The sequence below is a fragment of the Delftia sp. RIT313 genome (assembly GCF_000632165.1).
In the GTDB taxonomy this organism is placed as follows: Bacteria; Pseudomonadota; Gammaproteobacteria; order Burkholderiales; family Burkholderiaceae_C; genus Comamonas; species Comamonas acidovorans.
The window spans coordinates 57,462-112,154 of sequence record NZ_JFYT01000030.1 but is presented as its reverse complement, the minus strand read 5'-3'; the positions used below and the strand labels follow the sequence as shown (position 1 = coordinate 112,154).

Below are 54,693 nucleotides of genomic sequence, written 5' to 3'. Positions count from 1 at the left end.
GCGTTTTGCCGCGCGCTTCGAATACGCGCGCACCGTGGAAGACGTGCTGGCGCGCCGCAGCCGCCTGCTGTTCCTTGATGCGCGCAAGGCCGCCGAGGTGGCCCCGCGCGTGGCAGCCATCCTTCAGGAGGAGCTGGGGCAGGACGCCGGCCTGGCGGACTTCATGCCGCTGGCGGCCCAGTACCTGCCGGCCTGATTGCGGCTGAAGTCCCTCTCAAGCAAAACGCCCTGCACTGCAGGGCGTTTTGCTTTTGGAGGCAGATGCAAGCCAAGGAAAGATTGTCAAAATTGATGGATATCTATCTTTGATTGTTTTTATGAATCAGAATGCTGCCCATAGCATCTCGTAGCGGTGCCAGCGAACAGCAGCCAGCACAAGGCTGACGAGGGAGGGGGAATGATGAAGAAAGCGCTTGAAAGTCCGTTTTCCGCAGGGCCAGGGCCGTGCCCGAGTCCAACGCGGTGGCCCCAAGCCGCTGCGATGTCTGCGCCGCCGTAGCACGCGCGGCCAGCCCGCAGCAGACGATTGCGTTGAGTCTGCCACCCTTTGCCGAGCCCGCCAGGCTCGGCTTTTTTATGGGCGCTTCCGATGGTGTGCGGCCATCGGCAGGCCCAGTTTGCTACTGGGTTGATAGCGCTCTTGTGGGGGTTGCGCAACGCTGCCGGCCAAGGGTGGAAAAGGCAGCTAAGGGTTTGACGCGCAAAGGAATTTCTGGGACAATCCCATGCTTCACGTGAAAATCGTGAAGTTATCTGCCCAGTGGAAGCGCCGAGAAATGGTTTTCGGCGTGGACGACGGGCCCAAGACTGACTGGCTGCTCGCGGCCCTTGAGAAGACTCTGGGGCTGTCGAGTGTTTGCTGGAGCAAGTTGGGAATATTGAAATGATCCAAACAGAATCTCGGTTAGAGGTTGCCGACAACACCGGCGCGAAGTCTGTTCAGTGCATCAAAGTGCTGGGCGGTTCTCATCGTCGCTATGCGAGTGTTGGTGACATCATCAAGGTGACCATCAAGGAAGCTGCACCGCGTGGACGCGTCAAAAAAGGCGAGGTCTACAGCGCGGTCGTGGTGCGTACGGCGAAGGGTATTCGCCGTGCTGATGGCTCGCTCGTCAAGTTCGACGGCAACGCCGCCGTTCTGCTGAACGCCAAGCTGGAGCCTATCGGCACCCGCATCTTTGGCCCCGTGACTCGTGAACTGCGCAACGAAAAGTTCATGAAGATCGTGTCCCTGGCACCTGAAGTTCTCTAAAGGAAGCACCATGAACAAGATTCGCAAGGGCGACCAAATCATCGTGCTGACCGGCCGTGACAAGGGCAAGCAAGGCGTGGTCTCGGCTCGCAAGGACGACTCCCACCTGTTGATCGATGGCATCAACATGGTGAAGAAGCACGTCAAGCCGAACCCCATGAAGGGCACCACCGGCGGTATCGTGGAAAAGGCCATGCCTATCCACCAATCCAACGTGGCCATCTTCAATGCAGCGACCGGCAAGGCTGATCGCGTGGGCATCAAGGTGCAGGCCGACGGCACACGCGTTCGCGTGTTCAAGTCCAGCGGCGCCGAAATCAAGGCGGCCTAAGGGGTAACACATGGCACGACTGCAAAAACTGTATCGCGAAAAGATCGCGGCTGAACTCAAGGAAAAGTTCGGCTACACCTCCTCCATGGAAGTGCCCCGTCTGACCAAGATCACCCTGAACATGGGTGTGAGCGAAGCCGTGGCCGACAAGAAGGTGATGGACAACGCCGTGGCTGACCTGACCAAGATTGCTGGTCAGAAGCCCGTGGTGACCAAGGCCAAGAAGGCTATCGCCGGCTTCAAGATCCGTGAAGGCCAGGCCATTGGCTGCATGGTGACCCTGCGTGGCGTTCAGATGTATGAATTCCTGGACCGTTTCGTCACCGTGGCTCTGCCCCGCGTGCGTGACTTCCGTGGTATCTCCGGCCGTTCTTTCGACGGTCGCGGCAACTACAACGTCGGCGTCAAGGAACAGATCATCTTCCCCGAAATCGAGTACGACAAGGTGGACGCTCTGCGTGGTCTGAACATCAGCATCACGACGACAGCTCGGACCGACGATGAGTGCAAGGCACTGCTCGCCGCTTTCCGTTTCCCCTTCAAGAACTGAGGTGGCGCATGGCTAAAGTTGCATTGATCCAGCGCGAACTCAAGCGCGAAAAGCTGGCAGCCAAGTACGCTGCCAAATACGCAGAACTGAAGGCAATCGCCGCTGACGCAAAGCGCAGCGACGAAGAGCGCGACGCCGCTCGCCTGGGCCTGCAGAAGCTGCCCCGTAACGCGAACCCCACTCGCCAGCGCAACCGCTGCGAGATCACGGGTCGTCCCCGTGGCACCTTCCGTCAATTCGGTCTGGGCCGCGCCAAGATCCGTGAACTGGCCTTCGCTGGCGACATCCCCGGTGTCACCAAGGCCAGCTGGTAAGCAAGCAGGAGAGATTAAACATGAGCATGAGTGATCCCATCGCTGACTTGCTGACCCGCATCCGCAATGCACAAATGGTCTCCAAGACCACCGTGACGGCTCCTTCCTCCAAGGTCAAGGTTGCAATCGCCCAGGTGCTGAAGGATGAAGGCTACATCGACGGCTTCCAAGTGAAGACCGACGCTGGCAAGTCCGAACTCGAAATTACCCTGAAGTACTACGCCGGCCGTCCGGTGATCGAGCGCATCGAGCGCGTGAGCCGTCCCGGCCTGCGCGTGTACAAGGGCCGTGACGCAATCCCCCAGGTCATGAACGGTATGGGCGTTGCCATCGTCACCACTCCCAAGGGCGTGATGACGGATCGCAAGGCACGCGCCACTGGCGTGGGCGGCGAAGTGCTGTGCTACGTGGCCTAACGGACATTAAGGAGAAATACTGAAATGTCTCGCGTAGCAAAGACTCCCGTGGCCATCCCCGCAGGCGTGGATGTGTCCATCAAAGACGACCAGATCAATGTGAAGGGCACCGGCGGCACGCTGTCGCAAGCCCAGAACGTTCTGGTGAAGATCTCCAACAACGAAGGCAAGCTGTCTTTCGAGCCCGTCAATGACTCGCGCGAAGCCAACGCCATGAGCGGCACCATGCGTCAGCTGGTGAACAACATGGTGGTGGGCGTGAGCAAGGGCTTCGAGAAGAAGCTGTCGCTGGTTGGCGTGGGTTTCAAGGCTTCGGCCTCGGGCTCCAAGCTGAACCTGGCGATCGGCTTTTCGCACCCGGTGAACTTCGAAATGCCGGCCGGCATCACTGTCACCACCCCCACACCGACCGAAATCTTGGTCAAGGGTGCTGACCGCCAGGCCGTTGGCCAAATGGCTGCTGAGATCCGTGCCGTTCGTCCTCCCGAGCCCTACAAGGGCAAGGGCATCCGTTACTCGGATGAGAAGGTCGTGATCAAAGAGACCAAGAAGAAGTAAGGAGCTGCATTATGTTGACCAAGAAAGAGCAGCGTCTCCGTCGTGCCCGCCAGACCCGCATCCGCATTGCACAGCAAGGCGTGGCACGTCTGAGCGTGAACCGTACGAACCTCCACATCTACGCAAGCGTGGTGTCGGAAGACGGCACCAAGGTGCTGGCTTCGGCCTCCACCGCCGAAGCCGAAGTGCGCACCCAACTGGGCGCCATCGGCAAGGGTGGCAACGTGGCTGCCGCTACGCTGATTGGCAAGCGCATTGCCGAGAAGGCGAAGGCTGCCGGCGTGGAGAAAGTGGCTTTCGATCGCGCTGGTTTCGCATACCACGGCCGCGTGAAGGCTTTGGCAGAAGCCGCTCGTGAAGCCGGCCTGCAGTTCTAAGCGGAGCGGATAGAAATGGCAAAGTTTTCTCCCAAGGTGCAAGACGAAGGTCGTGACGACGGTCTGCGCGAAAAAATGATCGCGGTGAACCGCGTCACCAAGGTTGTGAAGGGCGGTCGTATCCTCGGCTTCGCTGCACTGACCGTGGTTGGCGATGGTGATGGCCGCGTTGGCATGGGCAAGGGCAAGTCGAAGGAAGTGCCTGCAGCCGTGCAAAAGGCGATGGAAGAATCCCGTCGCAACATGATCAAGGTGTCTTTGAAGCACGGCACGATCCATCACACCGTGATGGGTCAGCATGGCGCAGCATCCGTGATGCTGAACCCCGCTCCCAAGGGTACCGGCATCATCGCCGGCGGCCCGATGCGCGCCGTTTTCGAAGTGCTGGGCATCACCGACATCGTGGCCAAGAGCCATGGTTCGTCGAATCCCTACAACATGGTCCGCGCGACTTTTGACGCTCTGAAGCACTCCACGACCCCTTCGGAAGTGGCAGCCAAGCGCGGCAAGTCGGTTGAAGACATCTTCACCGCCTGATCGGAGTCAATCACATGACAACGCAACAAACCGTGAAGGTGCAACTGGTGCGCAGCCCCATTGGCACCAAGGAATCGCACCGCGCCACCGTCCGTGGCCTGGGCCTGCGCAAGCTGAACAGCATCAGCGAACTGCAGGACACGCCTGCCGTGCGCGGCATGATCAACAAGATCAGCTACCTGGTCAAAGTTCTCTGAAAGGATTGATGATGGAACTCAATAGCATCAAGCCTGCAGAGGGCTCCAAGCACGCCAAGCGCCGTGTCGGTCGCGGCATCGGCTCCGGCCTGGGCAAGACTGCCGGCCGTGGTCACAAGGGTCAGAAGTCGCGTTCGGGTGGCTACCACAAGGTGGGCTTCGAAGGCGGTCAAATGCCTCTGCAGCGCCGTCTGCCCAAGCGTGGCTTCAAGTCGCATCTGCTGAAGTTCAATGCAGAAGTGACCCTGTCCGCTCTGGAACAGCTGGGCCTGGCCGAAGTCGATCTGGCAGCTCTGAAGCAAGCCGGTCTGGTTGGTGAAATCGCAAAGGTGGTCAAGATCATCAAGAGCGGTGAAATCAGCAAGGCTGTCAAGCTCAACGGCATCGGCGCTACCGCCGGCGCCAAGGCTGCCATCGAAGCTGCCGGTGGCAGCATCGCCTGATTAATGATCTGAAAGAAGACATCCGTGGCTACTAGCGCAGCTCAAATTGCAAAAACCGGAAAATTCGGCGATCTTCGCCGCCGTCTGGTTTTTCTGTTGCTCGCGCTGGTCGTTTACCGGATCGGGGCTCATATCCCCGTGCCGGGCATCGATCCAGCGCAGCTGCAGCAGCTGTTCAATGGCCAGCAGGGCGGCATTCTCAATCTGTTCAACATGTTCTCGGGTGGGGCGCTCTCGCGCTTCACGGTGTTCGCACTGGGGATCATGCCGTACATCTCGGCATCGATCATCATGCAGCTCATGACCTACGTGGTCCCTACATTCGAGCAGCTGAAAAAGGAAGGTGAATCGGGTCGTCGCAAGATCACCCAGTACACCCGCTACGGCACATTGGGCCTGGCGATTTTTCAGTCCCTGGGAATTGCCGTGGCTCTGGAAAGCTCCGCAGGTCTGGTTCTGAGCCCTGGCTTCGGCTTCCGCCTCACGGCGGTGGTCAGCCTGACGGCCGGCACCATGTTCCTGATGTGGCTCGGTGAACAGATCACGGAACGTGGTCTGGGCAACGGCATCTCGATCCTCATCTTTGGAGGTATCGCCGCAGGTCTGCCGAGCTCCATCGGTGGTCTGCTGGAGCTGGTGCGCACCGGTGCCATGAGCATCCTGGCCGCGATCTTCATCGTTCTCGTGGTGGCAGCCGTGACGTACTTCGTCGTGTTTGTCGAGCGGGGACAACGCAAGATCCTGGTGAACTATGCGCGTCGTCAGGTGGGTAACAAGGTGTATGGTGGCCAGTCTTCGCACTTGCCGCTGAAGCTGAACATGGCGGGGGTCATCCCTCCCATCTTCGCTTCCTCGATCATCTTGCTGCCGGCGACCGTTGTGAACTGGTTCAGTGCAGGGGAATCCATGCGCTGGCTGAAGGACATTGCTAGCACGCTGACCCCCGGTCAGCCGATCTATGTGATGCTCTACGCCACTGCCATCATCTTCTTCTGCTTCTTCTACACGGCCCTGGTGTTCAACAGCCGGGAAACCGCCGACAACCTGAAGAAGAGTGGTGCCTTCATCCCCGGGATCCGTCCCGGTGACCAGACGGCCCGCTACATTGACAAGATCCTGGTTCGCCTGACCCTGGCTGGCGCGGTGTACATCACATTCGTGTGCTTGTTGCCCGAGTTCCTGATCCTGAAGTACAACGTTCCGTTCTACTTCGGTGGCACATCACTGCTGATTATTGTGGTGGTGACCATGGACTTCATGGCCCAGGTGCAGAACTACATGATGTCGCAACAGTACGAATCGCTCCTCAAAAAGGCGAACTTCAAAGCGACACTTGGCAATTGAACTAAGTGATGGGCCTGGCCGGCGGTGCCGGCGGGTCCAGTAAGAGTTAGTAGACGCCCACTCGATCTATCCATCGCGGGCATGTTTCCCGGTCGATAGGCCGTAACGGATGTAGAGTTTTAGGAGAATGAAATGAGAGTTTCGGCTTCGGTCAAAAAAATCTGCCGTAACTGCAAGATCATCCGCCGCAAAGGTGTGGTGCGAGTGATCTGCACGGACCAGCGCCACAAGCAGCGCCAGGGTTGATAGGAAAGTTTGAGGACGAATAATGGCACGTATCGCTGGCATTAACATCCCGCCGCATCAGCACGCTGAAATCGGCCTGACCGCTATCTATGGGATCGGTCGCACCACTGCACGCAAGATCTGCGAAGCCGCTGGCATCGCATATTCCAAGAAAATCAAGGAACTGACTGACGGTGATCTGGAAAAGATCCGTGATCAGCTGACTTCCCTGACTCTGGAAGGTGATCTGCGTCGCGAAACAACGATGAACATCAAGCGTTTGATGGACATCGGTTGCTATCGCGGTTTCCGTCATCGTCGTGGCCTGCCCATGCGTGGTCAACGTACCCGCACGAATGCACGTACCCGCAAGGGTCCGCGCAAGGGTGCCGCGGCTTTGAAGAAATAAAGAGATTGAAAGATCACTATGGCTAAGTCTCCCGCAAACAACGCTGCACAGCGCGTTCGCAAGAAAGTCCGTAAGAACATTTCGGACGGCATTGCCCACGTGCACGCTTCGTTCAACAACACGATCATCACCATCACCGACCGCCAAGGCAACGCTCTGTCGTGGGCCTCGTCGGGTGGCCAGGGCTTCAAGGGTTCGCGCAAGTCGACTCCCTTCGCTGCCCAGGTGGCTTCGGAAGTGGCTGGTCGTGCTGCCATCGAACAGGGCATCAAGAACCTGGACGTCGAAATCAAGGGTCCCGGTCCTGGCCGTGAATCCTCGGTTCGCGCCCTGGGCGCCCTGGGCATCCGCATCACTTCCATCGCGGACGTGACGCCGGTTCCCCACAACGGCTGCCGCCCTCAAAAGCGCCGTCGTATCTAAGCTTTTTCACCAAGCCCACCGCCGCCCAGATGTGTAACATCGCGGGCGGCTCCCGTGCTTGTGCACGGCAGATGACACAAAGGAAATCAAGTGGCACGCTATATCGGCCCCAAGGCCAAACTCTCCCGCCGTGAAGGCACTGACCTGTTCCTGAAGAGCGCACGTCGCTCGATCGCCGACAAGTCCAAGTTCGACACCAAGCCCGGCCAGCACGGCCGCACTTCCGGTCAGCGTACTTCCGACTTCGGCCTGCAGCTGCGTGAAAAGCAGAAGGTCAAGCGCATGTACGGCGTGCTGGAAAAGCAATTCCGCCGCTACTTCGAAGCCGCCGACAAGAAGAAGGGCAACACCGGTGCCAATCTGCTGTCGCTGCTGGAGTCGCGTCTGGACAACGTGGTGTACCGCATGGGCTTCGGCTCGACCCGCTCGGAAGCGCGTCAGCTGGTGTCGCACAAGGCCATCACGGTCAACGGCCAATCCGTCAACATCCCTTCCTACATGGTGAAGGTGGGTGACGTGGTCGCCGTGCGTGAAAAGTCCAAGAAGCAGGCCCGCATCGTCGAAGCCCTGCAACTGGCTGGTCAAGTCGGTTTCCCCGCATGGGTGGAAGTGTCTGCCGACAAGGCTGAAGGCACGTTCAAGAAGTCGCCTGACCGCGACGAGTTCGGTGCAGACATCAACGAATCCCTGATCGTTGAGTTGTACTCGCGTTAATTCCGCGCAGCGACATTTCTGTAAAACCGTCCCCCAGCCGCGAGGCATCGCGCTGGGGTGCTTCACCAGCCTTACCGGTGTAACGAGCCGGGGGTATTGAGAGGAAGTCTGCATGCAAACCAATTTGCTGAAGCCCAAGACGATCAATGTCGAGCAGCTTGGCCACAATCGCGCCAAAGTTGTTCTGGAGCCGTTTGAGCGTGGCTACGGCCATACGCTGGGCAACGCCCTGCGCCGTGTCCTGCTCTCGTCCATGGTGGGTTACGCAGCGACGGAAGTGACGATTGCTGGTGTGTTGCACGAGTACTCGTCCATCGACGGTGTCCAGGAAGATGTGGTCAACATCCTGCTGAACCTCAAGGGTGTGGTGTTCAAGCTGCACAACCGCGATGAGGTCACGCTCTCGCTGCGCAAGGATGGCGAAGGCGTCGTGACGGCGCGCGACATCCAGACGCCCCACGACGTGGAAATCATCAACCCTGATCATGTCATCGCCAACCTGTCGCAAGGCGGCAAGCTGGACATGCAGATCAAGGTGGAGAAGGGCCGCGGCTATGTGCCCGGCAACGTGCGCCGCTATGGCGACGAGTCCACGAAGTCGATCGGCCGCATTGTGCTGGACGCTTCGTTCTCGCCCGTCAAGCGCGTGAGCTACGCCGTCGAATCGGCCCGCGTTGAACAACGCACCGACCTCGACAAGCTGGTGGTGGAGATCGAAACCAATGGTGCGATCACTGCCGAGGACGCCGTGCGCGCATCCGCCAAGATCCTGGTGGAACAGCTCGCCGTGTTCGCTCAGCTGGACGGCGGCGATATCGCCAGCGTCTTCGATGCTCCGGCCGGTGGCCGTGGTGCCGCAACCGCCTTTGATCCCATCTTGCTGCGTCCCGTGGACGAGCTGGAACTCACCGTGCGTTCGGCCAACTGCCTCAAGGCAGAGAACATCTACTACATCGGCGACCTGATCCAGCGTACCGAAAACGAGCTGCTCAAGACCCCCAACCTGGGTCGCAAGTCGCTCAACGAGATCAAGGAAGTCCTGGCTTCCCGCGGTCTGACGCTGGGCATGAAGCTCGAGAACTGGCCGCCTGCTGGCCTGGAAAAGCGCTAAGCACTATAATTGCAGGCTCTCCTTTTTGGAGAGCCTCAGTGCCTCGGGCAGTACCTGATACGGCTGCACGAATTAATCAACAACTTGCGCAAATTCGGTTGAGGCAAGCTGCAGATCCGGTAACGGGTCCAGGCTTGCATCCTTGTTTGCGCAAGCCCTAATTACATATTTTAGGAATAAAGCACCATGCGTCACGGTCACGGCCTCCGCAAACTCAATCGCACCTCTTCGCACCGCCTGGCGATGCTGAAGAACATGATGAATTCGCTCATCGAGCACGAAGCCATCAAGACCACCGTTCCCAAGGCCAAGGAACTGCGCCGCGTGATCGAGCCCATGATCACCCTGGCCAAGGTCGATACCGTTGCCAACCGCCGCCTGGCATTCGACCGCCTGCGCGACCGCGACAGCGTGACCAAGCTCTTCAACGAGCTGGGCCCCCGCTTCGCCAAGCGTCCTGGTGGCTACACCCGTATCCTGAAGATGGGCTTCCGCGTGGGCGACAACGCCCCCATGGCCTTCGTGGAACTGGTCGAGCGCGCTGAAGAAGGCGCCGCCGAAGCCAAGGCAGCTGAATAATCTGCTATAATTTTGGAATACCGCGCGATGGAGCAGTCTGGTAGCTCGTTGGGCTCATAACCCAAAGGTCGGAGGTTCAAATCCTTCTCGCGCAACCAAATTGAAAAGGGCTACGACACTGTCGTAGCCCTTTTTTCATGCCCTCGCGCCAGGGCAAAGGCCAGGCGGACAGCCCGGCATCAGCCGCCCAGCTGGTTGCCGATGCGCTGGCCCAGCCGCAGGCGCACGCGGTGGGCGATTTCCTGGGCGACCTCGGGGCTGAGCACTTCGCTGATGTGCAGCAGCTCGGTGTAGTGCATGTACAGAAGGCCGCGCAGGGTCTTGAATGCGGCCTCGTGCTCGGCGCCGCAGACGCTGGCGTCATTGGCCAGCACGCGCTCCACCACACCGGCCTGCAGCAGCGGGATCTTGCAGATGACGGCGTGGCGGGCGATCTCCAGGTCGATTTCCTGGAGCCGGCATTCCCATTCCTCGGGCAAGAATCGGTTGGCTGGCATGTCGGCTTTTCTCCTTTTTTCACTGCATGGGTACACCGGGGCGAAAGGCACCCGGTCTGGGGATGCTGTCATGTGAGCGGGGCTCGGTGGCCTGGGTCGCCAGGTTTACTGGCCCGGCCTTGATGCCTGTCAAACTTCGGTGGCGCAGGCGCCCGCTGGAAGCCGGGCTCATGCTGCACTGCATCATGATGTCAGTCATGCGGCGCGGCCGCCAGTGCCCGTGCAGGCTGGTGGGCTTTTGCTCCCGGCAGGCCATGCTCTCTCGGCGCCGCTCCGGCAACGCAAAGGATCCACATGCTCGAGAAGATCGCCTCGCTGTTCCGCTATTTCAAGGCGGCCGTGCCGTTCCGGCTGGTGCCGGCACTGATTGCCACCGCCGTGCTGTTCGGCCTGCTGCTGATGCCCGTGCCCGAGGGGCTGACGCCCAAGGGCTGGCAGCTGGTCGCCATTTTCCTGACCACCATCGTGGCCATCATCCTCAAGGTCATGCCCATTGGCGTGATGGCCTTGATGGCCATCGTCATCGTCTCGCTGTCCCAGGTCACCTCCGGCTCGTCCAAGGGTGCCATCACCGATGCGCTGAGCAGCTTTTCCAGCCCGCTGATCTGGCTGATCGTGGTAGCCATCCTGATCTCGCGCGGCCTCAAGAAGACGGGGCTGGGCAGCCGCATCGGCCTGATGTTCATCGCCCTGCTGGGCAAGCGCACCATCGGCATCGGCTACGGCCTGGCGATCTGCGAGCTGGTGCTGGCTCCGTTCACCCCCAGCAACACGGCGCGCGGCGGCGGCATCGTTCACCCGATCATGAAGTCCATCGCCAATGCCTTCGAGTCGGACCCGGCCAAGGGCACGCAAGGCAAGGTGGGCACCTACCTGGCCCTGGTCAACTACCACGCCAATCCCATCACCTCGGCCATGTTCCTGACCGCCACCGCGCCCAACCCGCTGGTGGTGGATTTCGTGGCCAAGGCCACGGGCCAGGCCCTGCACCTGAGCTGGACCACCTGGGCGCTGTACATGCTGCTGCCGGGCCTGCTGTGCCTGCTGCTGATGCCGCTGGTGATCTACCTGCTGTCGCCGCCCGAGCTCAAGGCCACGCCCAATGCCGTGGAGTACGCCCGCAGCGAGATGGCGCGCATGGGGCCGCTGTCGGGCAAGGAGCGCGTGATGCTGGGCACCTTCGGCCTGATGCTGCTGCTGTGGGCCAACGTACCGCAGATGCTGTTCGGCCCGGCCTTCGTGCTGGACCCCACGGTGGTCGCCTTCCTGGGCCTGTTCGTGCTGATCATCACGGGCACCATCGACTGGGATGACGTGCTGTCCGAGAAAAGCGCCTGGGATACCCTGGTATGGTTCGGCGCCCTGGTCATGCTGGCCGAGCAGCTCAACAAGCTCGGCGTGGTGTCCTGGTTTGCCGTGGGCATGAAGAACGCCATCGTCGCCAGCGGCCTGGACTGGCTGCCGGTGGCGGCCATCCTGGTGGGCGTGTTCGTGTTCTCGCACTACCTGTTCGCCAGCACCACGGCCCACATCAGCGCGATGATGCTGGCCTTCCTGACCGTGGGTGCGCAGCTGATTCCGGCCGACTATGTCGTGCCCTTCATGCTGATGATGACGGCCGGCTCGGCCATCATGATGACGCTGACCCACTACGCCACCGGCACTTCGCCCATCATCTTCGGCAGCGGCTATGTCACGCTGGGCAACTGGTGGCGCGTGGGGGCGGCCATGTGCGTGATCGAGCTGCTGATCTTTGCCGTGGTCGGCAGTGTCTGGTGGAAGCTGCTGGGGCTGTGGTGAGGGCGGGCGCCCTCAAGCCGTGGTCCGTGGCTCGCCCAGCGACAGCATGAGCCGGTTGGCCCAGTTGAAGAAGGCCGTGCCGTGCAGCACATCGGAGATGGCGGCATTGTCCAGGCCTGCGGTGCGCAGCGCATCGATGTGGGCGGGCTCCAGCGCAGGCGGCGTCTGGGTCAGCGCCACGGCCGCCGTGACGATGGCATTCCAGCGCGGCCCCAGGTCCGTGCCCGGGCCTTCGTCGAGCAGGCGCTGCACGTCGCCGCCCCGGCGCGAGAAGTGCGTGGCGAAGCGCGCATGGACCGAGGCGCAGTAGATGCAGCCATTGGCGCGCGAGGTGGCCGCAGCGGCCAGCTCGCGCTCGGCGCGCGGCAGGCCGGCGTCGGGGTTGTAGAAGATGTCCTTGTCGGTGCGCGTGCGTGCGCCCAGCGTGTCGGGGTCGCGCGCCAGCAGGCGGAAGTAGGGCGACTGCGCGCGTGAGGCATCGACCAGGCCTGCATGGTGGCGTTCGGTCAGCTCGCTTTCTTCCAGCGGCTCAATCCATGGCAGCCAGTCGAGTTGTTCCTGGGTGAAGACCTGGGGAGCGGCGGAGTTCGTTGAGGTCATGGCTGGGCTTGCAGGGTGGTGGGTTGATGGGCTGCCTGGGGCGCGGGGCGTGCAGCCAGCACGCGCAGCCCCGCCACCACGCGGATCTGGAAGGACAGGAAGGACGCCAGCTGGGACAGGATGACGATGTCCGTCTCGCTCCAGCCCGCCTGCTGCAGCGCCTGCAGTGCCCCGGCGCTGGCGTCGCGCGGGTGGTAGGCCAGGAGGTGGGCATGGGCCAGCGCCGCGGCCAGGCGCGGGCCCAGCAGTGCGGCGTGGGCCGGGTCCACGGCATAGGCGGGGCCGGGCTGGTCCTCGCGGCTCAGCGGGCCTGCCGGGTAGCTGCCGTAGGGGCCGTGCGGGCCGCCGCCGGCCTGCAGGCTCTGGGCGCGGCCACGCACCACTTCGGACGCCACCACGGCGGCCAGTTCCGCATCCTCGGCGGCCAGCGCGCGTGTATAGAAGACGGCGCTGCGCGGCTCGCCATGCAGCCCGGCCGTGAAGGCGGCCAGGGCCAGCCGCTCGCGCAGCGAGACCGTGCCGGGCACGGGCTCGGCGGGCGTGAACAGGGCGGCAAAGCTTTGCTGGGCCTGCGTGCGTGCCTCGGTGCGGTGGCGGCGCACGCGGTCCAGGGCGCTGCCGGGGGTGATGTCGGCGAGGTGGTCGATCACGTCGCCGGGAAAGCGGGGCGTTGCGGTGGTGTTCATGGTCATGCGGCTTGCAGCAGTCCGGCCCGGACTGCGGGGAGGGAAGAGGGCGCTGGGGTGGACGTGGATGTGGACTCATCGGCACGGCGCCAGCCCAGGGCCGGTGCCACATGGGCGGCCGTCAGTTCGATGGAGCGCAGGATGGCGTCGTGCGGCGGGTCGATGGAATGCACCTGGAAGACGATGTCGCTCACGCGCGCCAGCGCCGTGTCGGCGCGCAGCGAGGCGATGACCTCGTCGGGCGTGCCCACATGCACGTCGTAGGCGGCGATGAGATCGGCCAGCGGCGCCTGCGGATCGACGCGGGCCGCCCATTGCGAGGGCTGGGCGGCATGGCGCAGGGCCACGCGGCGCAGGCCGGCCTCGGCCCAGCGCAGCGCCTCGTCTCGGCGGTCGGCCACGAACAGCGTGCGCGAGCCCAGGATGCGCGGCGCCCGCCCTGCGGGCAGGCGGGCGAGGTAGGCGTCGATGATGGGGTTCTGGATCTCGGACAGCGTGGCCTGCGGCGCGCCTTCGGGCCGTGGCTGGGTGCGCGACAGCATCAGGCCGTCGCCATTGGCCCCGGCCCGCGCGCCGCCCTCGGCCGAGAACGTGGCCTGCCAGACGCGCTCCAGCAGCTGCGGCGCGGCCGGGTACAGGCGCACGCCACCGGCCAGCGCGCGCCCGGCCCAGGCGTCCTGCAGCACGCCGAAGTTGCGTGCGAAGACGGCGCCGCGCTCGGCGCCCTGCACGCCAAAGGCCTCGAAGGATTCGGCCGTGCCGCCCGTGCCCAGGCCCACCTCCAGGCGGCCGCCGGTCAGCAGGTCCAGCACGGCCGCGTCCTCGGCCACGCGCAGCGCGTTTTCCAGCGGCAGCGTGATCACGCCCGTGCCGATGCGGATGCGCCGCGTGCGCGCCGCCACATGGGCCAGAAAGACGAAGGGCGAGGGCAGGCCGCCCTCGCTTTCATGGAAATGGTGCTGGGCTACCCAGGCCGAGTCGAAGCCGTGGGCCTCGGCATGGGCGATCTGCTCGGCCACCAGGCGGTAGCGCTCGCCGGCCGGCGCATCGTCGAGCAGGCGGCTGAAGAAGCCCAGGCGCGGGCCGTTGCGGGAGCCGTGGCCACGGTTGGTATCAGGCGGGGTGAGGGACAAAATCAATGCTCCTTTTGCCGGGAATGGCGTCCATGAGTTCGCGCGTGTAGTCGCTGGTGGGGCGCTGGAACACTTCCTCCACGCTGCCCGCGTCCACCACCCGGCCCGCGCGCAGCACCGACACCGTGTCGGCGATCTGGCGCACCACGGCAAGGTCGTGCGAGATGAAGAGATAGGTCAGCCCCAGGTGCTGCTGCAGCTGGGCGAGCAGGGCGAGGATCTGCGCCTGCACCGTCACGTCCAGGGCCGATACGGCCTCGTCCAGCACCAGCACCTGCGGCTGCAGCACCAGGGCGCGCGCAATCGCCACGCGCTGGCGCTGGCCGCCCGACAGCGCATGCGGGCGCCGCTGCAGCACGGCGGCCGGCAGGCCCACGCGCTCCAGCATGTCGTGCACGCGCCGGCGGCGCTCATCGGCCGGCAGCGGGTCGAAGTTCAGCAGGGGCTCCTCGATGATGTCGAACACGCTCTGGCGCGGGTCCAGCGAGCTGAACGGGTTCTGGTAGACCAGCTGCACGCGGCGGCGCAGCTGGCGCAGGGCCTCGCCGCGCAGGCCCGTGACCTCGGTGCCTTCGATGCGGATGCGGCCCGCCGTGGGCCGGCCCAGGCCCACGATGGCGCGGATGGTGGTGGTCTTGCCCGAGCCCGACTCGCCCACGATGGCATGCGTGCTGCCCCGGCGCACGCGCAGCGACACGCCGTCCACGGCGCGGAAGATGCCGCGCCCGTGGGCCGAGGCATGGCCGGGCGCCGCGAACTCGTGCACCAGGTCCTCGACCTCGATGGCCCAGTCATCGGCCGTGGCGGGCCTGGGCGTGCGGCGCGGCGCGGGCGCCAGCGAAGGCGCATCGGCCAGCAGCCGCCGCGTATAGGCGCTTTGCGGATTGCGCAGCAGCTCCAGCGTGGGGCCCTGCTCCTGGATGCGGCCACCCTGCATGACGACCAGGCGGTGCGAGCGGTCGGCCGCCACGCCCAGGTCATGCGTGACCAGCAGCACGGCCGTGCCGGTCTCGCGGCGCAGCGCGTCGATCAGGTCCAGGATGCGCCGCTGCACGGTCACGTCCAGCGCGCTGGTGGGCTCGTCGGCAATGATGAGGGCGGGCCGCAGCGCGATGGCGATGGCGATCAGCACGCGCTGGCGCATGCCGCCCGACAGTTCGTGCGGATACTGGCGTGCGCGCAGCGCGGGCTGGGACAGGCCCACGCGCGCCAGCAGCTCCAGCACGCGCGCCTCCACGGCCGTGCGGTCGCGCAGGCCGTGGATGCGCAGGATCTCGCCCACCTGGTCGCCTACCGTGCGCACGGGGTTCAGCGACATGGTGGGGTCCTGCGGCACCAGGCTGACCACGCGGCCGCGGATGGCGTTCCAGCGTGCGGCGGGCCAGCCAGAGACCTCGGTGCCCTGCAGGCGGATGCTGCCGTGCTCGCGGTGGCCGTTGTCGGCCAAAAGGCCGATCACGGCCTGGGCCGTGGTGGTCTTGCCCGAACCCGATTCGCCGACCAGGGCCACCACCTCGCCCGGCGCCACGGAAAACGACACGCCGTGCACCACGCGCTGCGCCTGGCCTGCGGCATCGCGGTAGGCCACGGCCAGGTCCTGCACTTCGAGCACGGGGGCGGTCGTTGCCACCGCTGGTGCGGCGTGGATGCGTTCCTCGATGGCGGCGCTCATGCAGGCCTCCGTGCGAAGGCCGTGGCGATGCGGTTGGCCGCCAGCACCACGGCCACCACGATCAGGCCCGGCGCCGTGGTCAGCCACCAGGCGGTGGCGATGTAGTTGCGGCCCTCGGCGATCAGCAGCCCCCATTCGGGCGTGGGCGGCGGCGCGCCGTAGCCCAGAAAACCCAGGGTGGAAATCGCAAGGATCGCCGAGCCGAACTGCAGCGCCGCCATGGCGATGACCGAGGTCAGCGAATTGGGCAGCACATGGCGCCACAGCACGGCGGCAAAGCGCCCGCCGCTGCCAAAGGCGGCCTCCACATAGTCGGAGCGGCGCACGCGCACCACCTCCGAGCGAACCAGGCGCGCGAAGCTGGCCACCGAGACCACGCCCACGGCAATGGCCGCGTTGATGGTGCCAAAGCCCAGCACGATGATGATGGTCAGCGACAGCAGCAGCGAAGGCACGGCCAGCAGCACATCGACCAGGCGCATCAGCGCATCTTCCGTGCGCCCGCCCGTGGCCCCGGCCAGCAGGCCGATCAGCGTGCCCACGGCCAGGCCCACGCCCACGGCCACGAAGGCGCCCGACAGCGAATGCACGGCGCCATGCACCACGCGCGCCCACAGGTCGCGCCCCAGCGCGTCCGTGCCCAGCCAGTGCGCGGCGCTGGGCGCCAGCAACTGCTGGCCGGCCTGGCCCGCGATCGGGTTCTGGTGGGCGAACCAGCCGGGCGCCAGCGCCCACAGCGCGGCCACGGCAATCACCAGCCAGGCCAGGGCCAGCGTGGGCGGCAGGCGTTTCAGGGATTGCAGGCGGGCCGGCAAGGCGAAGCTGCGGCGCGGGGCGGCTGGCGCAGGGGCCAGGGACGACGCTGGCAGCGCCGTGGGAATGGCAGTCGGAGTGGCGGGCGCGGCCTGGGCATCCAGGGCCGGGGAAAGAGCGCTTGAGACGGCAGTGTTCATGGCCGGTTCTCCACGGAATGGCGCAGGCGCGGATCAAGCAGCGGGTACAGCAGATCCACGGCGAGGTTGATGAGTACGAAGGCGGCGGCCGAGACGACCACCACGGCCTGGAGCACGGCCGTGTCCTGGTTGCCCACGGCCTGCTGGGTCAGCGTGCCCAGGCCGTTGAGGCCGAACACGGCCTCCGTCACCACGGCGCCGGCCAGCAGCTCGCCGAACAGCACGCCGGCAATGGTCAGCGTGGGCAGCAGGGCATTGCGTGCCACATGGCGCAGCAGCACCCAGCGGCGCGAGGCGCCCTTGGCCCGCGCCACGGCCACGAAGGGCTGGGCCAGCACGGCGTCGATATTGCGCAGCAGCACCTGGGCCAGCGGCGCCGAGATCGGCACGGCCAGGGTCAGCGTGGGCAGCACCAGTCCTTCCCAGGGGCCGGGATTGATCACGGCGATCCAGCCCAGGCGGAACGACACCACCTGGATCAGCATGATCCCCAGCCAGAACACGGGCACCGAGACAAAGACCGAAGGCAGCGAATACAGCGCGTTGCGCAGCCAGGACAGGGGCGCCAGGCTGGCAGCCGCCGCCAGCGCCACGGCCAGCAGCGCGGCTGCGGCAAAGCCCAGGGCAGCGAGCTTGAGCGTGGGTGGCAGGCTGGTGGCCAGGCCCTGGCTCACCGGCACGCCGGCCTGCAGCGAATAGCCGAAGTGGCCCGTGAGGAACTGGCCCAGCGTGTGCAGGTACTGCTGCCACACGGGCTGGTCCGAGCCGTAGGCGGCGCGGATGTCGGCAATCTCCTGCGGGCCCAGGCCCAGCTCGGGGTTCAGGAACTTGATCAGCACGGCGTCGCCCGGCAGCAGCTGCAGCAGGATGAACGAGACCGTGAAGGCCGCCCACAGCACCAGGGCGGCCTGGGCGATGCGGCTGAGCAGATAGCGGCGCGGCATGGGAGTGGTTCCTCAGGGAGCGTTCCGGTCAGCGCCTGGCCAGCCAGGTGCTGTAGAAGCTGGGCCGGCCCACGGCCTCGAAGCCCACGTCACGCACCCAGCCTGCGCCCGCAAAGGCCTGGGGTTCCTCGAAGATGGGGATCACATAGGCCTGGTCGATCAGGTAGTTCTGCACCTCGCCGGCCAGCGCCAGGCGCCTGGCGGCATCGGTCTCGGCCGCGATGGCGTCGAACAGGCCGTTGAGCCTGGTGTCCTCGAAGGACTTGACCTTCTGGCTCACGCCGCCCTTTTGCAGCAACACGTTGCGGTTGGTCGGGTAGTAGTTGCTCTTGATCACGTCGGGATCGGCGCGGCCCACCATGCCGGGCAGCACGCCGGTCTTGTCGGGGTCCAGCGTGTCCACGGCGCGGCTGCCCGCGTCGCCCGACAGCACGTTGAGCTTGACGCCGATGCGCGCCCACTGCTGGGCCACGAGCTGCAGCGTCTCCTTGTTCTGCGGCTGGGGCAGGGACTCGTAGGTGGAGAGCACGAAATCGCGGCCGTCCTTCTGGCGCAGGCCGTTGGCGCCCAGCGTCCAGCCGGCCTCGTCCAGCAGCTGTTTCGCCTTGGCCTCGTCATAGGCCAGCTTGGCCGACAGGTCCACGAAGCCGGCCGCCGTGGAGGCAATCACCGAGCGCGCCTGCGGATAGCGCGGCGAGAACAGCGTCTCCACGATCTCCTTGGCATTGGTGCCATGCAGCAGCGCCTGGCGCACCTTGAGATCGGCCACCAGGGCGTTGTCCGGGCGGATGGCCACGCTGTTGTTCACGCCGCGCGTGGGCGGGGCGTAGATGCTGAACTTCTGGTCCTCGACGCGCTTTTCGTCATAGGCCTGGATCTGGCGGATCAGCCCGGCCTGCCCGGCCAGCAGCGCGCCGATGCGCACGCTGTCCTCGGGCGTGACGATGAACTTCACCTCGTCCAGCCGCGCGCGGCCCTGGTGGGCCAGCTTGGCGGGACCCCAGGCATAGTCCTTGCGCACCTTGAGCACCAGCTCCTTGCCCAGCGTCTCGCTGGCCACCACGAAGGGGCCGGAGCCGATGATGCGCGTGGCGTCGCCCAGCTCCTCGAAGGGGCGGTCCAGCGTGGCCGGCGAGACCAGGCCCGAGCCGATCACCGAAGTGCCCTGCAGAAAGCCCGGCGAAGGCTTTCTGAAGAAGAACTTCACCGTCAGCGGGTCGACCACCTCGCTGCGCTCGTAGTTGTTGATCACCTCGGACACGGGCTGCTTGAGCGCCTTGTTGCCCAGGCCATAGGTGTCGAAGTTGCGCGCCACGGCCGCCGCGTCCAGCGCCGTGCCGTCGGAGAAGGTGACGCCGGGGCGCAGCTTGAAGCGGTACTCGGTGGCATCGGCATTCACGGTCCAGGATTCGGCGATCCAGGGCTGGATCTCCAGCGTCTTCGGGTCCTGGTAGGTCAGCTTGTCGGTGATCTGGTTGAGCACGCCGCCGTTGGGATAGAAGCCCCCGGCCGGCGGATAGAGGTTGGTATGGGCCTGCTGCTCCAGGTAGACCAGGGTGCCGCCTTCCACGGGGCCGGCAGCCGCGCCCGCCTGGGCCGTATCGGCCTGCCTGGAGCACGCCGCCAGCAGCAGGCTGCTGCCCGCCAATACCGCTATCGCGGCCTTCCATGCCACCTGACCCGCCTTCGATTGGGAAAACACGTTCGTACCTCGCCGCCGCTGGGGCGCTGAAAAACAAGACTGCCGGCCACAGGACCGGCTCCATGTTTTTCATGCTATCGATGCCAAATATTTGCGCTCATATATCGAGTTGCATCGTTATTTGGAAAACGACTAAGGGATGGGGCCCCCGCATATCTGCCCAGTGCATAAGCGCAGACGGATTCGTTTGTTTGCCGCGCATGCGGCGGTCCCAACAATGGGCTGGTACTTCCTTCACCGAAAGCCCATCCATGAGCCATCTCAACGAATACCTCGCCGAAAAGCGCGCCGCCGTGCTCGCCCGCAGCGCCGCCGTCGCGGCCGGCACGGCCCAGCCCGCCCACCTCAAGGCCCATGTGCGCGCCGAGGGCCGCAGCGGCGTGCGCCGCCTGCGCATCCGCGAGCACCAGGTCATCAGCGACAGCCCGCCCGACTTCGCGGGCTACAACCTCGGCCCCAGCTCGCCCGAGCTGCAGCTGGGCGTGCTGGGCACCTGCGTGACCCACATCTTTCTGATCCAGGCGGCCGAGCGCCAGGTGCCCGTGGAGAGCCTGGAGGTCGAGGTCACGGGCATCATCGATCCGCGCGGCGGCAAGCCCGGCCACGAGGCCACGCCCATCTGGCCGCATGAGATCGGCTACACCGTGCACATCGACTCGCCCGCCAGCCGCGCCGAGATCGATGCGTTGTTCGAGGCCGTGGAGCGCACCTGCCCCATCCTCAACCTGCTGCGCAATCCGCAGAACATCCGCGCCGAAGTGCGCCACACCGACTCCAGCGCCGCCGCGCGCCTGGCAGCCTGAACACCGTGCGGAAAGCACCCCTGCCATGACCCTGCCACTCGACCACATCGTCATCGCGGTCCAGGACCTGGAACGCACCATTGCCGACTACACCGCGCTGGGCTTCAACGTGCTGCGCGGCGGCGAGCACCCGGGCCGCTCCACGCACAACGCCCTGGTGGTGTTTGCGGACGGAGCCTATTTCGAACTCATCGCCTGGCGCGCACCCGCGCCCGAGGAGCGCTGGTGGCAGCAGCTGCAGCGCCATGGCGAGGGCATTGTCGATTTCGCGCTGCTGCCCACCGAGACCGGCGCCGTGGTCGCCGCCGCCCAGGCGCGCGGCCTGGACTACGAGGCGCCCTACGAAGGCGGCCGCCTGCGCCCCGACGGCGCGCAGCTGCGCTGGCGCAATGCACGCGCCCGCAGCCAGGACCTGCCCTTTCTCTGCGGCGACCTCACGCCGCGCGCCCTGCGCGTGCCTGAGGGCGATGCACGCGTGCACCCCAACGGCGCCACCGGCGTGGCCCGGCTGTACGTGGCCGTGCATGACCTGCGCGCCAGCCTGGCGCGCTGGCGCGCGCTGCTGGGCGAGGGCGCCGACATTGGCGAGGCCCGGCTGTCGGACGACGGCAGCGCCTACCGCGCATCGCTGAGGCTGGGCGCCACTGCGCTGGGCGCCACCGCGCTGGTGCTGGCTGCGCCCGCCCAGGGCGTTGCCACGGGCGCCCTGGGCCACCGTCTGGCCACGCGCGGTGAAGGCCCTTATGCCATCGAGCTGCAGGTACGCCAGCCCGCGTCTGCGCTGGCGCTGGACGAGGCCGCCACGCATGGCGCGCGCATCGTGCTGGCCCAGGTTTCCCCGGCCAGGGAAACCGCCGCCGCCTAGGCGAAATGCGTGGGCGCTAGAATGGCGCCCCGCTGACACCCATGCCCACCCCGGTGGGCGTTTTCGTTGCAGCCGCGGCCTCCCTTGAGGGGCGCCGCGGCGCGGCGCTGCTTGCCATGACGACTGCTTCCACTCCTGCCACGCTGGGCATAGATTTCGGTACCTCCAACTCCGCCATGGCCTGGCGCGCCCCCGGCCAGACCGCACGCCTGCTGCCGCTGGAGGGCGATGCCTGCGGCATGCCCACGGCGCTGTTCTTCCATACGGACGAGCACAGCACCCATTTCGGGCGCGATGCCATGGCCCAGTACCTGGACGGCGAGCCGGGCCGGCTGATGCGCTCCCTCAAAAGCCTGCTGGGCAGTGCGCTGCTGCAGGAAAAGACAGCGGTGCACGACCAGTTCGTGAGCTACCAGGACATCATCGGCCTGTTCCTGCGCCGCGTGGCCGACCGGGCGCGTGCCTCGCTGGACGGCCGCCTGCCCGAGCGCGTGGTGCTGGGCCGGCCCGTGCATTTCGTGGACGACCATCCCGAGCGCGACCGCCAGGCCCAGCAGGCCCTGGCCGATGCCGCGCGCGCCGCAGGCCTGGGCGAAGTGGATTTCCAGATGGAGCCCATTGCCGCCGCGCTGGACTACGAGCAGCGCCTCACGCAGGAATCCGTGGTGCTGGTGGTGGACATCGGCGGCGGTACCTCCGACTTCACCGTCGTGCGCCTGGGCCCCGAGCAGGCTGGCCGCAGCGACCGCCGCGACGACATCCTGGCCACCAGCGGCGTGCACATCGGCGGCACGGACTTCGACCACCGGCTCAACCTGGCCCAGCTCATGCCGCTGCTGGGCTACCGGCACATCGGCCCCAGCGGCCGCGAAGTGCCCAGCCGCGTGTTCTTCGACCTCTCGACCTGGCACCTGATCCAGTGGCTGTACTCGCCCAAGGCCCTGGCCGAGGCGCGCAACCTGCGCACTGACTACAGTGACCAGCGCCTGCACAAGCGCCTGATGGAAGTGCTGGAACTGCGCGAAGGCCACCGCCTGGCCGCCGTGGTGGAGCAGGCCAAGATCGAGGCCTCCACGCGCCATGCCGAAGCGGCCATCGAGCTGGGCTGGCTGGAATCGGGCCTGTCCGCCGCCATCTCGCCCGAGGTGCTGCACGAGCAGCTGCAAGGCCCGCTGCAACAGGTCGTGGCCTGCGCCCAGGACTGCCTGCGCCTGGCCGGCGTGGCGCCCCAGGCGCTGGACGCCATCTACCTCACGGGCGGCTCATCGGCCCTGCGCACGCTGCGCGATGCGCTGCGCGAGGCCTTCCCGGGCGTGCCGCAGGTCGAAGGCGACCTGTTCGGTGGCGTGGCCACAGGTCTGGCGTATGCCTGATCAATCCGCGTCGCCGTCCTCCTCGGCGGCCTGCTTGATCGCCAGCGCGGCGTCATAGAGGCGGTTGCGCGGTGCGCCCGTGATCTCGGCGGCCAGGCGCACGGCGGTCTTGGTGGGCAGCTCGGCCAGCAGCAGGCGCAGCACGCGCAGCGCTTCGCCGTCGGCCTCATCGCCACCCAGGGCCACCGGGTGCAGCACCACGGCGAATTCGCCCTTGCTGCGCTGGGGCACGGCCTGCAGCCAGGCCGGCAGCGCGCTGGCGGGCATGGTGGCAATGTCCTCGAACTGCTTGGTGATCTCGCGTGCCAGCGTCACCGGGCGCTCGCCCAGCGTGGCCAGTGCGGCGGCCAGGTCGGCAATGCGGTGGGGCGCCTCCAGCAGCACGGTGCAGCGCGGCTGTAGGGCCAGTTGCTGCACGGCAGCCAGGCGCTCGGCCGACTTGGTGGGCAGAAAGCCTGCGAAGACGAAACCTCCCTCGCCCTGCGAAGGCGTGACCGCACCGGCCACGCTGATGGCGGCCGTGATGCTGCTGGCGCCGGGCAGCGGAATGCAGCGCAGGCCCGCGGCCTGCACGGCGGCGCACAGGCGTGCGCCAGGGTCGCTGACGCCGGGCGTGCCCGCATCGCTGACATAGGCGATGCGCTGGCCCTGCTGCAGCCGCGCCACGATCTGCTGGGCCGCCTCGGCCTCGTTGTGCTGGTGCACGGCCAGCAGCTGGCTGCCGGGCCGGTCCAGTCCATAGGAGCGCAGCAGGCCCTGCGTGTGGCGCGTGTCCTCGCAGGCCACGCAGTCCACCAGCTGCAGCACATGCAGGGCGCGCAGGCTGATGTCGGCCAGGTTGCCGATGGGAGTGGCCACCACGTAGAGGGCGCCCTGCGGATAATGCTGGGATGCCGCAGCATCCTTGGCTGCGCCCAGCGCGGTGGCGAAAGAGGTAGTCAATGGGTTTCCTTGCGAAAAAGCCGGCAGGCGCGGGGCCGTCTGCCCTCACGACCCGGCATCGGGGCCAGCAGGCCGAGGATGCGGCGCTGGCCCATCTGCAGGCGGCCGGCCTGCGTCTGGTCGAGCGCAATTATCGGACGCCGGGCCGCGGCGGCGGCGAGATCGACCTCATCGTGCAGGCGCGCGACGGCACCGTGGTCTTCGTCGAGGTGCGCAGCCGCGGCACGCGCGCCTTCGGCGGTGCCGGCGCCAGCATCGGTGCCACCAAGCAGCGGCGCATCGTATTTGCGGCGCGCCACTACCTGATGCGCTGGTCCGCGCCGCCGCCATGCCGCTTCGACGTGGTGCTGGTCGAGCCCGGCGCCGGGCCCTCCGTGCAGTGGCTGCAGGCCGCCTTTGACGCCGAAGGCGCCTGATCCGTTACCGCTGCAGCACAAATAACGCCTGGCTACGAAAGACTTCAAGGGCGGCAGTTATCATCGGGCCTCCATGCTTGAGCAACGTATCCAACAGCATTTCATCGACAGCGCCGACCTGAAATACCAGGCCGCCCAGGCGCTGAGCCAGCCCATTGCGGCGGCAGTGCAGGCCATGCTGGCCTGCGTGACCAGTGGCGGCAAGGTTCTGGCCTGCGGCGCGGGCGCCTCTGCCAGCGATGCCCAACTCTTCGCCGCCCTGTGCGTGGCCGGCTTCGAACGCGACCGGCCCGAGCTGGCTGCCGTGGCCCTGGTCTCCGACGGCGGCCTGCTGGGCACCGTGGGCGCCACGGGCTCGGGCGGCAACGCCACCCAGTACCTTGCGCGCCAGATACGCGCCCTGGGCCAGCCCGGCGACCTGCTGCTGGTGCTGTCCGCCACGGGCAACGACGTGGCCGTGCTGGAGGCCCTGGATGCCGCCCATGAGCGCGACATGATGGCCGTGGTGCTGACCGGCCGCACGGGCGGCTCCCTGGCCGGCCGCGTGCGCGAGACCGATGTTCTGATCTGCGTGCCGCACGACCGTGCGGCGCGCGTGCGCGAAACCCATACGCTGGTGCTGCACTGCCTGTGCGACGGCGTGGATGCCCAGTTACTTGGTGAACAGGAGATGCCTCTATGAAGTTCCGTTGGTCCCGCGCCGCCTGCGGTTTGCTCGCCGTCGCGTCCCTGGGCGCCGCCCTGTCGGGCTGCGTCGCCCTGGTGGGCGGCAGCGCCGTGATGGCCGGCATGTCGGTGGCGGACCGCCGCACCACCGGCACCCAGGTGGAAGACCAGGGCATCGAGCTGCGCGCCAACAACCGCATCGCCGAAGTGCTGGGCGACAAGGCCCATGTCAACGTCACCAGCTACAACCGCCAGGTGCTGCTGACCGGCGAGGCCGGCAATGAGGCCGACCGCCAGACCATCGAGAAGCTCGTGCGCGAGCAGCCCACGGTGCGCAATGTCTTCAACGAAGTGGTGGTGGCTCCCTTCACCTCCACGCTGAGCCAGCGCTCCAAGGACACGCTGATCACCACCCAGGTCAAGGCCAGCCTGCTGGACGCCAAGGACATCCAGGCCTCGGCCTTCAAGGTCGTGACCGAGAACAAGGTCGTCTTCCTGATGGGCATCGTCACCCCGCGCGAAGCCAAGCGCGGCGCCGAGATTGCACGCGGCATCAACGACGTGACCAAGGTCGTGCGCGTGGTGGAAGTCATCTCCGAGGACGAACTGGCCCGCATGCAGCCCCAGTCCGCCCCCGTGGTCACCGACGACTCCGGCAAGGCCGCCGCAGCCAGCGCTCCCACCAGCCTCTCGGAAAGCAGCCTGTCCACCCCCGCAGGCGCCACCGCCACCCCGGTGAAGTGATCACCGCCGCCTGAAAGCAAAAGCCGGAACATGTTCCGGCTTTTTGTTTTGGACATAGGAAGATCTCGTTCCTCAGGGCATAGCACTTGAATCTGGCAGGGCCTAAAGCCAGGGACACCAAGCAAGGGCCGCCCCGCAGCGATGGTGTCGTCCCCCTCCCTTGCGAAGCAAGTAGAGAGGGGGAAGCGGCGTAAGCCGCTCAGGGGGTGAGCCTCTTGATGAGGCTGGAGGTATCCCAGCGCCTGCCGCCCATCTGCTGCACATCGGCATAGAACTGGTCCACCAGGGCCGTGACGGGCAGGCGCGCGCCGTTGCGCTGGGCTTCGGCCAGCACCAGGCCCAGGTCCTTGCGCATCCAGTCCACGGCAAAGCCGAAGTCGAACTTGCCTTCGGCCATGGTGCGGCCACGGTTGTCCATCTGCCAGCTCTGGGCGGCGCCCTTGCCGATGACATCGAGCACGCTGGGAATGTCCAGTCCCGCACGCTGGCCGAAGGCGATGGCCTCGGACAGGCCCTGGACCAGGCCGGCGATGCAGATCTGGTTGACCATCTTGGTGAGCTGGCCGGCGCCGCTGTCGCCCATCAGCGTGCAGGCGCGCGAGAAGGCCATGGCCACGGGCTGCATGGTGGCGAAGGCGGCCTGGTCGCCGCCGCACATCACGGTGAGCTGGCCGTTCTGGGCGCCGGCCTGGCCGCCCGAGACGGGTGCGTCGATGAACTGCAGGCCCAGCTCCAGCCCGGCCGCATGCAGCTCGCGCGCGACTTCGGCCGATGCCGTCGTGTGGTCGGCGAAGATGGCGCCGCGGCGCATGCCGGCGAAGGCACCGTCCGGGCCCAGCACGACCGAGCGCAGGTCATCGTCATTGCCCACGCAGCTGAACACGATGTCGGCGCCGGCCACGGCCTCGCGCGGCGTGGCTGCATGGCCGCCGTTGAACTCCTCGCACCAGGCGCGGGCCTTGGCCGGCGTGCGGTTGTAGACCGTGACGCGGTGGCCCGCCGTGGCCAGGTGGCCGGCCATGGGGTAGCCCATGACGCCCAGCCCGAGGAAGGCCACGGAAAGAGGGGCGGTGTCCGCATAGCTGCGGGCGGCGATGGAGGAGTCGGACATGGAAGCAATCCTGAGAGGTGGTGGGAGGCGGGTGGCGCAGGGCCGCGTCCGGCGCGGCCCTGGAAGGAGCCGGCATGCCGGCTCAGCGCACTGAAGGCGCGGTCAGGGCGTGCATGGCATGCCCCTCAGACGATGGCGAAGTGCTCGGTGCCCGCCGCCAGGTCCAGCGACTTGGCGCGCTGGCTGCCCAGCTTGATCTGCAGCCGCAGGTCGTTGACCGAGTCGGCATTGCGCAGTGCATCCTCGTAGGTGACCAGGTTGGACTCGAACAGGTCGAACAGCGCCTGGTCGAAGGTCTGCATGCCCAGGTTGCGGCTTTTCTTCATGATCTCCTTGATCTCGGTGACCTCGCCCTTGAAGATCAGGTCGGAGATCAGCGGCGAGTTGAGCATCACCTCGATGGCGGCCACGCGGCCCTTGCTGTCCTGCTTGGGCAGCAGGCGCTGGGAGACCATGGCGCGCAGGTTCAGCGACAGGTCCATCAACAGCTGCGGGCGGCGGTCCTCGGGGAAGAAGTTGACGATGCGGTCCAGCGCCTGGTTGGCGCTGTTGGCGTGCAGCGTGGCCAGACACAGGTGGCCGGTTTCCGAGAAGGCGATGGCGTGCTCCATGGTCTCGCGGTCGCGGATTTCGCCCATCAGGATCACGTCCGGCGCCTGGCGCAGGGAGTTCTTGAGCGCCGCGTCCCAGCTGTCCGTGTCCAGGCCCACTTCGCGCTGCGTGACCACGCAGTTCTTGTGCGGGTGCACGAATTCGATGGGGTCCTCGATGGTCACGATGTGGCCGTAGGAGCTCTCGTTGCGCCAGTCCACCATGGCGGCCAGCGTGGTGGACTTGCCCGAGCCCGTGGCGCCGACCAGGATGCACAGGCCGCGCTTGGTCATGGCCACCTCCTTGAGCACCTGGGGCACGCCCAGGCTGTCGATGGTGGGCAGGGCCAGCGGAATCGTCCGCATCACCATGCCCACGCGGCCCTGCTGGATGAAGGCGTTGACGCGAAAGCGCCCTATGCCCGGCGGCGAGATGGCGAAGTTGCACTCCTTGGTGCGCTCGAAATCGGCGATCTGCTTGTCGCTCATGACCGAGCGCGCCAGCGTCAGCGTGTGCACGGGCGACAGCGGCTGCGGCGACACCTTGGTGATGCGCCCGTCGATCTTGATCGCCGGCGGGAATTCCGCCGTGATGAACAAGTCGCTGCCGTTGCGGCTGACCATGAGCTTGAGCAGGTCGTTGATGAACTTGGTGGCCTGATCTCTTTCCATTGCCGTATTCCCCCGGGCATTGCGCGCCGTTGTGGCGCACAGGTTGTTTTGTTATTTGCAGGTAGGCCGGTCCGGCCCGCAGGGGCCAGGCGTCCTCATATTCAACTCACTCACTGTCTATGTGTGCTGCTCTTCGCCCAGGCGCACGCTGATGGCGCGCAGCCGGAACGAGAGCTTGCGCGCCAGCAGCGCCATCAGCTTGGCGGCCAGCGCGGCGTCCTTGGCCATCATCTCGTCCAGCGCCTCGGCGCTGAGCACGCCGATCTCGCAGTCGGTCAGCGTGGTGCAGCTGGAAAAGCGCGGACCGCCGTCCAGCAGGGACATCTCGCCCAGGATGTCGCCGGGCCGCGTCTGCGCCAGGCGCATGCGCTCGCCCCAGGGCTGCTGGCGCTCCACGGCGATCTGGCCGGACAGCACCACGGCCATGAAGCTGCCGTTCTCTTCCTGGCGGATCACGTCGCGTTGCGGTGCCACGGCCGCGTAGATGAAATATTCGCTCAGCCGCTGCAGGCTGGCCGCATCCAGCTGGCCCAGGTAGCGGTCGCGCGACCACAGCTGCTCCAGCTGGCCCCCGCCGCCGCGCGGCAGCCGCGTGGCCCCGACCTCGATGGCTCGTGCCTCCCAGGGAACGGGAGGAGTGTGCGGGTCCATGAAGCCATGCGCCGCCAGCGTGGTCGTGAAGAAGGCCGACTCGGAGGCCGGGGCCGAAGGCTCCTGGCCGCTTCGCAGCTTGCGGAAAATGCTTTTCATGGCGCGTGGCGAGAGGCTGGGCGGGTGGCGGTCAGCCCGGGAAGTTGTCCGGTATCTTGGCCTTGGCGCGGGCTTCCGCCGGGCTGATCAGGTTGCGCCGCACCAGATCGGTCAGGTTCTGGTCCAGCGTCTGCATGCCCACATTCTGACTCGTCTGGATGGTGGAGTACATCTGGGCCACCTTGGCCTCGCGGATCAGGTTGCGGATGGCGCTGGTGCCCAGCATGATTTCGTGGGCCGCGATGCGGCCCTGGCCGTCCTTGGTCTTGCAAAGCGTCTGCGAGATCACGGCCTGCAGCGATTCGGAGAGCATGGCGCGCACCATCTCCTTTTCCTCGGCCGGGAAGACGTCAATGATGCGGTCGATGGTCTTGGCGGCGCTGGAGGTGTGCAGGGTGCCGAAGACCAGGTGGCCCGTCTCGGCCGCGGTCATGGCCAGGCGGATGGTTTCCAGGTCACGCATTTCGCCCACCAGGATGGCGTCCGGGTCCTCGCGCAGCGCCGAGCGCAGGGCGGCCGAGAACGACTGCGTCATCGGCCCGACTTCACGCTGGTTGATCAGGCACTTCTTGGAGTCGTGCACGAATTCGATGGGGTCCTCCACCGTCAGGATGTGCCCGTACTCGGTCTCGTTGAGGTGGTTGACCATGCCGGCCAGCGTGGTGGACTTGCCCGAGCCCGTGGGGCCGGTCACCAGCACCAGGCCGCGCGGCTTCAGGGCCAGGTCGCCGAAGATGCGCGGCGCGTTGAGCTGCTCCAGCGTCAGGATCTTGCTGGGAATGGTCCGGAAGACGGCGGCCGCGCCCCGGTACTGGTTGAAGGCGTTGACACGGAAGCGCGCCAGCCCCTCGATCTCGAACGAGAAGTCCACCTCCAGGAACTCCTCGTAGGCCTTGCGCTGGGAGTCGCTCATGATGTCGTAGACCATGGCGTGGACCGTCTTGTGGTCCAGCGGATCGACATTGATGCGGCGCACATCGCCGTGCACACGGATCATCGGCGGCAGCCCCGCGGACAGGTGCAGGTCGGAGGCCTTGTTCTTGACGCTGAATGCCAGCAATTGGGTGATGTCCACGGAGTTCGCTCCCTCGTTTGGTACGCTGGCGGCAATTATGACGACGATTGAAAACAAGCTTCAACAGATTCACGAACGGATTGCCTCGGCCTGCGCGCAGGCGGGCAGGGCGTCCGGCTCGGTGCAATTGCTGTCCGTCTCCAAGACCTTCGGCGCCGACGCCGTGCGCGAGGCCGTGCTGGCCGGCGAGCGCAGCTTCGGCGAGAACTACATCCAGGAGGGCGTGGAAAAGATCGCCGCCGTGCGCGCCATGGGCCTGCCGGGCGGCGAGGCCCTGCAATGGCATTGCATAGGCCCCATCCAGAGCAACAAGACGCGCCTGGTGGCCGAGCATTTCGACTGGGCCCAGACCGTGGACCGCCTGAAGATCGCCGAGCGCCTGTCGGCCCAGCGCCCCGAGGGCCTGGCGCCGCTGCAGGTCTGCATCCAGCTGAACGTGGATGGCGGCGAGACCAAGGCCGGCGTGGCGCCGCAGCAGGCGCTGGAGCTGGCCGCCGCCATCGTGCAGCTGCCGCGTCTGGCGCTGCGCGGCGTGATGAGCATTCCCGACGATGCGCCGGGCTTCGAGGCCCAGCGCGAGGTGCATGCCCGCGCCACCGCCGTTTTCGAACAGATCCGCGCCAGCGGCCTGCCGGGGCTGGAGCGCTTCGACACGATATCCATGGGAATGACCGGCGACCTGGAAGCGGCCGTGGCCGCAGGCAGCACCATGGTGCGCGTGGGCAGCGGTATCTTCGGCCAGAGAAACTACGCCCCGCGTTGAGCGGGGCGTAGCTGGCTTGGCCGGCGGGGCAGGCCGCCTCAGCGCCCGCCAGGCCGCTTCATCTGGCAGTCCGTGGGCAATTCCACCTGCTCGGGCGTGTAGACGGCATCGGTGCGAAAGCCGTAGTTCGTGCCTTCCCAACCGGCCTTGACCAGCTTGCCGTCCACGGGCGCGATGGTGTTGACCACCTGGGGCAGCAGCAGCTGGTGGTCCTTGCCGCGCATGCGCACGGGGCCGACCACGGTGTCCATCTGCAAATCCTCCATGGCCAGCGCGATCTTCACGGGTTCGGTGGACTGTGCCTTGGCCATGGCGGCGGCCAGCATGCGCGGCACCAGGTCCATGCGCGGGGCCAGGAAGTCCTTGCCCATGCGGGCCTTGTATTCCTGGGCGCGGGCGTCGGCCAGCGGGCGGCCGGCCTGGCCCGGGTGCCATTCGGCCACCCAGGTCAGCTGGCCGATGCGGGTCTGGGCGAAGGATGTCACCGTGCCCGGCATGCCGCCCGCGCTGTGGTTGAAGTAGCGCAGGTCATAGCCCGAGTCGGCAGCTGACTTGAGCAGCAGGGTCAGGTCCTGGCCCCAGTTGCCCGTGATCACCGAGTCCGCACCCGTTTCCTTGATCTTGGCCACATAGGGCGCGAAGTCCTTGACCCGGCCTATGGGGTGGAGCATCTCGCCCGTGAACTGGATGTCAGGCCGGGCCGCGCTCACCATCTGGCGCCCGTAGGCCGCCCACTGCTTGCCGTGGGCGTAGTCCTGGTTGAGCAGGTAGACCTTGCGAATGCCCGGCTGGGTCTTGATGTAGCTGGCAATCGCCTGCATGCGCATGGCGGTGTTGGCATCGAACATGAAGTGCCAGAAGCTGCAGGCCTTGCCCGTCAGCTCGGGGTCGATGGAGGAGTGGTTGAGCACCAGCACCTCCTTGCCCGGATTGCGCTGGTTGTGGCGCGAGGCTGCCTGCACCAGGGCCGCCACCACCGAAGAGCCCGATCCCCCGGTCACCACCACGCGCGCGCCCTGGTCTATGGCCGCCTGCAGCGCGGCCTGGCTCTCCTGGGCCGAGAGCTTGCTGTCGAATTGCAGCAGCTGCAGCTTCGCGCCGTTGAACAGCCCGCCCTTGGCGTTCACATCCTCGACCGCGTATTGCACGTGGTCGCGCATCAGCTCGCCCGTGCTGACGAAGGGGCCGGACAGCGGGTCGATGAAGGCGATCTTGAACGTGTCGGTTCCCTGGGCGTGGGCGGCCGTGGCGCACAGCAGGGCGGCGGCGAGAACGATGGATGGTTGGGAATATCGTCGGATGCAATGGCGGCGGATCGGCATGTCTTGTCTCCTCGAAGGAATGGTCGTCAGTCCTTGCCGGGCGGCTCGGCGCGGGGCCGGCTGCGCCGTGCAGGCGTCTTTTTCGCGGGGGATGCGGCAATGGCTTCGGGCGCGGTGGCTGGCGCCGTGCGCAGGCCCAGCACGCGGCTGGCCAGCTCGGTCAGCTCGGCCACCATCTCGGCCGTGCCCAGGCGGCCGCCGGGGCGGTACCAGTTGTAGAGAAAGCCCGGCAGGCTGCAGGCGGCCTGGGCGGTGATGCGTGTCTCGCGGAAATCGAGATGGCCGCTGGCGCGGCCTTCTTCGAGCAGCGCGCAGAACTGGCGATAGAACTGGCGCGCCAGCGTGCGCGAGGCCTTCATGTACGCAGGGCTGAAGGCCTGGGGCTCGCGGTACGGAAAGAAGGCCGCCGGATAGTGGGCAATGGTGGCCGCGATCAGCCGCTGCAGGCCATCCACGGCCTTCTCGTGCGCGGCGCGCGGATCGTCGGCCGCGAAGTCCAGCACCGTGAAGCAGGCCTCGGTGGGCGCCCAGCACAGGGTCTCGAAGATCTCCTGCTTGTTGCGGAAGTAGTAGTAGACGAAGGGCTTGGTCACGCCCAGGGCCTGGACGATCTGCTCCATCGTGGTGTTGGCGTAGCCGTTGCGGTCGAACAGGGCCTCGGCCGCCTTGAGGATGCGTTCGCGCTTTTCATCGGAGCCGGCCGTGGGAAGGCGCTGGCGGCCGCGCGGGGTGACAGGGGGCTTGGGCATGCGGGAAATCTCGTGTCGCGTCGGTGGCTGCGATGGTTATACCGATGGGTAGCAATGTTCTACCAGCGGGTATATATTGGCAAGCCGCTGGACCCCAAAACAAATCAAGGCTATCCCTTAGGACTGGTTCCGGGATGGCCAGACACCCAGGAGACAAGCATGGCGGATTCCGAGACCCTCATTCCCCTGCATGAGGCCCTGCGCCGCAATGCGCGCAACCACCCCGGCCGCGACGCCTACATCTGGTATGGCCGCCACATCAGCTGGGCCGAGGTGGATGCGGCCAGCGACGCCTTTGCCGCGCGGCTGCAGGCGCTGGGCGTGGGCCGGGGCGAGCCCGTGGCGCTGTTCATGAACAACTGCCCGCAGTACATCGTGGCGCACTACGGCATCCAGAAGATCGGCGCCATCGTCTGCCCCTGCGGGCCGCTGAACAAGGAGCATGAGCTGCAGTACCAGCTCGATGACCTCAAGGCCCGGGTCATCGTCGCGGCCGATGTGCTGCTGCCCGTGGTGGACAAGGTGCGCGCCAGCACGGCGCTCAGGCATGTGCTGGCCGTGCGCTATGGCGACTGGCTTCCTGAATCGGCCACGCTGGCGCTGCCGCCCGAACTGCAGGCCCCCGTGCAGCCGCTGCCCGAGGGCGTGGAATCGTTCTGGGATGTCATGCACAGCGGCGCCAAGCCCGTGCCCGTCGATGTCGCCATGGACGATGTTTCGCTGATGACCTATACCTCGGGCACGACGGGCCTGCCCAAGGGCGCCATGCTCAGCTACGGCAACGCGGCCAGCAAGACGGCCGGCGCCTCCAGCGCCACGGGCGTGAACGCCGGGGACATGCTGCTGGCCGTGGCGCCGCTCTATCACATTGCCGGCATGTCCATGGGCGTGAACATGCCCGTGCACAGCGGCGCCACCTGCGTGCTGCTGCACCGCTTCGACCCGCAGGCCGTGGCCCAGGCCCTGGAGCGCTACCGCGTGACCTGGTGGTACAGCATCGCGCCCATGAACGTGGCCGTGATGCAGCTGCCGGGCGTGGAGGCCATGGACTTTTCCGCGCTGCGCCGCAACACGGTGACCAGCTTCGGCATCGCCTACACCGAGGAGCTGGCGCGGCAGTGGAAGCGCTTCACCCCGAACTGCGTCTCCAGCGAGGCGGCCTATGGCCTCAGCGAGACCCACACCATGGACACATCCATGCCCGGCGACGCCATCCGCTGGGGCACGCACGGCAAGCCGCTGCCCGGCAACGAGGTGCGCATCATCGACCCCGAGACCGGCGAGCCGCTGCCGGCCGGCGAAGTGGGCGAGATCAACATCCGCGGCCCCGGCAACTTCAAGGGCTACTGGAACAAGCCCGAGGCCACGGCCAGGACCCTGAAGAACGGCTGGGTCCACACGGGCGACATGGGCCGCATCGACGCCGATGGCTACCTGACCTTCATCGGCCGCTTCAAGGAAATGATCAAGGTCTCGGGCTACAGCGTCTTTCCCGAGGAGGTGGAGGCCATCCTCATCAAGCATCCGGCCGTGGCCCAGGCCGCCGTGATCGGTGTGCCCGACCCGCAAAAGGGCGAGGTCGTGCGCGCCTTCATCGTCACGCGGCCGGGCCAGCAGATCGCGGCCGAGGACCTGGTGCAGTGGTCGCGCGAGAACATGGCCAGCTACAAGGCGCCGCGCGAGGTGCGTTTCATCGAGGCGCTGCCCGCCACCGGCGCGGGCAAAGTGCTGCGTCGCTTGCTGCGCGATCAATGAGAAAGACCGAAGTCCCATGTTCCAGAAGATCCTGATTGCCAACCGCGGCGAGATCGCGCTGCGCATCGTGCGCGCGCTGCGCGAGCTGGGTGTGCCGAGCCTGGCGGTCTTTGCTGCAGACGATGCGCAGGCGCCCCATGTATCCGCTGCCGATGCAGCCGTGCCCCTGGGCGCCAGCGGCCCCTCGGCCTACCTGGACGGCGCCCACCTGCTGCGCATTGCGCGCGAGCACGGCTGCGACGGCATTCATCCCGGCTACGGCTTTCTCAGCGAGAACGCGGGCTTCGCCCAGGCCTGCGCCGATGCGGGCCTGCGCTTCATCGGCCCCGCGCCGGAGCACCTGGCGCTGCTGGGCGACAAGGCCCGCGCACGCGATCTGGCGCGCCGCTGCGGCGTGCCGCTGATGCCGGGCAGCAGCGAGGCTGTCACGCTGGAACAGGCCCAGGCCTTCTTCGAGGCGCAGCAGGCCGGGGGTGCCAGCGGCATCATGGTCAAGGCCATCGGCGGCGGCGGCGGGCGCGGCATGCGCGCCGTGGCGCGCGCCGAGGACCTGCCTGCCGCCTACGAGCGCTGCCGCAGCGAGGCGCGCGCCGCCTTCGGCGTGGACGGCGTCTATGTGGAGCGGCTGATGACGGGCGCACGCCATATCGAGGTGCAGATCCTGGGCGACGGCGGCGCAGGCCCCATCGCGCTGGGCGAGCGCGAATGCACGCTGCAGCGGCGCTTCCAGAAGCTGGTGGAGATCGCGCCCAGCCCCAGCCTGGCGCAGCCGCTGCGCGAGCGCATCACGCGCGACGCGCTGCGCATGGCCGCCGAGATCGGCTACGAGAGCCTGGGCACCTTCGAATTCCTGGTCGATGCCGGCTCCGACTCCCTGCCCTATGTCTTCATCGAGGCCAACCCGCGCCTGCAGGTCGAGCACACCATCACCGAGGAGGTCTTCGGCATCGACCTCGTGCAGGCCCAGATCCGCGTGGCGGCCGGCGATCACCTGGGCGAGCTCGGCCTGGATGCCAGGACACCGCCCGCGCCGCGCGGCTATGCCATGCAGTGGCGCATCAATGCCGAGACGCTGGATGCCGCAGGCCAGTCGCGCCCCGGCAGCGGGCGCATAGGCGCACTGCAGTGGCCGGCCGGGCCAGGCATCCGCATCGACACGCATGCGGTGGCGGGCGCCAGCCCCTCGCCGCACTACGACACGCTGCTGGCCAAGCTCATCGTGCACAGCAGCGGGCCGCGCTTTGAAGACGTGCTTCGCCGCGCACGTCGCGCACTGGACGAATGCCGCATCGACGGGCTGGCCACCAATCTGCCGCTGCTGCAGGCGCTGGCCCGGCGGCCAGAGATGGCGTCGCAGGCCGTGCACACACGCTGGCTTGAAGAGGCCCTTCCCGAGTTGGTGGCGGACGCCCAGGTGTTGGCCGAAGGCGCGCGCCGCACGGCTGTGGCCGCCGAGGTTCCGGCTGCGGCCGAGGCTGCTGGCGCGCCCGTCCCCGAAGGCGCCATCACGGCCCCCATGCCCGCGCGCATCGTACAGTGGAGCGTGGCCGTGGGCGATGCCGTAGCCGCAGGCACCGAACTGGGCGTGCTCGAAGCCATGAAGATGGAGCATGTTCTGCTGGCGCCGCAGGCCGGCACCATCACCCAACGGCTGGCCGAGGCCGGTGCCTATGTGGCCCAGGACCAGCCCCTGCTGGTGCTGGCCGCCGCCCAAGGCGTGCAGGCCGACGCACGCGCGCAGCAGTCCGCACAGGACCCGGACCACATCCGAGCCGACCTGCAGCGCGTCATCGACCGCCATGCCTTCACGCGCGATGCTGCCCGGCCCGAGGCCATGGCCAAACGCCATGCCCAGGGCAGCCGCAGCGCGCGCGAGAACATCGCCGATCTTTGCGACGCAGGCAGCTTCATCGAATACGGTGCGCTGGCCATTGCCGCGCAGACGCGCCGGCGCAGCATGGACGACCTGATCGCCAACACGCCGGCCGACGGCATGGTCACGGGCATGGGCTCCATCAACGGCGCGCAGTTCGGCCAGGAGCGCTCGCGCGCCGTCGTCATGTCCTATGACGCCACCGTGCTGGCGGGCACCCAGGGCGCGCGCAACCATGCCAAGACCGACCGCATGCTGGGCATTGCGCTGGCCCAGAAGCTGCCCGTGGTGCTGTTCGCCGAAGGCGGCGGCGGGCGGCCCGGTGATACCGACACGCCCGTGGTCGCGGGCCTGCATGTGCACACCTTTGCGGCCTATGCGGCGCTGTCGGGCCAGGTGCCCGTGATCGGCATCACCCATGGCCGCTGCTTCGCGGGCAACGCGGCCCTGCTGGGCTGCAGCGACGTGATCATCGCCACGCGCGCCAGCTGCATCGGCATGGGCGGGCCGGCCATGATCGAGGGCGGCGGGCTGGGCGTCTTCCGGCCCGAGCAGATCGGTCCCAGCAGCGTGCAGCATGCCAATGGCGTGATCGACGTGCTGGTCGAGGACGAGGCCGAAGCCGTGGCCGCCGCGCGCCACTACCTGTCCTTCTTTCAGGGCCGCACCACGGAGTGGACCGCGCCCGACACGCGCGCCCTGCGGCATGTGGTGCCCGAGAACCGGCTGCGTGCCTATGACACCCGTGCGGCCATGGCGCATCTGGTGGACGAAGGCAGCCTGCTGATGCTGCGCACGGGCTTTGGCGCAGGCATCCACACGGCGCTGGCGCGCCTCGAAGGCCGGCCCGTGGGGCTGATGGCCAACAACCCGTCCCACCTGGGCGGCGCCATCGACGCCGATGCGGCCGACAAGGCCGCGCGCTTCATGCAGCTGTGCAATGCCCATGGCCTGCCCATCGTGAGCCTGGTGGACACGCCCGGCTTCATGGTCGGCCCCGAGATCGAGAAGACGGCCCAGGTGCGCCATGTCAGCCGCCTGTTCGTCACGGCGGCCAAGCTGCGCGTGCCGTATTTCAGCGTGGTGCTGCGCAAGGGCTACGGCCTGGGGGCCATGGGCATGACGGCCGGCAGCTTCCATGCGCCGGTGTTCAACGTGGCCTGGCCCACGGGCGAGTTCGGTGCCATGGGTCTGGAAGGCGCCGTGCGCCTGGGCTTTCGCAAGGAACTGCAGGCCCTGCCCGAGGGCGCCGAACGCAACGCCCTGTTCGACCGGCTGCTGGCCCAGCAGTACGCCCACGGCGAGGCCATGCACATGGCCGGCACGCTGGAGATCGACGCCGTCATCGACCCCGCCGACACGCGCGCCTGGCTGTCGCGCGGCCTGGCAGGGGCGCGCGTTGCGCCTGCCCAAGCCGGCTTCGTGGACACCTGGTAGGCCCTGAAAACGCCACGGACGGCATGCTAAGCTGGCCGCCTTTCCGACGAACATGATGGCGGGCCTGCGGTGCAGGCCCCGCTGCCTCTGGAGACTCCCCATGCCCGGACTTCTGCCCGATATCGATCCCGACGGCCTGCTCGAATTCTCGGTGGTCTACACCGACCGCGCGCTCAACCACATGTCCAAGCGCTTCGCGGGCGTGATGCAGGACATCCTCACCACGCTGCAGGAGGTCTACCACGCCCACACGGCCGTGCTGGTGCCGGGCAGCGGCACCTTCGGCATGGAGGCCGTGGCGCGCCAGTTCGCCAACCGCGAAAAGGTGCTCATCGTGCGCAACGGCTGGTTCAGCTACCGCTGGACCCAGATCTTCGAGGAAGGCGGCCTGGGCGGTGGCGCCGTGGTCTGCAAGGCGCGTCGCCAGGGACCGGGCAGCCAGGACCCCTGGGCGCCCTGCGCGGCCGAGGACGTGGCCGCCGCCATCCGCACTGAAAAACCCAAGGTCGTGTTCGCCCCCCATGTGGAGACGGCCAGCGGCATCCTGCTGAGCGACAGCTACCTGCGCACCGTGGCCGATGCCGCGCACGAGGTGGGCGCGCTCTTCGTGCTGGACTGCGTGGCCTCGGGCGCCATGTGGGTGGACATGGAAAAGACCGGCGTGGACGTGCTGATCAGCGCGCCGCAAAAGGGCTGGAGCAGCTCGCCGTGCTGCGCCATGGTCATGCTCTCGCAGCGCGCGCGCGAAGCCATCGAGCACACGCAAAGCTCCAGCTTCTCCTGCGACCTCAAGAAGTGGATGCAGATCGCCGAGGGCTACGAAAAGGGCCAGCACGCCTACCACACCACCATGCCCACCGACGCCCTGGTCCGCCTGCGCGACGTGATGCTGGAGACGCGTGCCTACGGCTTCGCCAAGGTGCGCGACGAGCAGATCGCCCTGGGCGCCAAGGTGCGAGCCCTGCTGGAGTCGCGCGGTTTTCCCAGCGTGGCGGCCGAAGGCTGGAAGGCCCCCGGCGTGGTCGTCAGCTACACCACCGACCCCGGCATCCAGAGCGGCAAGAAGTTCATGGAAGCCGGCCTGCAGACCGCCTCGGGCGTGCCCCTGCAGTGCGACGAAGGCCCGGACTTCAAGACCTTCCGCATCGGCCTGTTCGGCCTGGAAAAATGGCACAACGTGGACCGCACCGTCGGCCACATCGCCAAGGCCCTTGACGACATTGGTGTCCCCGCCAAGGCGTGAACCCGCTGCAAACATTGCATTGAAAGAACCCTGATGAAAAAGACCCTCACCACCCTGGCCGCCTCCTGCGGCCTGATGCTCGCCGCACTGACCGGCGTGGCGGCCCATGCGGCCCAGCCCGTGACCACGGCCAGCGGCCTGGTCTATGAAAGCCTCAAGGAAGGCACGGGCGCCAGCCCCAAGGCCAGCGACACGGTGCGCGTGCACTACCGCGGCTACTTCCCCGACACGGGCAAGGACTTCGACAGCTCCATCACGCGTGGCCAGCCCATCGAGTTCCCCTTGACCGGCGTGATTCCCTGCTGGACCGAAGGCGTGCAGAAGATGAAGGTCGGTGGCAAGGCCAAGCTGACCTGCCCTCCCTCCATCGCCTACGGCAGCCGTGGCGCGGGCAGCGTGATCCCACCCAACGCCACGCTGAATTTCGAGGTGGAACTGCTGGGCATCAAGTGATGGCCGGCCCGCTGGCCGGGCCAGCCCCCGCTTGATGCAAAGCCGGCCTGCGGGCCGGCTTTTTTACGGTCGTTGAAAGGGATATGCCGTGGATTCACGCAAACCGCTGGACGCGCGCGCCGCCGCGCTGATGCTCATGCTGTGCCTGATCTGGAGCCTGCAGCAGATCCTGCTCAAGGCCACGGCCGATGCCATTGCGCCCACGCTGCAGATCGCGCTGCGCTCGGGCGTGGGCGCCGTACTGGTGTGGCTGTTCATGCGCTGGCGCGGCATGCGCGTGCAGTGGGGCGACGGCAGCTGGCGCCCGGGCCTGGCCGTGGGCACGCTGTTTGCTCTGGAATTCCTGCTGGTGGGCGAGAGCATCAACCACACCTCGGCCGCCCATGTGGTGGTCTTCCTGTATTCCGCCCCCGTGTTCGCGGCGCTGGGCCTGCACTGGAAGCTGCCCTCGGAGCGCCTGGCGCCGCTGCAATGGCTGGGCATCGCACTGGCCTTTGCCGGCATAGCGCTGGCCTTCCTGGGCGGCGGCAAGCCTTCGAAGGCAGCAGGCGCCGCCATGCTGCTGGGCGACCTGCTGGCGCTGGCCGCCGGCGTGGCCTGGGGCGCCACCACGGTGGCCATCCGCACCACGCGGCTGGCATCGCTGCCCGCCGCGCAGACCCTGCTCTACCAACTGGCCACCGGCTTTGCGCTGCTGCTGCCCGCCGCCTTCCTGCTGGGCCAGACCCGCTTCGAGCCCACGCCGCTGGCCTGGGCCGGCCTGGCCTTCCAGTCCGTGCTGGTCTGCTTCGTGAGCTTCCTGGTCTGGTTCTGGCTGCTCACGCAATACCTGGCCTCGCGCCTGGGCGTGTTCTCTTTCATGACGCCCATCTTCGGCGTGGTCTTCGGGGCCTGGCTGCTCAGCGAGCCCATCGAGCCCAACTTCCTGGCCGGGGCACTGATGGTGCTGGCCGGGGTGCTGCTGGTGAGCGGGTATGGGTGGCTGATGTCGCTCAGGCGTCCTGCCTGACCAGTCCCAGCCGCCGCGCCAGCCGCTGCAGGTTGGCGCGGTCCATCTGCAGCTCGCGTGCGGCGGCGGCCCAGCTGCCTTGGTGGCGCTGCAGGCTGGCGTCGATCAGATGGCGCTCGTAGCTCTCCACGGCTTCGCGCAGGCCTTGGGGGCTGGCGCCGGGCGATGCGACCTGTGGGAGGGGCAGGGTCGGGGTGGCCGTCGCCGGGGGCTGCGCGTCATCCCGGAGATCGGCCTGGGCCAGCGTGACCATGCGAGCCCGGCCACCGGCTGGAGCGGTGGAGGGCGCACGGCTCAGCGCCCGCAGCACGCCGCGACTGATGAGGTGCTCCAGCTGCCGGACATTGCCGGGCCATTCCTGGGCGAGCAAGGCAGATTGCGCGGCGGGGTGCAGGCGCAGGCCGCCCAGGCCCAGGCGCGAACGGTTTTCCTCGAGGAAGAAGCCGGCCAGCATCAGCACGTCGCTGTCGCGCTCGCGCAGCGCGGGCACGCGCAGCGGGTACACGCTCAGGCGGTGGAAGAAATCGGCGCGCATGCGGCCCGCCGCCACCTCGGCGGCCAGGTCGCGGTTGGTGGCGGCGATCACGCGCACGTCCACATGGTGTTCGCGGTCCGAGCCCAGGCGCTGCAGCTGGCCGCTTTGCAGCACGCGCAGCAGCTTGGCCTGCACGGGCAGGGACAGCTCGCCCACCTCGTCCAGGAACAGCGTGCCCTGGTCGGCCTGCTCGAACTTGCCGCTGCGCTCGGACAGCGCACCCGTGAAGGCGCCGCGCACATGGCCGAACAGCTCGCTTTCGACCAGGTTGTCGGGCAGGGCCGCGCAGTTGATGCTGACCAGCGCGCGGCCCGCACGCGCCGACTGCGCATGCACGGCCTGGGCCACCAGTTCCTTGCCCGTGCCGGTCTCGCCCGTGATCAGCACATTGAGGTCGCTGGCCGCGACCAGGGCGATGTCCTTTTGCAGCGCGCGCATGGCCGGGCTCTGGCCGATCAGCGGACGCGATGACTCGCCCCCCGGGGCGGCGCCGGGCGCGGGCAGGGCGCGCGCACTGCGCGCCAACCGGCGCAGCCGCTCGGCCGTGGTCACGGTGGCCGCCGCCAGGTTGCTGAAGGCCTGCAGCGCCGCCAGCGCGGCGGGGTCGGCAAAGCGCCCGGGGTCCAGCGCGTCCAGCGTGAGAAGGCCCCAGGGCAGGCCGCCCGTCTGCAGCACGCAGCCCATGCAGTCGTGGACCTCCAGCGGCCCGTGACCCTGGGCCACCAGGCCGTCATAGGGATCGGGCAGCGGGCTGTCTGGCGCAAAGCGCATGGCCTGGCCAGCGGCCAGCAGCTGGGCGAAGCGCGGGTGCTCGGCAATGCGAAAGCGCCGGCCCAGCGCATCGGGCACCAGGCCATCGATGGCCACGGGCCGCAGCCACTCGCCCTCCAGCCGCAGCAGGGCGGCGGCATCGGCCGGCAGCACGGCGCGCAGGGCTGCCAGCAGGCGGCGAAAGCGCTCGCGCTCGGGCAGGTCCTGGGCCAGGTCGGCCACCAGAGGGGTCAGGGCATGCAGGGCGGTGGATGTGGTCATAAAGACTGCGGTTGCTGTCAAAAAGACTCGATTTAACGAAGGTCATATTGACGCATGAAACGCCAAACCCTTGTTCTGCAAGGGCTGCAGTCCTGGCACGGCACTTGCCTTTGTCAAGGCATGCCGGGCATCGCACCGGGCATGCCCGTCCCCGTACCCAAGGAGTTTCTTGTGCTGACCGACCGCCAACGTGCCATCGTCCAATCCACCGTCCCGCTGCTTGAAACCGGCGGCGAGGCTTTGATCACCCACTTCTACCAGACCATGCTGGGCGAGTACCCCGAGGTGCGCGCCCTGTTCAACATGGCCCACCAGCAAAGCGGTGCCCAGCCGCGTGCGCTGGCCTATAGCGTGCTCATGTACGCCAAGCACATCGACCGGCTCGAAGCCCTGGGCGATCTGCCCGCGCAGATCATCAACAAGCATGTTGCGCTGCAGGTGCAGCCCGAGCACTACCCCATCGTCGGCACCTGCCTGCTGCGCGCCATCCGCGAAGTGCTGGGCGCCGAGATCGCCACCGACGAGGTCATCGATGCCTGGGGCGCCGCCTACCAGCAGCTGGCCGACCTCCTGATCGGTGCCGAACGCCAGGCCTATGACCGCACGGCGGCGGCCGAGGGCGGCTGGCGCGGCGAGCGCGCCTTCGTGGTCGAGGACAAGGTGGCGGAAAGCGCCGAGATCACCTCGTTCTACCTGGTGCCGGCCGATGGCGGCCCCGTCATCGCCCACCAGCCCGGCCAGTACATCGGCCTGCGCCTGGTTGTGGATGGCCAGGAGCAGCGGCGCAACTACTCGCTGTCCGCGCCCGCCGATGGCCGCAGCCTGCGCATCAGCGTCAAGCGCGAGGCAGGTGGCAAGGTCTCCAACTTCCTGCACGACCGGGTCCGCGTCGGCGACACGCTGCAGCTGTTCCCGCCCGCAGGCCACTTCACGCTGCAGCCCGGCGAGCGTCCGCTGGTGCTGATCAGCGGCGGCGTGGGCATCACGCCGACCCTGCCCATGCTGGATGCGGCCTTGCCCAGCAAGCGTCCCGTGGTCTTCATCCACTGCGCGCGTGAGCGCGGTGTTCACGCCTTCCGTGAACGTGTGGATGCGCTGGCCGCGGAGCATCCGCAGCTCAGCCGGTACTACTGCTATGACCGGGTGGAGGAGGACGATGAGGCCGATGCGCAGGGACTGCTGACCGCCCGGCAGTTGGGTGAGTGGCTGCCCTCAGTGGATGCCGATGTGTATTTCCTGGGACCGCGGCCGTTCATGCGGTCGGTGAAGGAGTCGCTGCGGGTGTTGGGGGTGCCGGAAGGGCAGGTCCGCTATGAATTCTTTGGGCCGGCGGAGGCGTTGGCCTGAGTTGCCGTCGATCCGCCCGGGGTCCCCTGGCCTGAGTGGTGGAGCAGGGGCCGGGCCTCGGCCCGCCGTGCATCGGGCGATCAGCCCTGCACGGCCCACATGCCCTGGTTGTCCGACACCCACTCCCCAAACGCCTGTGCGGGCAAGGGCTTGCTGCACAGATAGCCCTGGAAGAAGTCGCACCCCTTGCCGCGCAGGAATGCCAGTTGCTCGGCCGTCTCCACGCCCTCGGCCAGAACCTTGAGCCCCATGGCATGCCCCAGCGCGATCACCGATCCGCTGATGGCCATGTCGTCCGCGCTGTGCGGGATATCGCGGATGAAGCCCTGGTCGATCTTGAGCAGGTCCAGCGGAAAGCGCTTGAGGTGGGCCAGCGAGGAATAGCCGGTGCCGAAGTCGTCGATGGCCAGCCGCAGGCCCTGGGCGCGCAGGCGGCGCATGACGGCCAGGGCCTCCTCGGGGCGCTCGGCCAGGGCGCTTTCGGTGATTTCCAGCTCCAGGCAGTGCGGGGCGAAGCCCGTGGCGGCCAGCGCGTCGGCGGTGGCGCCGGCGATGTCGGTCAGCAGGAACTGGTGCAGCGAGACGTTGACCGCGATGGTCATCTCGGGCAGGCCCTGATCGCGCCAGCGCTGGCCCTGGGCGCAGGCCTCGCGCAGCACCCACAGGCCCAGCGCGCCGATGACGCCCGAGCTTTCGGCCACGGGAATGAAGCGTGCCGGGGAGATGAGGCCCTCGTCCGGGTCCAGCCAGCGCACCAGGGCCTCGGCGCCCACCAGGCGGCCCGTGGCCAGGTCGATCTGGGGCTGGAAGTACAGGCGCAGGTGGCCCAGGTCTATGGCCTGCCGCAGCCGTGCCTCCATGGCCAGCCGCTCGCGTGCGGCCGAGGTCATGTCTTCCTCGAAGAAGCACCAGGCACGGCCGCTGCGCGACTTGGCGCCGTAGACGGCGGCGTGCGCGCCCTGCAGCAGGTCCTGGGCATTGCCGGCGTGGGAGGGATACATGCAGATGCCCACGCTGACGCCGGCCATGACGGACAGGCCGTCCGGCGAGCTCCAGGGCTGGCCGGCCGCCGCGATCAGTTGCCGTGCGCGGGCGATGGCGTCGCCGCGCTCGCTCATGCCCTTGCACAGCACGGCCAGTTCGTCACCGGCCATGCGACCTATGAGGTCCTGGGGTCCCAGGGAATCGTGCACACGGGCGGCGATGTGGCGCAGCACCTGGTCGCCAATGGCGTGGCCGTAGCTGTCGTTGACGTCCTTGAAGCGATCGATGTTCAGCAGCATCACGGCCAGCGTGCCCTGCTCGGCAGCCGCCTCGGCCACGGCGTCTTCCAGCAGCGCTGTGAAGCGCACGCTGTTGGGCAGGCCGGTGAGCATGTCGCGGTGGGCCAGGAATTCGAGCTGGGCCTCGCGCGCCTTCTCGGCCGAGATGTCGGTGAACATGCACACGTAGTGCGTGACCTTGCCCTGTGCGTCCTTGACGGCGCTGAGCGACATGCGCTCGGGGAAGACCTCGCCGTTCTTGCGGCGGTTCCAGATTTCGCCCTGCCAGTGGCCCGTGGCCTGCATGCTGTCCCACATGGCCTCGTAGAAGGCCTTGTCGTGGCGGCCGGACTTGAACATGCGCGGGGTCTTGCCCAGCATCTCCTGCTCGGTATAGCCCAGCAGCCGCGTGAAGGCGCTGTTGACCGAGAGGATGCGGCTGCGCGCGTCGGTGACGACCACGCCCTCCATGGTGTTGTCCACCACGGCGGCGGCCAGGCGCTGGCGTTCGTCGGCCTCCCGCCCGGCGGCCATCGCGGCATGGGCAGTGCGCTCTCCACGGCGCATGCGCCACAGCAGCCAGCCGCCGCCCACGGCCGTGACCAGCACCAGGGTCACCGAGGACAGCATGCGCCGCTGCGCCGCCGCCTCGGGCGGAATCTGCAGGTGCGCCAGCAGCCATTCCACGCCCCAGAGCCACAGCAGACCTGCGCACACGTACAGGGTCATTGCGCCCCAGAGCGGTATTCGGGGCTGCTCTCCCTGATCTTGCATGTGGTTCCTCAGAACGTTCCCAGAACGTGTGACTTGCGCAGGGTCGTGTCCATGCTGCGACAATTGCGCCGCTATGACCCAAGCCTATATTCTTACCCTTTCGTGCCCCGACCGGCTCGGTCTGGTACATGCCGTCTCGGGCTTTCTGCTCGAGCAAGGCGGCAACATCGAAGAGGCCGCGCAGTATAACGACCCGGCCACCGGACTGTTCTTCATGCGCGTGCAATTTGCCTGCAACGGCTGCGATCCCGCGGCTCTGAGGGCGGCCCTGGCCGACCTGGGCGGCCAGTACCAGATGAAGTGGCGCCTGCACACCAAGGCCGAAGCCATGAAGACCGTGCTCATGGTCAGCAAGGAAGGCCACTGCCTCAATGACCTGCTGTTTCGCTGGAAGAGCGGCCTGCTGCCGGTGGACATCCGCGCCATCATCAGCAACCACCGCGAGTTCTACCAGCTGGCGGCCAGCTACAACATCCCCTTTCACCACATCCCCGTCACGGCTGCCACCAAGGCCCAGGCCGAGGCAAAGCAGTTCGAGATCATCGAGGCCGAAGGCGCCGAGCTCGTGGTGCTGGCGCGCTACATGCAGGTGCTGTCCAACGACCTGTGCACCAAGCTGGCGGGCCGCGCGATCAATATCCACCACAGCTTCCTGCCCAGCTTCAAGGGCGCCAAGCCCTACTACCAGGCCCATGACCGCGGCGTGAAGCTGATCGGCGCCACGGCCCACTATGTGACGGCCGACCTGGACGAAGGCCCGATCATCGAGCAGGACGTGGCCCGCGCCGACCACACCGACACCGTGGAGGACCTCACGGCCCGCGGCCGCGACACCGAGAGCCAGGTGCTGGCCCGCGCTGTCAAGTGGCACAGCGAGCACCGCGTCATCCTCAACGGCCACAAGACCGTGGTCTTCCGCTGAAGCCGGCTCCCGGCCGCCCATGGCGAACGTGACCCTTGCCGCCGGCAGCGGCTTTGCCCCGCCCGGCAGCGGCGCCCGCCGCATTCCGCCCATACAGTGCCTGCTCACTTTCGAGGCGCTGGCGCGGCTGCGCAGCGTGACGCAGACGGCCGAGGAGCTGTGCGTCACGCCCAGCGCCGTCAGCCACCGCGTGCGCCAGCTCGAGCAGATCCTGGGCACGCGGCTGTTCGGCCGCTCGGACTTTTCGCTCACCACCGAAGGCAGCGCCTACCTGTCCCACGTGCGCGAGGGCCTGGGCGCGCTGCAGCGCTTTCCGGGCGAGGTGACGGCACCGGGCCGCCGCAGGCTCAAGCTTGCCGTCACGCCCACCTTTGCGCGAGTGATCCTGATCCCGCGCCTGCGCCAGTTCACGGAAACCTATCCCGAGATCGACATCGCCCTGCAGGTCTCCATCCCGCTGCTGGACGTGGTGGCCGAGGATGCCGACCTGATGGTGCGCTTCGGTCCCGGCCACTATGCCGATGTGGAGCACATCGAGCTGGCGCGCGACGTGGTCACGCCGCTGGCCTCGCCGGCCTTCATCCGCGAGCACGGCCCCTTCGAGCAGCCCCAGGACCTGGAAGGCATGCCCCTGCTGCGCAGCCCGCTGGAGCCCTGGCGCACCTGGTTCGGCGCCACCGGCCTGGACTGGCCCGAGCCGCACGAGGGCTCGCAGTTCAACGACATCGGCCTGATGTGCGACGCGGCCTCGGCCGGCATGGGCATCGCCCTGGTGCGCCACAAGCTGGGCGCGCCCTGGCTGGACAACGGCACCCTGGTGCGCCTGTTCGACGTGGACACGGCCAGCCCCCATGCCCACTACCTGTGCTGGCGCACCGGAACGATGGACCGCTGGGAATGCGCGGCCTTTGCTGAATGGTTGAAGAGGGCGATGGCCTGCTGAGGCGCCCACAACGGATTTCACGGATTTCGCGGATTTCACGCGCCGTTGCAATAAACATCAGCGCAGCCCCGCTGCACAAAGACGGCGGCATCGCCTAAAGTCAGGCTCCATGACTCCCGCCAGCTCCCCAGCCAGCCCCGCTCCCGGCGCCATGGCGTCGGCCGCCGCCGATGCCGCCCATCGACAGCCTGCAACCTCCGAGCGCGCACGGCGCCAGGCCGAGGTCGTGGCCGCGCTGGCCCGCCATGTGCCCGCCCACGCCCTGCTGTGGAATGCCGAGGACACCACGCCCTATGAATGCGACGGCCTCACGGCCTACCGCCAGCGCCCGCTGGTGGTCTGCCTGCCCGAGACCGAGGCCCAGGTCCAGGCCGTGCTGCGAGCCTGCCACGCCATCCAGGTGCCCGTGATCGCGCGCGGCGCGGGCACCGGGCTGTCGGGCGGTGCCTTGCCCCATCCCATGGGCGTGACGCTGTCGCTGGCCAAGTTCAACAAGATCCTGCAGGTCGATGCGGCCAGCCGCACGGCCGTGGTGCAGTGCGGCGTGCGCAACCTGGCCATCAGCGAGGCCGCCGCGCCCTTCGGCCTGTACTACGCGCCCGATCCCAGCAGCCAGATCGCCTGCACCATCGGCGGCAACGTGGCCGAGAACTCGGGCGGCGTGCACTGCCTCAAGTATGGGCTGACCGTGCACAACGTGCTCAAGGTGCGCGGCTTCACCGTGGAGGGCGAGCCGGTGGAGTTCGGCTCCACGGCACTGGACACGCCGGGCTTCGACCTGCTGGCCATCCTGGTCGGCAGCGAAGGCATGCTGGCCGTGACCACCGAAGTCACCGTGCGGCTGATCCCCAAGCCCCAGCTGGCGCGCTGCATCATGGCCAGCTTCGACGACGTGCGCAAGGCCGGCGACGCCGTGGCCGCCGTGATCGCGGCCGGCATCATCCCGGCCGGGCTGGAGATGATGGACAAGCCCATGACGGCCGCCGTCGAGGACTTCGTCAAGGCCGGCTACGACCTCACGGCCGAGGCCATCTTGCTGTGCGAGAGCGACGGCACGCCCGAGGAAGTCGAGGAAGAGATCGCCCACATGAGCGAAGTGCTGCGCGGCGCCGGGGCCACGGCCATCACGGTGAGCGAAAGCGAGGCCGAGCGCCTGCGCTTCTGGAGCGGGCGCAAGAACGCCTTTCCCGCCAGCGGGCGCATCAGCCCCGACTACATGTGCATGGACTCCACCATCCCGCGCAAGCGCCTGGCCGACATCCTGCTGGCCATCCAGGAGATGGAAAAGAAATACGGCCTGCGCTGCGCCAACGTCTTCCACGCGGGCGACGGCAACCTGCACCCGCTGATCCTGTTCGATGCCAACGACCCCGACGAGCTGCACCGCTGCGAGCTGTTCGGCGCCGACATCCTGGAGACCAGCGTGGCCATGGGCGGCACGGTCACGGGCGAGCATGGCGTGGGCGTGGAAAAGCTCAACTCCATGTGCACCCAGTTCACCACGGCCGAGAACGACCAGATGTTCGCGCTCAAGGCCGCCTTCGACCCGCAGGCCCTGCTCAACCCCGGCAAGGTGATTCCCACGCTCAACCGCTGCGCCGAGTACGGAAAGATGCTGGTGCGCGGCGGCCAGATCTCACACCCGGACCTGCCGAGATTCTGAGGCGCCGTGCAACGGGCGTGGTGCAACCGGCGACGTGCAACGGGCGCGGTGCAACCGGCTCCGTGCAACGAGCACTGTGCAACGAGCGCCATGCAACCCGCTGGTCACGGCTGCTGCAGGCAGCGCAGCCATAGCCCATCGAGCGCGCGGGCCAGCGCAGCCTCCTGCCGGGGCACGGCCAGGTCCTCCGCCAGGTCTTCGATCATGGCCTCCAGTGGTACGGCATGGGACAGGGTGCGCAAGCCGCATTCCATCGCCAAGGCGGTGTCCAGGTAGGCCACGCGCGCGCCGGCCACGCTCCAGCGCGTGAGTTCGCGCACACGGCCGACCTGGTTCAGCCGCAGGCGCATCGCCTCCAGCCGCTCGGCCAGGGATCTGCGGATGCGCTCCCCTGTCTCGGGCCGGTCCTCCTCCAGTCTGCGCAGCGCCGCCTCCTGCTGCTCTAGCGTGCGCTCCAGTGCCCGCAGAGCCGCCTCGCGCCCCAGCCGGGCCTCGTCGTAGCGCGGCAGGGCTGCGCGCATGCGCTCCAGCGTCTGCTTGCGTTCCCGTGCGTAGGCCGGCTCGGCGGGGCGCCCGGAACGCACGCAAGCGTCGGCGGCCAGCACCAGCCGCTGCGGAGCTGCTTCGGCGCCCAGCCCTTGCGGACGGAAGCTGCGGCAGTCTGTCATTTCCTCCAGCATGCGCAGGTCTTCCAGGTGTAGGCGCATGCGTTCCGCGTCCTTCTGCGCCTCAAGCCGATGGCGGCCCAGCATCTCCTGGCGCTGGCGCTCCAGCATCAGCAATTCGCGCCAGCCGCCACGCAGCCGGGCCTCGAACCGCGCCTGCTCGCCATCGGCCGCTTGCTGCAGCTGCTCGGCATCCTGGCGCAGACGCAGCTGCAGGTATCCATGCGTGCCTGATCTCTCGCAGGTGTACTCGACGATGCGCCCGCCGCTTCCATCGCCCACGCTGCGCCATGCACTGCGCGCGCATGCCTTCCTCTCCTGGAGCACCTGGCCTATCGAGACCCCCGATGCACCGCCCCAGGATGCGGCCTGGACCGCGAGGACATCACCGTCGTCACCGCCGCAACCGCCCAGCACCAGTACAAGGCTCGAGGGCAGCAGCCACACTCGTTGCCAACGCATTTGCTCCCCCGTGCATGTGATTTCCAGATCGATGGTTGATATTAACTATCAATCAAAAAGAGATGTGATTTTTATCAATACTCACATCTCAATCAGACCAATCCCATAGCGTTCGCGCATGCAGGATGCAAAGCAGCGGTTTGCTCAAAAATTACGTGATTCAATGCAGGCCCAGGGCTATGAAGCCAGGCCTGCGGTGCTGGAGCACGAGTTCAATTCCCGTTTCTGGGGCAAGCCCATGTCCCAGCACGGCGTGCGCCTTTGGCTGGTCGGCAAGACCATGCCCAACGCCAAGAAACTCGCTGCGCTGGCCGACTGGCTGCAGGTGCCGCTGGAGGAATTCCTGCGCTCGCCGCAGCAGGTTCGCGAGGTGCGCGAGCCCAAGAGCGCCTGGTCCGCAGGCCTGGGCTACGAGGACAACGAGCTGTTCAAGATCTACCTGCGCCTTCCCGTGCCCAAGCGCCGGCTGGCGCGCGATGTGATCCTGGCCATTGCGCGCGCCCATGATGCCGAGGAAGCGGAACGCGCCGCAGGCTCGTAGCCAGGCGGCGCGTCGGGTTTGCATTGATCCGGCACCTGCGGGGCACGGGCCCCGCCTGCGCATCAGCCACCCATGGCACGCTGGCGTGCATCGCGCTGGGCGGGCGTTTCGTTGATCAGTTCATTGATCACTTCCTGGCGTGTCTTGCCCGCGCCGGTCTGCGGTGCAGGCGCCGGGTAGACGCTGGCATTGAAGCGCGAGGTGCCGCCCTGGCGCACGGCTGCCTCGGCGTCGGCCGTCACCTGGGCGCGTGTCTTGCTGCTCTTGAAATGCTCGGGGTGGACGACGGCGCCCGCCTCGTTGTTGGCCGGGTGGATGTAGCCGGCCGCCGATGCCATGCCGGGCAGCAGCAGCGCTGCCGATGCGGCCAGGCCGGCGATGAGGGTGGCGGGGGTGAAGCGGCGTTGCGACATGATGTGATTCCTTTCAGGCACGTTGGTAATTCGTTCTCCCCACGCCCCGCGATGCGGAACGCCGAGGAGAGGACTCCAATGTAGAAATCACGTGCCCACACCAGCCCCACAGGATGGTGACATTGCTGTCATACAACCGACACAGATGACCGCGCCACGGTGGCGCCTCGGCGCTCGTCACCCCCGGTACTGCGCACGCGCGCGGCCGGGCGCCAGAGGGTCCAGGCGCACGTCCAGCAGGCCCTCGGCATCGCCCGCGATGCGCGCCAGCGTCTGGCCGAAGGGATCGGCGAACTGGCTTTCGCCGCAGAAGGCGTAGCTGTCGCCGGGACCGGCGCGGTTGGCCATGGCGATGTAGCACTGGTTGTCCATGGCGCGCACGGGCACGGCGTGGCGATGGATGTGGCCGTAGGGGTGCATCATCCCGTCCATCAGCACGATCAGGTCCACGCCCTGCACGCCCAGGGCGCGGGCCGGCACCGGAAACTCGATGTCGAAGCAGATCAGCATTCCCACTCGCAGGCCGCGCCATGTGCAGACGGGCTGGCGATCCCCGGCCTCGAAGACCCCGTGGTCCGAGTCGTAGAGCATGGTCTTGCGGTAGTGCAGCAGCACCTGCCCGTCGGCATCGATCAGCAGGCCGGCATTGAAGTGGCGGCCCTGGTCTGCTTCGGCCAGGCCGATGGCGACGGCCACGCCGGCTTGCCGCGCGGCTTCGCGCAGCGCAGTGGCCGAGGGACCGTCCAGCGGCTCGGCGAGCTGCGCCACGTTGTCCGGCCGGGGAAATCCGCTGATGCAGGTTTCGGGAAAGACCAGCAGGTCGGCCTGCCCCGCGCTGGCCCTGATCGTCTTCAGCGTCATCGCCAGGTTGCCGGCAATGTCGCCGTCACGCAGACGGGGCTGGATGATGCGGATGCGGTGCTCCGTCATGGTGTGCGCTCCTTGAGATGCAAAGGGTGGCTGTCCTGCCGAGACTGGCAACTGGCGGCCTCCTCGGCCTGCAGATCCAGGTTGCGGGCCAGCACCCAGTAAAGGCTGCCGGCGACGAGAATGCCCGGCAGCCAGGCGAAGTCCACGCCGCCCAGCCGCTGCGCAGCCCAGCCGACGAAGACCGCATGGCCGTCCGTGGCGTCGTGGATGTGGAAGAAGGGCACCATGGCCGCAAAGCCGCCCAGATAGGCGCAGATGCCGCGCCAGCCCCAGGCGCCGTAGATGCCCTGTGGCGTGAAGAAATCGGCGATGGCGTAGCGGCCCTTGCGCACCAGGAAATAGTCCACGAGGTTGACCGCCGTCCACGGCACCAGGAAGTACAGCAGCAGCGCCAGGAAGGAATGCAGCAATGCCACGCCGCTGCCCTGGATGGACAGCACGCACGCGAGGATGGTGGCGCTGATGGCGGCGATGGCGCCGATGCGTGCACCGAGTGTGCCGAGTGCTTCGCGTGCGCTGCGCGTGGGGCGCAGGCCGCCCAGCGAATCCGCCGCCGTGAGCACGGTCAGCGCCGCGCTGTAGGTGTTGAGGGCGATGATGGGCACGAAGGCCACGACGGCCAGGGCAGGCAGCAGCCGGTCCGCGCCCGGGAACAGGCCGGTGCCGATCCGTCCCAGCGCCGCCAGCGCGTCGTCGGCCTGCAGCCGCTGCGCCATCCACGCGCCCAGCCCGATCATCCAGGCCCCGGACAGCGAGGCGCCCAGGAAGATGGCCGCGATCAGACGGCGGGGCGCGGTATGGCGCGGCAGGTAGCGCGAATAGTCGGACACATAGGGCGCATAGGAGATGTTGTAGCTGGCCGCGATGGTGAACTGCGCGGCAAAGGCGCTCCATGCGAATCCTGGCAATGGCTCCGGCCGAACGTGCAAGGCGGGCTCGCCCATGCCTGCCAGCAACGCCAGCGTGGCCAGCGCATACAGCGGCAGCGCCAGCATCAGCGCGCAGCGGAAGGCCCTGTGCATCACATCGTGGCCGCAGACCGCCAGCACGGCGCCCACCGCCACGGCCACGCAGGCCGTGGGCGCTGGCGGCAGGCCGAACACGGCCTGCATGCCCTGCATGATGAGCGAGACGTTGACGACGTTGAACCCCGTGAACACCAGCAGCGTGGCGCACAGCGGCAGGGTGACGCCGCGAAAGCCGAACTGCGCGCGCGACTGGATCATCTGCGGCAGCCCCAGCTGCGGCCCCTGCGCGCCGTGCAGCGCCATGAACAGCGTGCCGAACATGATGCCCAGCGTCCCGGCCAGGGCGCTCCAGGGCGCCGAGAGCCCCAGCGACGGGCCGACGAAGCCGATGGAAAGCGTGAAGAAGTGGAAGTTGCCCAGGAACCAGAACGGCCCCTGGTCGGCGAGCCGCGCGTGGCGCTCGCTGTCGGGAATGCAGTCGATGGACCGGCTCTCCACGGCGATGCGGGCACGGCCGTGCTGTCCGCTGGCGGGGCTGTTCATGGCCTTGTCTCCCTCCCGTTGTCCTTGCTGTTGTGGGACAAATTCTAGGTAGGAGCCTGCCGCCGCTCCATGCCTGATGCGCGACGTTCACATCGACTGGAAAAGATGTTTGGCCAGCCGGCCAGCCCCTGGTGCCAAGGCGGCCGGGCATGAAAAAAGCCCGCGCCGCCTGGCTGCCACAGGGCCTGCCAGGCGGCATGGGGGGGCGTGGGTGGCGTGGGTGGCGTGCTACGCGGCTGGTGCCGATGCCGTGGGCACTGTGCCTGCGGCGTCCGCCTCCGACGGGTCGTTGCGGTGTACCAGCCGGTACAGCAGCGGCAGCACCAGCAAGGTCAGCAGCGTGGACGACAGGATGCCGCCGATCACCACCGTGGCCAGCGGCCGCTGCACCTCGGCGCCCGTGCCCGTGGCAATGGCCATGGGCACGAAGCCCAGCGAGGCGACAAGGGCCGTCATCAGCACGGGGCGCAGCCGGGTGAGCGCGCCCTCGGTCACGGCGTCGGGCACGCTGGCGCCCTGTTCGCGCAAGGTTCTGATCCAGGAGATCATGACCAGGCCGTTGAGCACGGCCACGCCCGACAGCGCGATGAAGCCCACCGCCGCCGAGATGGACAGCGGTATGTCGCGCAGCCACAGCGCCAGGATGCCGCCCGTGAGCGCGAACGGAATGCCCGTGAAGACCACCAGCCCGTCGCGCACATTGCCGAACATGGCGAACAGCAGCACGAAGACCATGAGCAGGGCCACGGGCACGACGATCTGCAGGCGGCGCGTGGCCGACTCCAGGTTCTCGAAGGTGCCGCCCCAGCGCGTCCAGTAGCCGGGCGGCAGCGACAGGCCTTGCAGCTTTTGCTGTGCCTCGCCCACGAAGGAGCCCATGTCGCGCCCGCGCACATTGGCGCTGACCACGATGCGGCGCTTGCCGTCTTCGCGGCTGACCTGGTTGGGGCCGGGCGCGGTCTCGAACGTGGCCACGGCCGACAGCGGCACGAAGCCGATGCGCCCGTCCGCCCCGCGCGGCAGGGCGATGGGCAGGCGGCTCAGGGCCTGCAGGTCGTTGCGCACGGCGTCCGGCAGGCGCACCTGGATGTCGAAGCGCCGGTCGCCCTGGAATACCGTGCCGGCCTCGGTGCCGCCCATGGCGGTGCTGATGGCGTCCTGCACATCGCCCATGTTCAGGCCGTAGCGCGAGGCCTTTTCGCGGTCGATCTGCACGGTGAGCATGGGCAGGCCCGTGGTCTGCTCGATCTTGACCTCGGAGGCGCCCGAAATCTGCTGCAGCATGCCGGCCACGGTCTGGGCGCTTTTCTCCAGC

59 protein-coding genes and 1 tRNA gene (2 of these 60 running past the window's edge) are annotated in these 54,693 nt (G+C 67.4%); 38 read left to right on the top strand and 22 right to left on the bottom strand.

Annotated features, from left to right (window positions below; genetic code table 11):
* From BW39_RS05565 to BW39_RS05480, 20 genes are all read left to right on the top strand, one after another.
* On the top strand, positions 1–196 hold the end of the coding sequence (locus BW39_RS05565; protein ID WP_012202963.1) for a glycerol-3-phosphate dehydrogenase/oxidase. The gene continues 1,394 nt to the left of window position 1, outside the view; only the last 196 of its 1,590 coding nucleotides appear in the window; its start codon lies beyond the left edge, outside the window; its stop codon occupies positions 194–196.
* 529 nt (positions 197–725) lie between these two features.
* Positions 726–887: a hypothetical protein gene (locus BW39_RS31625; protein ID WP_013804445.1), complete on the top strand. Its 162-nt coding sequence runs from the start codon at positions 726–728 to the stop codon at positions 885–887.
* Positions 884–1,252 carry a 50S ribosomal protein L14 gene (gene rplN, locus BW39_RS05560; protein WP_012202964.1) on the top strand — a complete coding sequence of 123 codons (369 nt, stop codon included), beginning with the start codon at positions 884–886 and terminating at the stop codon, positions 1,250–1,252. The genes BW39_RS31625 and rplN overlap by 4 nt, the downstream gene beginning before the upstream one ends.
* A gap of 10 nt (positions 1,253–1,262) precedes the next feature.
* Entirely contained in the window at positions 1,263–1,583 is a 321-nt protein-coding gene (rplX, locus tag BW39_RS05555) for a 50S ribosomal protein L24 (protein ID WP_012202965.1), read from the top strand.
* Between the two features lie 10 nt (positions 1,584–1,593).
* Positions 1,594–2,133, top strand: coding sequence for a 50S ribosomal protein L5 (rplE, locus tag BW39_RS05550; RefSeq protein ID WP_012202966.1), 540 nt, complete (start codon positions 1,594–1,596; stop codon positions 2,131–2,133).
* 8 nt (positions 2,134–2,141) lie between these two features.
* Positions 2,142–2,447: a 30S ribosomal protein S14 gene (gene rpsN, locus BW39_RS05545; protein ID WP_012202967.1), complete on the top strand. Its 306-nt coding sequence runs from the start codon at positions 2,142–2,144 to the stop codon at positions 2,445–2,447.
* A gap of 20 nt (positions 2,448–2,467) precedes the next feature.
* Positions 2,468–2,863: a 30S ribosomal protein S8 gene (gene rpsH, locus BW39_RS05540; protein WP_012202968.1), complete on the top strand. Its 396-nt coding sequence runs from the start codon at positions 2,468–2,470 to the stop codon at positions 2,861–2,863.
* Between the two features lie 24 nt (positions 2,864–2,887).
* Entirely contained in the window at positions 2,888–3,421 is a 534-nt protein-coding gene (rplF, locus tag BW39_RS05535; RefSeq protein WP_013804444.1) for a 50S ribosomal protein L6, read from the top strand.
* Between the two features lie 11 nt (positions 3,422–3,432).
* On the top strand, positions 3,433–3,798 hold the full coding sequence (gene rplR, locus BW39_RS05530; RefSeq protein ID WP_012202970.1) for a 50S ribosomal protein L18: 366 nt from the start codon (positions 3,433–3,435) through the stop codon (positions 3,796–3,798).
* 15 nt (positions 3,799–3,813) lie between these two features.
* Complete coding sequence (gene rpsE / locus BW39_RS05525) at positions 3,814–4,335, top strand: 30S ribosomal protein S5 (protein ID WP_012202971.1); 522 nt, start codon at positions 3,814–3,816, stop codon at positions 4,333–4,335.
* 14 nt (positions 4,336–4,349) lie between these two features.
* On the top strand, positions 4,350–4,532 hold the full coding sequence (rpmD, locus tag BW39_RS05520; protein WP_012202972.1) for a 50S ribosomal protein L30: 183 nt from the start codon (positions 4,350–4,352) through the stop codon (positions 4,530–4,532).
* 11 nt (positions 4,533–4,543) lie between these two features.
* Positions 4,544–4,975 carry a 50S ribosomal protein L15 gene (rplO, locus tag BW39_RS05515; RefSeq protein WP_012202973.1) on the top strand — a complete coding sequence of 144 codons (432 nt, stop codon included), beginning with the start codon at positions 4,544–4,546 and terminating at the stop codon, positions 4,973–4,975.
* Positions 4,976–4,999: 24 nt separating this feature from the next.
* Complete coding sequence (gene secY, locus BW39_RS05510; protein ID WP_012202974.1) at positions 5,000–6,319, top strand: preprotein translocase subunit SecY; 1,320 nt, start codon at positions 5,000–5,002, stop codon at positions 6,317–6,319.
* A 132-nt stretch (positions 6,320–6,451) separates the two neighbouring features.
* Positions 6,452–6,565, top strand: a complete 114-nt coding sequence (gene rpmJ, locus BW39_RS30090) for a 50S ribosomal protein L36 (protein ID WP_003050535.1) — start codon at positions 6,452–6,454, stop codon at positions 6,563–6,565.
* A 22-nt stretch (positions 6,566–6,587) separates the two neighbouring features.
* The gene (rpsM, locus tag BW39_RS05505) at positions 6,588–6,953 is read left to right on the top strand and encodes a 30S ribosomal protein S13 (protein ID WP_012202975.1); all 366 of its coding nucleotides are present in this window, start codon (positions 6,588–6,590) and stop codon (positions 6,951–6,953) included.
* An 18-nt stretch (positions 6,954–6,971) separates the two neighbouring features.
* Positions 6,972–7,376: a 30S ribosomal protein S11 gene (gene rpsK, locus BW39_RS05500; RefSeq protein WP_012202976.1), complete on the top strand. Its 405-nt coding sequence runs from the start codon at positions 6,972–6,974 to the stop codon at positions 7,374–7,376.
* Positions 7,377–7,466: 90 nt separating this feature from the next.
* Positions 7,467–8,090 carry a 30S ribosomal protein S4 gene (gene rpsD, locus BW39_RS05495; RefSeq protein WP_012202977.1) on the top strand — a complete coding sequence of 208 codons (624 nt, stop codon included), beginning with the start codon at positions 7,467–7,469 and terminating at the stop codon, positions 8,088–8,090.
* Between the two features lie 112 nt (positions 8,091–8,202).
* Positions 8,203–9,201, top strand: a complete 999-nt coding sequence (locus tag BW39_RS05490) for a DNA-directed RNA polymerase subunit alpha (RefSeq protein WP_012202978.1) — start codon at positions 8,203–8,205, stop codon at positions 9,199–9,201.
* A gap of 186 nt (positions 9,202–9,387) precedes the next feature.
* Positions 9,388–9,780, top strand: a complete 393-nt coding sequence (gene rplQ, locus BW39_RS05485; protein WP_012202979.1) for a 50S ribosomal protein L17 — start codon at positions 9,388–9,390, stop codon at positions 9,778–9,780.
* Positions 9,781–9,801: 21 nt separating this feature from the next.
* Positions 9,802–9,878 (top strand) — tRNA-Met (locus tag BW39_RS05480).
* An 81-nt stretch (positions 9,879–9,959) separates the two neighbouring features.
* On the opposite strand, the gene BW39_RS05475 is transcribed toward BW39_RS05480, so the two are convergent.
* Positions 9,960–10,277, bottom strand: a complete 318-nt coding sequence (locus tag BW39_RS05475) for a hypothetical protein (RefSeq protein WP_012202980.1) — start codon at positions 10,275–10,277, stop codon at positions 9,960–9,962.
* A gap of 294 nt (positions 10,278–10,571) precedes the next feature.
* On the opposite strand from BW39_RS05475, the gene BW39_RS05470 reads away from it, so the two are divergent.
* Positions 10,572–12,077, top strand: a complete 1,506-nt coding sequence (locus tag BW39_RS05470) for a DASS family sodium-coupled anion symporter (RefSeq protein ID WP_034389959.1) — start codon at positions 10,572–10,574, stop codon at positions 12,075–12,077.
* 12 nt (positions 12,078–12,089) lie between these two features.
* Here the strand turns inward: BW39_RS05470 and BW39_RS05465 are convergent, their stop codons facing one another.
* The 7 genes from BW39_RS05465 to BW39_RS05435 are packed head-to-tail and all read right to left on the bottom strand — an operon-like array spanning position 12,090 to position 19,767.
* Entirely contained in the window at positions 12,090–12,677 is a 588-nt protein-coding gene (locus BW39_RS05465; protein ID WP_043820413.1) for an alkylhydroperoxidase domain protein, read from the bottom strand.
* The gene (locus BW39_RS05460; RefSeq protein WP_043820411.1) at positions 12,674–13,369 is read right to left on the bottom strand and encodes a CMD domain protein; all 696 of its coding nucleotides are present in this window, start codon (positions 13,367–13,369) and stop codon (positions 12,674–12,676) included. The genes BW39_RS05465 and BW39_RS05460 overlap by 4 nt, the downstream gene beginning before the upstream one ends.
* The gene (locus tag BW39_RS05455; protein WP_043820410.1) at positions 13,366–14,496 is read right to left on the bottom strand and encodes a putative FMN-dependent luciferase-like monooxygenase; all 1,131 of its coding nucleotides are present in this window, start codon (positions 14,494–14,496) and stop codon (positions 13,366–13,368) included. Before BW39_RS05455 ends, BW39_RS05460 begins: the two co-directional genes overlap by 4 nt.
* The gene (locus BW39_RS05450; protein WP_043820409.1) at positions 14,477–16,168 is read right to left on the bottom strand and encodes a dipeptide ABC transporter ATP-binding protein; all 1,692 of its coding nucleotides are present in this window, start codon (positions 16,166–16,168) and stop codon (positions 14,477–14,479) included. The genes BW39_RS05455 and BW39_RS05450 overlap by 20 nt, the downstream gene beginning before the upstream one ends.
* Positions 16,165–17,121 carry an ABC transporter permease gene (locus tag BW39_RS05445; RefSeq protein WP_043820407.1) on the bottom strand — a complete coding sequence of 319 codons (957 nt, stop codon included), beginning with the start codon at positions 17,119–17,121 and terminating at the stop codon, positions 16,165–16,167. Before BW39_RS05445 ends, BW39_RS05450 begins: the two co-directional genes overlap by 4 nt.
* Entirely contained in the window at positions 17,118–18,065 is a 948-nt protein-coding gene (locus BW39_RS05440; protein ID WP_043820406.1) for an ABC transporter permease, read from the bottom strand. Before BW39_RS05440 ends, BW39_RS05445 begins: the two co-directional genes overlap by 4 nt.
* A 28-nt stretch (positions 18,066–18,093) precedes the next feature.
* Positions 18,094–19,767, bottom strand: a complete 1,674-nt coding sequence (locus tag BW39_RS05435; RefSeq protein WP_043820405.1) for a TIGR04028 family ABC transporter substrate-binding protein — start codon at positions 19,765–19,767, stop codon at positions 18,094–18,096.
* A gap of 251 nt (positions 19,768–20,018) precedes the next feature.
* On the opposite strand from BW39_RS05435, the gene BW39_RS05430 reads away from it, so the two are divergent.
* The 3 genes from BW39_RS05430 to BW39_RS05420 all read left to right on the top strand — a co-directional run bounded on the left by BW39_RS05430 (position 20,019) and on the right by BW39_RS05420 (position 22,808).
* The gene (locus tag BW39_RS05430) at positions 20,019–20,570 is read left to right on the top strand and encodes an OsmC family protein (protein WP_013804436.1); all 552 of its coding nucleotides are present in this window, start codon (positions 20,019–20,021) and stop codon (positions 20,568–20,570) included.
* A 25-nt stretch (positions 20,571–20,595) separates the two neighbouring features.
* Positions 20,596–21,435 (top strand): VOC family protein, encoded by an 840-nt coding sequence (locus tag BW39_RS05425; RefSeq protein WP_043820403.1) that lies wholly within the window; start codon positions 20,596–20,598, stop codon positions 21,433–21,435.
* Between the two features lie 116 nt (positions 21,436–21,551).
* Positions 21,552–22,808 (top strand): Hsp70 family protein, encoded by a 1,257-nt coding sequence (locus tag BW39_RS05420; RefSeq protein WP_043783186.1) that lies wholly within the window; start codon positions 21,552–21,554, stop codon positions 22,806–22,808.
* Here BW39_RS05420 and rsmI read toward each other — a convergent pair whose 3' ends face one another.
* Complete coding sequence (rsmI, locus tag BW39_RS05415; protein ID WP_013804433.1) at positions 22,809–23,750, bottom strand: 16S rRNA (cytidine(1402)-2'-O)-methyltransferase; 942 nt, start codon at positions 23,748–23,750, stop codon at positions 22,809–22,811.
* On the opposite strand from rsmI, the gene BW39_RS05410 reads away from it, so the two are divergent.
* The 3 genes from BW39_RS05410 to BW39_RS05400 all read left to right on the top strand — a co-directional run bounded on the left by BW39_RS05410 (position 23,750) and on the right by BW39_RS05400 (position 25,576).
* Positions 23,750–24,166, top strand: a complete 417-nt coding sequence (locus BW39_RS05410; protein WP_043820402.1) for a YraN family protein — start codon at positions 23,750–23,752, stop codon at positions 24,164–24,166. The genes rsmI and BW39_RS05410 overlap by 1 nt on opposite strands.
* A gap of 73 nt (positions 24,167–24,239) precedes the next feature.
* Positions 24,240–24,848, top strand: coding sequence for an SIS domain-containing protein (locus BW39_RS05405; protein WP_012202994.1), 609 nt, complete (start codon positions 24,240–24,242; stop codon positions 24,846–24,848).
* Positions 24,845–25,576, top strand: a complete 732-nt coding sequence (locus BW39_RS05400; protein ID WP_043820401.1) for a BON domain-containing protein — start codon at positions 24,845–24,847, stop codon at positions 25,574–25,576. The genes BW39_RS05405 and BW39_RS05400 overlap by 4 nt, the downstream gene beginning before the upstream one ends.
* Before the next feature lie 199 nt (positions 25,577–25,775).
* On the opposite strand, the gene BW39_RS05395 is transcribed toward BW39_RS05400, so the two are convergent.
* The 4 genes from BW39_RS05395 to BW39_RS05380 form a co-directional block, all read right to left on the bottom strand.
* Positions 25,776–26,687 (bottom strand): NAD(P)-dependent oxidoreductase, encoded by a 912-nt coding sequence (locus BW39_RS05395; protein WP_013804430.1) that lies wholly within the window; start codon positions 26,685–26,687, stop codon positions 25,776–25,778.
* A 125-nt stretch (positions 26,688–26,812) separates the two neighbouring features.
* On the bottom strand, positions 26,813–27,949 hold the full coding sequence (locus tag BW39_RS05390) for a PilT/PilU family type 4a pilus ATPase (RefSeq protein WP_012202997.1): 1,137 nt from the start codon (positions 27,947–27,949) through the stop codon (positions 26,813–26,815).
* Between the two features lie 117 nt (positions 27,950–28,066).
* A complete protein-coding gene (locus BW39_RS05385; RefSeq protein WP_012202998.1) occupies positions 28,067–28,699 on the bottom strand; it encodes a cyclic nucleotide-binding domain-containing protein in 633 nt (210 codons plus the stop codon).
* A 31-nt stretch (positions 28,700–28,730) separates the two neighbouring features.
* Positions 28,731–29,774, bottom strand: coding sequence for a type IV pilus twitching motility protein PilT (locus BW39_RS05380; protein ID WP_012202999.1), 1,044 nt, complete (start codon positions 29,772–29,774; stop codon positions 28,731–28,733).
* A gap of 37 nt (positions 29,775–29,811) precedes the next feature.
* Here BW39_RS05380 and BW39_RS05375 point away from each other — a divergent pair, with 37 nt between their 5' ends.
* On the top strand, positions 29,812–30,537 hold the full coding sequence (locus tag BW39_RS05375) for a YggS family pyridoxal phosphate-dependent enzyme (protein WP_043820399.1): 726 nt from the start codon (positions 29,812–29,814) through the stop codon (positions 30,535–30,537).
* A gap of 38 nt (positions 30,538–30,575) precedes the next feature.
* Here the strand turns inward: BW39_RS05375 and BW39_RS05370 are convergent, their stop codons facing one another.
* Both BW39_RS05370 and BW39_RS05365 read right to left on the bottom strand, forming a co-directional pair.
* On the bottom strand, positions 30,576–31,859 hold the full coding sequence (locus tag BW39_RS05370) for a branched-chain amino acid ABC transporter substrate-binding protein (protein ID WP_043820398.1): 1,284 nt from the start codon (positions 31,857–31,859) through the stop codon (positions 30,576–30,578).
* A gap of 26 nt (positions 31,860–31,885) precedes the next feature.
* Entirely contained in the window at positions 31,886–32,608 is a 723-nt protein-coding gene (locus BW39_RS05365) for a TetR/AcrR family transcriptional regulator (RefSeq protein ID WP_016446678.1), read from the bottom strand.
* Between the two features lie 159 nt (positions 32,609–32,767).
* On the opposite strand from BW39_RS05365, the gene BW39_RS05360 reads away from it, so the two are divergent.
* The 5 genes from BW39_RS05360 to BW39_RS05340 all read left to right on the top strand — a co-directional run bounded on the left by BW39_RS05360 (position 32,768) and on the right by BW39_RS05340 (position 40,378).
* On the top strand, positions 32,768–34,363 hold the full coding sequence (locus BW39_RS05360; RefSeq protein ID WP_043820396.1) for an AMP-binding protein: 1,596 nt from the start codon (positions 32,768–32,770) through the stop codon (positions 34,361–34,363).
* Between the two features lie 16 nt (positions 34,364–34,379).
* Positions 34,380–37,673: a carboxyl transferase domain-containing protein gene (locus tag BW39_RS05355; protein ID WP_043820394.1), complete on the top strand. Its 3,294-nt coding sequence runs from the start codon at positions 34,380–34,382 to the stop codon at positions 37,671–37,673.
* A 100-nt stretch (positions 37,674–37,773) separates the two neighbouring features.
* Complete coding sequence (locus BW39_RS05350; protein ID WP_013804424.1) at positions 37,774–38,916, top strand: pyridoxal-phosphate-dependent aminotransferase family protein; 1,143 nt, start codon at positions 37,774–37,776, stop codon at positions 38,914–38,916.
* Between the two features lie 33 nt (positions 38,917–38,949).
* Complete coding sequence (locus BW39_RS05345; RefSeq protein ID WP_043820392.1) at positions 38,950–39,369, top strand: FKBP-type peptidyl-prolyl cis-trans isomerase; 420 nt, start codon at positions 38,950–38,952, stop codon at positions 39,367–39,369.
* 88 nt (positions 39,370–39,457) lie between these two features.
* Entirely contained in the window at positions 39,458–40,378 is a 921-nt protein-coding gene (locus BW39_RS05340) for a DMT family transporter (RefSeq protein ID WP_013804422.1), read from the top strand.
* On the opposite strand, the gene norR is transcribed toward BW39_RS05340, so the two are convergent.
* The gene (gene norR / locus BW39_RS05335; RefSeq protein ID WP_043820389.1) at positions 40,362–41,945 is read right to left on the bottom strand and encodes a nitric oxide reductase transcriptional regulator NorR; all 1,584 of its coding nucleotides are present in this window, start codon (positions 41,943–41,945) and stop codon (positions 40,362–40,364) included. The genes BW39_RS05340 and norR overlap by 17 nt on opposite strands.
* A 120-nt stretch (positions 41,946–42,065) precedes the next feature.
* On the opposite strand from norR, the gene hmpA reads away from it, so the two are divergent.
* Positions 42,066–43,292 carry an NO-inducible flavohemoprotein gene (gene hmpA / locus BW39_RS05330; RefSeq protein WP_043820387.1) on the top strand — a complete coding sequence of 409 codons (1,227 nt, stop codon included), beginning with the start codon at positions 42,066–42,068 and terminating at the stop codon, positions 43,290–43,292.
* Between the two features lie 80 nt (positions 43,293–43,372).
* On the opposite strand, the gene BW39_RS05325 is transcribed toward hmpA, so the two are convergent.
* Positions 43,373–45,328: a putative bifunctional diguanylate cyclase/phosphodiesterase gene (locus BW39_RS05325; RefSeq protein WP_013804419.1), complete on the bottom strand. Its 1,956-nt coding sequence runs from the start codon at positions 45,326–45,328 to the stop codon at positions 43,373–43,375.
* A gap of 73 nt (positions 45,329–45,401) precedes the next feature.
* Between BW39_RS05325 and purU the strand changes: the two genes are divergently transcribed.
* The 3 genes from purU (at position 45,402) to BW39_RS05310 (ending at position 48,856) form a co-directional block, all read left to right on the top strand.
* Complete coding sequence (gene purU, locus BW39_RS05320; RefSeq protein WP_013804418.1) at positions 45,402–46,250, top strand: formyltetrahydrofolate deformylase; 849 nt, start codon at positions 45,402–45,404, stop codon at positions 46,248–46,250.
* A gap of 19 nt (positions 46,251–46,269) precedes the next feature.
* Entirely contained in the window at positions 46,270–47,193 is a 924-nt protein-coding gene (locus BW39_RS05315) for a LysR substrate-binding domain-containing protein (RefSeq protein WP_012203013.1), read from the top strand.
* A gap of 151 nt (positions 47,194–47,344) precedes the next feature.
* The gene (locus BW39_RS05310) at positions 47,345–48,856 is read left to right on the top strand and encodes an FAD-linked oxidase C-terminal domain-containing protein (RefSeq protein ID WP_043820385.1); all 1,512 of its coding nucleotides are present in this window, start codon (positions 47,345–47,347) and stop codon (positions 48,854–48,856) included.
* A gap of 104 nt (positions 48,857–48,960) precedes the next feature.
* On the opposite strand, the gene BW39_RS05305 is transcribed toward BW39_RS05310, so the two are convergent.
* The gene (locus BW39_RS05305) at positions 48,961–49,983 is read right to left on the bottom strand and encodes a hypothetical protein (protein ID WP_043820382.1); all 1,023 of its coding nucleotides are present in this window, start codon (positions 49,981–49,983) and stop codon (positions 48,961–48,963) included.
* 118 nt (positions 49,984–50,101) lie between these two features.
* Here BW39_RS05305 and BW39_RS05300 point away from each other — a divergent pair, with 118 nt between their 5' ends.
* On the top strand, positions 50,102–50,524 hold the full coding sequence (locus BW39_RS05300) for a hypothetical protein (RefSeq protein ID WP_013804415.1): 423 nt from the start codon (positions 50,102–50,104) through the stop codon (positions 50,522–50,524).
* 62 nt (positions 50,525–50,586) lie between these two features.
* Here the strand turns inward: BW39_RS05300 and BW39_RS05295 are convergent, their stop codons facing one another.
* The 4 genes from BW39_RS05295 to BW39_RS05280 all read right to left on the bottom strand — a co-directional run.
* Positions 50,587–50,937, bottom strand: coding sequence for a DUF4148 domain-containing protein (locus tag BW39_RS05295; RefSeq protein WP_043820380.1), 351 nt, complete (start codon positions 50,935–50,937; stop codon positions 50,587–50,589).
* Between the two features lie 177 nt (positions 50,938–51,114).
* Entirely contained in the window at positions 51,115–51,867 is a 753-nt protein-coding gene (locus BW39_RS05290) for a carbon-nitrogen hydrolase family protein (RefSeq protein ID WP_043820377.1), read from the bottom strand.
* Positions 51,864–53,378: a purine-cytosine permease family protein gene (locus BW39_RS05285; RefSeq protein WP_043820376.1), complete on the bottom strand. Its 1,515-nt coding sequence runs from the start codon at positions 53,376–53,378 to the stop codon at positions 51,864–51,866. The genes BW39_RS05290 and BW39_RS05285 overlap by 4 nt, the downstream gene beginning before the upstream one ends.
* A gap of 228 nt (positions 53,379–53,606) precedes the next feature.
* A protein-coding gene (locus BW39_RS05280; RefSeq protein ID WP_043820374.1) for an efflux RND transporter permease subunit crosses the window boundary here: on the bottom strand, positions 53,607–54,693 show its final stretch. 2,087 nt of this gene lie beyond the right edge of the window; the window shows 1,087 of its 3,174 coding nt (coding positions 2,088–3,174); the start codon falls outside the window, past its right edge; its stop codon occupies positions 53,607–53,609.

Coding starts and splice junctions, on each gene's coding strand:
- BW39_RS31625 (WP_013804445.1), top strand. CDS start 726: ATGCTTCACGTGAAAATCGTGAAGTTATCTGCCCAGTGGAAGCGCCGA.
- rplN (WP_012202964.1), top strand. CDS start 884: ATGATCCAAACAGAATCTCGGTTAGAGGTTGCCGACAACACCGGCGCG.
- rplX (WP_012202965.1), top strand. CDS start 1,263: ATGAACAAGATTCGCAAGGGCGACCAAATCATCGTGCTGACCGGCCGT.
- rplE (WP_012202966.1), top strand. CDS start 1,594: ATGGCACGACTGCAAAAACTGTATCGCGAAAAGATCGCGGCTGAACTC.
- rpsN (WP_012202967.1), top strand. CDS start 2,142: ATGGCTAAAGTTGCATTGATCCAGCGCGAACTCAAGCGCGAAAAGCTG.
- rpsH (WP_012202968.1), top strand. CDS start 2,468: ATGAGCATGAGTGATCCCATCGCTGACTTGCTGACCCGCATCCGCAAT.
- rplF (WP_013804444.1), top strand. CDS start 2,888: ATGTCTCGCGTAGCAAAGACTCCCGTGGCCATCCCCGCAGGCGTGGAT.
- rplR (WP_012202970.1), top strand. CDS start 3,433: ATGTTGACCAAGAAAGAGCAGCGTCTCCGTCGTGCCCGCCAGACCCGC.
- rpsE (WP_012202971.1), top strand. CDS start 3,814: ATGGCAAAGTTTTCTCCCAAGGTGCAAGACGAAGGTCGTGACGACGGT.
- rpmD (WP_012202972.1), top strand. CDS start 4,350: ATGACAACGCAACAAACCGTGAAGGTGCAACTGGTGCGCAGCCCCATT.
- rplO (WP_012202973.1), top strand. CDS start 4,544: ATGGAACTCAATAGCATCAAGCCTGCAGAGGGCTCCAAGCACGCCAAG.
- rpmJ (WP_003050535.1), top strand. CDS start 6,452: ATGAGAGTTTCGGCTTCGGTCAAAAAAATCTGCCGTAACTGCAAGATC.
- rpsM (WP_012202975.1), top strand. CDS start 6,588: ATGGCACGTATCGCTGGCATTAACATCCCGCCGCATCAGCACGCTGAA.
- rpsK (WP_012202976.1), top strand. CDS start 6,972: ATGGCTAAGTCTCCCGCAAACAACGCTGCACAGCGCGTTCGCAAGAAA.
- BW39_RS05490 (WP_012202978.1), top strand. CDS start 8,203: ATGCAAACCAATTTGCTGAAGCCCAAGACGATCAATGTCGAGCAGCTT.
- rplQ (WP_012202979.1), top strand. CDS start 9,388: ATGCGTCACGGTCACGGCCTCCGCAAACTCAATCGCACCTCTTCGCAC.
- BW39_RS05475 (WP_012202980.1), bottom strand. CDS start 10,277: ATGCCAGCCAACCGATTCTTGCCCGAGGAATGGGAATGCCGGCTCCAG.
- BW39_RS05470 (WP_034389959.1), top strand. CDS start 10,572: ATGCTCGAGAAGATCGCCTCGCTGTTCCGCTATTTCAAGGCGGCCGTG.
- BW39_RS05465 (WP_043820413.1), bottom strand. CDS start 12,677: ATGACCTCAACGAACTCCGCCGCTCCCCAGGTCTTCACCCAGGAACAA.
- BW39_RS05460 (WP_043820411.1), bottom strand. CDS start 13,369: ATGACCATGAACACCACCGCAACGCCCCGCTTTCCCGGCGACGTGATC.
- BW39_RS05450 (WP_043820409.1), bottom strand. CDS start 16,168: ATGAGCGCCGCCATCGAGGAACGCATCCACGCCGCACCAGCGGTGGCA.
- BW39_RS05445 (WP_043820407.1), bottom strand. CDS start 17,121: ATGAACACTGCCGTCTCAAGCGCTCTTTCCCCGGCCCTGGATGCCCAG.
- BW39_RS05440 (WP_043820406.1), bottom strand. CDS start 18,065: ATGCCGCGCCGCTATCTGCTCAGCCGCATCGCCCAGGCCGCCCTGGTG.
- BW39_RS05430 (WP_013804436.1), top strand. CDS start 20,019: ATGAGCCATCTCAACGAATACCTCGCCGAAAAGCGCGCCGCCGTGCTC.
- BW39_RS05425 (WP_043820403.1), top strand. CDS start 20,596: ATGACCCTGCCACTCGACCACATCGTCATCGCGGTCCAGGACCTGGAA.
- BW39_RS05420 (WP_043783186.1), top strand. CDS start 21,552: ATGACGACTGCTTCCACTCCTGCCACGCTGGGCATAGATTTCGGTACC.
- BW39_RS05410 (WP_043820402.1), top strand. CDS start 23,750: ATGGGTTTCCTTGCGAAAAAGCCGGCAGGCGCGGGGCCGTCTGCCCTC.
- BW39_RS05405 (WP_012202994.1), top strand. CDS start 24,240: ATGCTTGAGCAACGTATCCAACAGCATTTCATCGACAGCGCCGACCTG.
- BW39_RS05400 (WP_043820401.1), top strand. CDS start 24,845: ATGAAGTTCCGTTGGTCCCGCGCCGCCTGCGGTTTGCTCGCCGTCGCG.
- BW39_RS05395 (WP_013804430.1), bottom strand. CDS start 26,687: ATGTCCGACTCCTCCATCGCCGCCCGCAGCTATGCGGACACCGCCCCT.
- BW39_RS05390 (WP_012202997.1), bottom strand. CDS start 27,949: ATGGAAAGAGATCAGGCCACCAAGTTCATCAACGACCTGCTCAAGCTC.
- BW39_RS05385 (WP_012202998.1), bottom strand. CDS start 28,699: ATGAAAAGCATTTTCCGCAAGCTGCGAAGCGGCCAGGAGCCTTCGGCC.
- BW39_RS05375 (WP_043820399.1), top strand. CDS start 29,812: ATGACGACGATTGAAAACAAGCTTCAACAGATTCACGAACGGATTGCC.
- BW39_RS05370 (WP_043820398.1), bottom strand. CDS start 31,859: ATGCCGATCCGCCGCCATTGCATCCGACGATATTCCCAACCATCCATC.
- BW39_RS05365 (WP_016446678.1), bottom strand. CDS start 32,608: ATGCCCAAGCCCCCTGTCACCCCGCGCGGCCGCCAGCGCCTTCCCACG.
- BW39_RS05360 (WP_043820396.1), top strand. CDS start 32,768: ATGGCGGATTCCGAGACCCTCATTCCCCTGCATGAGGCCCTGCGCCGC.
- BW39_RS05355 (WP_043820394.1), top strand. CDS start 34,380: ATGTTCCAGAAGATCCTGATTGCCAACCGCGGCGAGATCGCGCTGCGC.
- BW39_RS05350 (WP_013804424.1), top strand. CDS start 37,774: ATGCCCGGACTTCTGCCCGATATCGATCCCGACGGCCTGCTCGAATTC.
- BW39_RS05345 (WP_043820392.1), top strand. CDS start 38,950: ATGAAAAAGACCCTCACCACCCTGGCCGCCTCCTGCGGCCTGATGCTC.
- norR (WP_043820389.1), bottom strand. CDS start 41,945: ATGACCACATCCACCGCCCTGCATGCCCTGACCCCTCTGGTGGCCGAC.
- hmpA (WP_043820387.1), top strand. CDS start 42,066: ATGCCGGGCATCGCACCGGGCATGCCCGTCCCCGTACCCAAGGAGTTT.
- BW39_RS05325 (WP_013804419.1), bottom strand. CDS start 45,328: ATGCAAGATCAGGGAGAGCAGCCCCGAATACCGCTCTGGGGCGCAATG.
- purU (WP_013804418.1), top strand. CDS start 45,402: ATGACCCAAGCCTATATTCTTACCCTTTCGTGCCCCGACCGGCTCGGT.
- BW39_RS05315 (WP_012203013.1), top strand. CDS start 46,270: ATGGCGAACGTGACCCTTGCCGCCGGCAGCGGCTTTGCCCCGCCCGGC.
- BW39_RS05310 (WP_043820385.1), top strand. CDS start 47,345: ATGGCGTCGGCCGCCGCCGATGCCGCCCATCGACAGCCTGCAACCTCC.
- BW39_RS05305 (WP_043820382.1), bottom strand. CDS start 49,983: ATGCGTTGGCAACGAGTGTGGCTGCTGCCCTCGAGCCTTGTACTGGTG.
- BW39_RS05300 (WP_013804415.1), top strand. CDS start 50,102: ATGCAGGATGCAAAGCAGCGGTTTGCTCAAAAATTACGTGATTCAATG.
- BW39_RS05295 (WP_043820380.1), bottom strand. CDS start 50,937: ATGTCGCAACGCCGCTTCACCCCCGCCACCCTCATCGCCGGCCTGGCC.
- BW39_RS05290 (WP_043820377.1), bottom strand. CDS start 51,867: ATGACGGAGCACCGCATCCGCATCATCCAGCCCCGTCTGCGTGACGGC.
- BW39_RS05285 (WP_043820376.1), bottom strand. CDS start 53,378: ATGAACAGCCCCGCCAGCGGACAGCACGGCCGTGCCCGCATCGCCGTG.